The organism is Nitrosopumilus sp. (assembly GCF_025699125.1).
Lineage (GTDB): Archaea > Thermoproteota > Nitrososphaeria > Nitrososphaerales > Nitrosopumilaceae > Nitrosopumilus.
The window spans coordinates 1-57,671 of sequence record NZ_JAILWC010000002.1 but is presented as its reverse complement, the minus strand read 5'-3'; the positions used below and the strand labels follow the sequence as shown (position 1 = coordinate 57,671).

General features: G+C 35.7%; 63 protein-coding genes and 1 tRNA gene (1 of these 64 running past the window's edge). 33 read left to right on the top strand and 31 right to left on the bottom strand.

Translation table 11 applies throughout. The annotated features are described in order from the left end of the window. The 3 genes in view from K5783_RS05705 to K5783_RS05695 are tightly spaced (at most 55 nt apart) and all read left to right on the top strand, a layout consistent with a single transcriptional unit that may run on beyond the window. Window positions 1–172 carry the 3' end of a peptidase gene (locus tag K5783_RS05705; RefSeq protein ID WP_297473409.1) on the top strand. The gene continues 3,023 nt to the left of window position 1, outside the view, so the window shows 172 of its 3,195 coding nt (coding positions 3,024–3,195); the start codon falls outside the window, past its left edge; the stop codon is at window positions 170–172. A gap of 55 nt (window positions 173–227) precedes the next feature. Further along, window positions 228–1,220 (top strand): CFI-box-CTERM domain-containing protein, encoded by a 993-nt coding sequence (locus tag K5783_RS05700; RefSeq protein WP_297472847.1) that lies wholly within the window; start codon window positions 228–230, stop codon window positions 1,218–1,220. Between the two features lie 48 nt (window positions 1,221–1,268). Beyond that, the gene (locus tag K5783_RS05695; RefSeq protein ID WP_297472845.1) at window positions 1,269–1,592 is read left to right on the top strand and encodes a hypothetical protein; all 324 of its coding nucleotides are present in this window, start codon (window positions 1,269–1,271) and stop codon (window positions 1,590–1,592) included. Here K5783_RS05695 and K5783_RS05690 read toward each other — a convergent pair. The 3 genes from K5783_RS05690 to K5783_RS05680 form a co-directional block, all read right to left on the bottom strand. Continuing rightward, window positions 1,587–3,167, bottom strand: coding sequence for a radical SAM protein (locus K5783_RS05690; protein ID WP_200829042.1), 1,581 nt, complete (start codon window positions 3,165–3,167; stop codon window positions 1,587–1,589). The genes K5783_RS05695 and K5783_RS05690 overlap by 6 nt on opposite strands. Window positions 3,168–3,230: 63 nt before the next feature. Further along, window positions 3,231–4,007 (bottom strand): nickel pincer cofactor biosynthesis protein LarB, encoded by a 777-nt coding sequence (gene larB / locus K5783_RS05685; protein WP_297472842.1) that lies wholly within the window; start codon window positions 4,005–4,007, stop codon window positions 3,231–3,233. A 33-nt stretch (window positions 4,008–4,040) separates the two neighbouring features. Next, window positions 4,041–4,955, bottom strand: a complete 915-nt coding sequence (locus K5783_RS05680; protein WP_297472839.1) for a malate dehydrogenase — start codon at window positions 4,953–4,955, stop codon at window positions 4,041–4,043. A 144-nt stretch (window positions 4,956–5,099) separates the two neighbouring features. On the opposite strand from K5783_RS05680, the gene larC reads away from it, so the two are divergent. From larC to K5783_RS05665, 3 genes are read left to right on the top strand one after another with little or no spacing between them, the layout of a single operon-like run. Further along, entirely contained in the window at window positions 5,100–6,326 is a 1,227-nt protein-coding gene (larC, locus tag K5783_RS05675; protein WP_297472837.1) for a nickel pincer cofactor biosynthesis protein LarC, read from the top strand. After that, window positions 6,323–7,120, top strand: coding sequence for an ATP-dependent sacrificial sulfur transferase LarE (larE, locus tag K5783_RS05670; RefSeq protein WP_297472835.1), 798 nt, complete (start codon window positions 6,323–6,325; stop codon window positions 7,118–7,120). The genes larC and larE overlap by 4 nt, the downstream gene beginning before the upstream one ends. After that, the gene (locus K5783_RS05665; protein WP_297472832.1) at window positions 7,117–8,283 is read left to right on the top strand and encodes a cysteine desulfurase family protein; all 1,167 of its coding nucleotides are present in this window, start codon (window positions 7,117–7,119) and stop codon (window positions 8,281–8,283) included. The genes larE and K5783_RS05665 overlap by 4 nt, the downstream gene beginning before the upstream one ends. On the opposite strand, the gene K5783_RS05660 is transcribed toward K5783_RS05665, so the two are convergent. From K5783_RS05660 to K5783_RS05635, 6 genes are all read right to left on the bottom strand, one after another. Further along, a complete protein-coding gene (locus tag K5783_RS05660) occupies window positions 8,280–9,080 on the bottom strand; it encodes a PEFG-CTERM sorting domain-containing protein (protein ID WP_297472829.1) in 801 nt (266 codons plus the stop codon). The two genes, K5783_RS05665 and K5783_RS05660, sit on opposite strands and share 4 nt — an antisense overlap. 72 nt (window positions 9,081–9,152) lie before the next feature. Further along, on the bottom strand, window positions 9,153–9,965 hold the full coding sequence (locus K5783_RS05655) for a PEFG-CTERM sorting domain-containing protein (RefSeq protein WP_297472826.1): 813 nt from the start codon (window positions 9,963–9,965) through the stop codon (window positions 9,153–9,155). Window positions 9,966–10,153: 188 nt separating this feature from the next. Continuing rightward, complete coding sequence (locus K5783_RS05650; RefSeq protein ID WP_297472824.1) at window positions 10,154–10,438, bottom strand: hypothetical protein; 285 nt, start codon at window positions 10,436–10,438, stop codon at window positions 10,154–10,156. Between the two features lie 74 nt (window positions 10,439–10,512). After that, the gene (locus K5783_RS05645; protein ID WP_297472821.1) at window positions 10,513–10,902 is read right to left on the bottom strand and encodes a hypothetical protein; all 390 of its coding nucleotides are present in this window, start codon (window positions 10,900–10,902) and stop codon (window positions 10,513–10,515) included. A 231-nt stretch (window positions 10,903–11,133) separates the two neighbouring features. After that, window positions 11,134–11,991, bottom strand: a complete 858-nt coding sequence (locus K5783_RS05640) for a PEFG-CTERM sorting domain-containing protein (RefSeq protein ID WP_297472819.1) — start codon at window positions 11,989–11,991, stop codon at window positions 11,134–11,136. A gap of 174 nt (window positions 11,992–12,165) precedes the next feature. Continuing rightward, on the bottom strand, window positions 12,166–12,996 hold the full coding sequence (locus K5783_RS05635; protein WP_297472816.1) for a PEFG-CTERM sorting domain-containing protein: 831 nt from the start codon (window positions 12,994–12,996) through the stop codon (window positions 12,166–12,168). Between the two features lie 179 nt (window positions 12,997–13,175). Here K5783_RS05635 and K5783_RS05630 point away from each other — a divergent pair, with 179 nt between their 5' ends. From K5783_RS05630 to K5783_RS05585, 10 genes are all read left to right on the top strand, one after another. After that, window positions 13,176–13,427 (top strand): DNA-directed RNA polymerase subunit H, encoded by a 252-nt coding sequence (locus tag K5783_RS05630; protein WP_048117695.1) that lies wholly within the window; start codon window positions 13,176–13,178, stop codon window positions 13,425–13,427. Further along, a complete protein-coding gene (locus K5783_RS05625) occupies window positions 13,427–16,774 on the top strand; it encodes a DNA-directed RNA polymerase subunit B (RefSeq protein WP_109876427.1) in 3,348 nt (1,115 codons plus the stop codon). The genes K5783_RS05630 and K5783_RS05625 overlap by 1 nt, the downstream gene beginning before the upstream one ends. Further along, entirely contained in the window at window positions 16,774–20,565 is a 3,792-nt protein-coding gene (locus K5783_RS05620) for a DNA-directed RNA polymerase subunit A' (RefSeq protein WP_297472810.1), read from the top strand. Before K5783_RS05625 ends, K5783_RS05620 begins: the two co-directional genes overlap by 1 nt. A gap of 13 nt (window positions 20,566–20,578) precedes the next feature. Then, entirely contained in the window at window positions 20,579–20,809 is a 231-nt protein-coding gene (locus tag K5783_RS05615) for an LSM domain-containing protein (protein WP_297472807.1), read from the top strand. A gap of 40 nt (window positions 20,810–20,849) precedes the next feature. Further along, complete coding sequence (locus K5783_RS05610) at window positions 20,850–22,022, top strand: hypothetical protein (RefSeq protein ID WP_297472805.1); 1,173 nt, start codon at window positions 20,850–20,852, stop codon at window positions 22,020–22,022. 51 nt (window positions 22,023–22,073) lie between these two features. Continuing rightward, a complete protein-coding gene (locus K5783_RS05605) occupies window positions 22,074–23,723 on the top strand; it encodes a tetratricopeptide repeat protein (protein WP_297472803.1) in 1,650 nt (549 codons plus the stop codon). 74 nt (window positions 23,724–23,797) lie between these two features. Further along, a complete protein-coding gene (locus K5783_RS05600) occupies window positions 23,798–24,121 on the top strand; it encodes a ribosomal L7Ae/L30e/S12e/Gadd45 family protein (protein WP_278975735.1) in 324 nt (107 codons plus the stop codon). A 63-nt stretch (window positions 24,122–24,184) separates the two neighbouring features. Continuing rightward, window positions 24,185–24,649: a NusA-like transcription termination signal-binding factor gene (locus tag K5783_RS05595; protein WP_109876421.1), complete on the top strand. Its 465-nt coding sequence runs from the start codon at window positions 24,185–24,187 to the stop codon at window positions 24,647–24,649. Between the two features lie 3 nt (window positions 24,650–24,652). Then, a complete protein-coding gene (locus K5783_RS05590; RefSeq protein WP_109876420.1) occupies window positions 24,653–25,090 on the top strand; it encodes a 30S ribosomal protein S12 in 438 nt (145 codons plus the stop codon). A 2-nt stretch (window positions 25,091–25,092) separates the two neighbouring features. Then, complete coding sequence (locus K5783_RS05585; RefSeq protein ID WP_109876419.1) at window positions 25,093–25,692, top strand: 30S ribosomal protein S7; 600 nt, start codon at window positions 25,093–25,095, stop codon at window positions 25,690–25,692. Between the two features lie 23 nt (window positions 25,693–25,715). On the opposite strand, the gene K5783_RS05580 is transcribed toward K5783_RS05585, so the two are convergent. Both K5783_RS05580 and K5783_RS05575 read right to left on the bottom strand, forming a co-directional pair. After that, window positions 25,716–25,803, bottom strand: a tRNA-Gln gene (locus K5783_RS05580). A gap of 98 nt (window positions 25,804–25,901) precedes the next feature. Beyond that, a complete protein-coding gene (locus tag K5783_RS05575) occupies window positions 25,902–26,222 on the bottom strand; it encodes a hypothetical protein (protein ID WP_109876418.1) in 321 nt (106 codons plus the stop codon). A gap of 113 nt (window positions 26,223–26,335) precedes the next feature. On the opposite strand from K5783_RS05575, the gene K5783_RS05570 reads away from it, so the two are divergent. Further along, the gene (locus K5783_RS05570) at window positions 26,336–26,962 is read left to right on the top strand and encodes a YkgJ family cysteine cluster protein (RefSeq protein WP_347567290.1); all 627 of its coding nucleotides are present in this window, start codon (window positions 26,336–26,338) and stop codon (window positions 26,960–26,962) included. On the opposite strand, the gene K5783_RS05565 is transcribed toward K5783_RS05570, so the two are convergent. Then, the gene (locus K5783_RS05565; RefSeq protein WP_297472798.1) at window positions 26,959–27,972 is read right to left on the bottom strand and encodes an NAD(P)/FAD-dependent oxidoreductase; all 1,014 of its coding nucleotides are present in this window, start codon (window positions 27,970–27,972) and stop codon (window positions 26,959–26,961) included. The genes K5783_RS05570 and K5783_RS05565 overlap by 4 nt on opposite strands. Window positions 27,973–28,272: 300 nt before the next feature. Between K5783_RS05565 and K5783_RS05560 the strand changes: the two genes are divergently transcribed. After that, entirely contained in the window at window positions 28,273–28,872 is a 600-nt protein-coding gene (locus K5783_RS05560) for a nitroreductase family protein (protein ID WP_297472796.1), read from the top strand. Between the two features lie 513 nt (window positions 28,873–29,385). Here K5783_RS05560 and K5783_RS05555 read toward each other — a convergent pair. Then, complete coding sequence (locus tag K5783_RS05555) at window positions 29,386–29,718, bottom strand: hypothetical protein (RefSeq protein WP_297472794.1); 333 nt, start codon at window positions 29,716–29,718, stop codon at window positions 29,386–29,388. A 283-nt stretch (window positions 29,719–30,001) separates the two neighbouring features. Between K5783_RS05555 and K5783_RS05550 the strand changes: the two genes are divergently transcribed. Beyond that, window positions 30,002–30,205, top strand: a complete 204-nt coding sequence (locus K5783_RS05550) for a hypothetical protein (RefSeq protein WP_297472792.1) — start codon at window positions 30,002–30,004, stop codon at window positions 30,203–30,205. A 131-nt stretch (window positions 30,206–30,336) separates the two neighbouring features. Here K5783_RS05550 and K5783_RS05545 read toward each other — a convergent pair whose 3' ends face one another. Next, complete coding sequence (locus tag K5783_RS05545) at window positions 30,337–30,657, bottom strand: hypothetical protein (protein ID WP_297472789.1); 321 nt, start codon at window positions 30,655–30,657, stop codon at window positions 30,337–30,339. Between the two features lie 153 nt (window positions 30,658–30,810). Between K5783_RS05545 and K5783_RS05540 the strand changes: the two genes are divergently transcribed. From K5783_RS05540 to K5783_RS05530, 3 genes are read left to right on the top strand one after another with little or no spacing between them, the layout of a single operon-like run. Next, complete coding sequence (locus tag K5783_RS05540; protein WP_278975730.1) at window positions 30,811–30,987, top strand: hypothetical protein; 177 nt, start codon at window positions 30,811–30,813, stop codon at window positions 30,985–30,987. After that, window positions 30,988–31,653, top strand: coding sequence for a hypothetical protein (locus K5783_RS05535; protein ID WP_297472784.1), 666 nt, complete (start codon window positions 30,988–30,990; stop codon window positions 31,651–31,653). Continuing rightward, a complete protein-coding gene (locus tag K5783_RS05530) occupies window positions 31,654–31,830 on the top strand; it encodes a hypothetical protein (protein WP_297472781.1) in 177 nt (58 codons plus the stop codon). Between the two features lie 127 nt (window positions 31,831–31,957). On the opposite strand, the gene leuS is transcribed toward K5783_RS05530, so the two are convergent. The 4 genes from leuS to K5783_RS05510 form a co-directional block, all read right to left on the bottom strand. Next, entirely contained in the window at window positions 31,958–34,825 is a 2,868-nt protein-coding gene (gene leuS / locus K5783_RS05525; RefSeq protein ID WP_297472777.1) for a leucine--tRNA ligase, read from the bottom strand. A gap of 4 nt (window positions 34,826–34,829) precedes the next feature. Beyond that, on the bottom strand, window positions 34,830–37,499 hold the full coding sequence (gene alaS / locus K5783_RS05520) for an alanine--tRNA ligase (protein WP_297472774.1): 2,670 nt from the start codon (window positions 37,497–37,499) through the stop codon (window positions 34,830–34,832). 614 nt (window positions 37,500–38,113) lie between these two features. Continuing rightward, on the bottom strand, window positions 38,114–39,253 hold the full coding sequence (locus tag K5783_RS05515) for a glycosyltransferase family 2 protein (protein WP_297472772.1): 1,140 nt from the start codon (window positions 39,251–39,253) through the stop codon (window positions 38,114–38,116). Window positions 39,254–39,285: 32 nt separating this feature from the next. Beyond that, window positions 39,286–40,746, bottom strand: coding sequence for a glycosyltransferase family 39 protein (locus tag K5783_RS05510; RefSeq protein ID WP_297472769.1), 1,461 nt, complete (start codon window positions 40,744–40,746; stop codon window positions 39,286–39,288). 194 nt (window positions 40,747–40,940) lie between these two features. Here K5783_RS05510 and K5783_RS05505 point away from each other — a divergent pair, with 194 nt between their 5' ends. The 3 genes from K5783_RS05505 (at window position 40,941) to K5783_RS05495 (ending at window position 42,537) form a co-directional block, all read left to right on the top strand. Next, the gene (locus tag K5783_RS05505) at window positions 40,941–41,450 is read left to right on the top strand and encodes a hypothetical protein (RefSeq protein WP_297472767.1); all 510 of its coding nucleotides are present in this window, start codon (window positions 40,941–40,943) and stop codon (window positions 41,448–41,450) included. Between the two features lie 65 nt (window positions 41,451–41,515). Further along, complete coding sequence (gene rpl12p / locus K5783_RS05500; protein WP_109876401.1) at window positions 41,516–41,812, top strand: 50S ribosomal protein P1; 297 nt, start codon at window positions 41,516–41,518, stop codon at window positions 41,810–41,812. 92 nt (window positions 41,813–41,904) lie between these two features. After that, the gene (locus K5783_RS05495) at window positions 41,905–42,537 is read left to right on the top strand and encodes a trimeric intracellular cation channel family protein (protein WP_297472763.1); all 633 of its coding nucleotides are present in this window, start codon (window positions 41,905–41,907) and stop codon (window positions 42,535–42,537) included. A gap of 20 nt (window positions 42,538–42,557) precedes the next feature. Here K5783_RS05495 and K5783_RS05490 read toward each other — a convergent pair whose 3' ends face one another. The 3 genes from K5783_RS05490 to K5783_RS05480 form a co-directional block, all read right to left on the bottom strand. Beyond that, entirely contained in the window at window positions 42,558–42,848 is a 291-nt protein-coding gene (locus K5783_RS05490) for a hypothetical protein (protein ID WP_297472761.1), read from the bottom strand. 322 nt (window positions 42,849–43,170) lie between these two features. Further along, complete coding sequence (locus tag K5783_RS05485) at window positions 43,171–43,353, bottom strand: hypothetical protein (RefSeq protein ID WP_297472759.1); 183 nt, start codon at window positions 43,351–43,353, stop codon at window positions 43,171–43,173. A 162-nt stretch (window positions 43,354–43,515) separates the two neighbouring features. Then, window positions 43,516–43,680 (bottom strand): hypothetical protein, encoded by a 165-nt coding sequence (locus K5783_RS05480; protein WP_297472758.1) that lies wholly within the window; start codon window positions 43,678–43,680, stop codon window positions 43,516–43,518. Window positions 43,681–43,779: 99 nt separating this feature from the next. Between K5783_RS05480 and K5783_RS05475 the strand changes: the two genes are divergently transcribed. Continuing rightward, the gene (locus K5783_RS05475) at window positions 43,780–44,205 is read left to right on the top strand and encodes a Fur family transcriptional regulator (RefSeq protein ID WP_297472756.1); all 426 of its coding nucleotides are present in this window, start codon (window positions 43,780–43,782) and stop codon (window positions 44,203–44,205) included. A 79-nt stretch (window positions 44,206–44,284) separates the two neighbouring features. Here K5783_RS05475 and K5783_RS05470 read toward each other — a convergent pair whose 3' ends face one another. From K5783_RS05470 to K5783_RS05455, 4 genes are all read right to left on the bottom strand, one after another. Continuing rightward, window positions 44,285–44,812, bottom strand: a complete 528-nt coding sequence (locus K5783_RS05470) for an OsmC family protein (RefSeq protein ID WP_297472754.1) — start codon at window positions 44,810–44,812, stop codon at window positions 44,285–44,287. A 226-nt stretch (window positions 44,813–45,038) separates the two neighbouring features. After that, window positions 45,039–45,935, bottom strand: a complete 897-nt coding sequence (locus tag K5783_RS05465; protein WP_297472752.1) for a HAMP domain-containing sensor histidine kinase — start codon at window positions 45,933–45,935, stop codon at window positions 45,039–45,041. A gap of 105 nt (window positions 45,936–46,040) precedes the next feature. Continuing rightward, window positions 46,041–46,907, bottom strand: coding sequence for a 50S ribosomal protein L10 (locus tag K5783_RS05460; protein WP_297472751.1), 867 nt, complete (start codon window positions 46,905–46,907; stop codon window positions 46,041–46,043). Next, window positions 46,900–47,562: a 50S ribosomal protein L1 gene (locus K5783_RS05455; RefSeq protein WP_297472750.1), complete on the bottom strand. Its 663-nt coding sequence runs from the start codon at window positions 47,560–47,562 to the stop codon at window positions 46,900–46,902. Before K5783_RS05455 ends, K5783_RS05460 begins: the two co-directional genes overlap by 8 nt. 190 nt (window positions 47,563–47,752) lie before the next feature. Between K5783_RS05455 and K5783_RS05450 the strand changes: the two genes are divergently transcribed. Then, window positions 47,753–48,184, top strand: coding sequence for an Lrp/AsnC family transcriptional regulator (locus tag K5783_RS05450; protein WP_200829038.1), 432 nt, complete (start codon window positions 47,753–47,755; stop codon window positions 48,182–48,184). 309 nt (window positions 48,185–48,493) lie between these two features. Here the strand turns inward: K5783_RS05450 and K5783_RS05445 are convergent, their stop codons facing one another. Genes K5783_RS05445 through K5783_RS05435 form a run of 3 tightly spaced genes read right to left on the bottom strand, consistent with a single transcriptional unit; the run spans window position 48,494 to window position 49,643 of the window. Next, window positions 48,494–48,973 carry a 50S ribosomal protein L11 gene (locus K5783_RS05445; RefSeq protein WP_109876391.1) on the bottom strand — a complete coding sequence of 160 codons (480 nt, stop codon included), beginning with the start codon at window positions 48,971–48,973 and terminating at the stop codon, window positions 48,494–48,496. Between the two features lie 35 nt (window positions 48,974–49,008). Next, window positions 49,009–49,467 carry a transcription elongation factor Spt5 gene (locus tag K5783_RS05440; protein WP_109876390.1) on the bottom strand — a complete coding sequence of 153 codons (459 nt, stop codon included), beginning with the start codon at window positions 49,465–49,467 and terminating at the stop codon, window positions 49,009–49,011. A gap of 2 nt (window positions 49,468–49,469) precedes the next feature. Further along, window positions 49,470–49,643, bottom strand: coding sequence for a protein translocase SEC61 complex subunit gamma (locus K5783_RS05435; RefSeq protein WP_297472746.1), 174 nt, complete (start codon window positions 49,641–49,643; stop codon window positions 49,470–49,472). Window positions 49,644–49,682: 39 nt separating this feature from the next. On the opposite strand from K5783_RS05435, the gene K5783_RS05430 reads away from it, so the two are divergent. Next, window positions 49,683–50,459 carry a D-aminoacyl-tRNA deacylase gene (locus tag K5783_RS05430; RefSeq protein ID WP_297472744.1) on the top strand — a complete coding sequence of 259 codons (777 nt, stop codon included), beginning with the start codon at window positions 49,683–49,685 and terminating at the stop codon, window positions 50,457–50,459. After that, the gene (locus tag K5783_RS05425; RefSeq protein WP_297472742.1) at window positions 50,456–50,755 is read left to right on the top strand and encodes a methylated-DNA--[protein]-cysteine S-methyltransferase; all 300 of its coding nucleotides are present in this window, start codon (window positions 50,456–50,458) and stop codon (window positions 50,753–50,755) included. Before K5783_RS05430 ends, K5783_RS05425 begins: the two co-directional genes overlap by 4 nt. Here the strand turns inward: K5783_RS05425 and K5783_RS05420 are convergent. Then, window positions 50,752–51,207, bottom strand: coding sequence for a 50S ribosomal protein L19e (locus K5783_RS05420; RefSeq protein ID WP_109876386.1), 456 nt, complete (start codon window positions 51,205–51,207; stop codon window positions 50,752–50,754). The two genes, K5783_RS05425 and K5783_RS05420, sit on opposite strands and share 4 nt — an antisense overlap. After that, window positions 51,191–51,595: a 50S ribosomal protein L32e gene (locus tag K5783_RS05415; protein ID WP_109876556.1), complete on the bottom strand. Its 405-nt coding sequence runs from the start codon at window positions 51,593–51,595 to the stop codon at window positions 51,191–51,193. Before K5783_RS05415 ends, K5783_RS05420 begins: the two co-directional genes overlap by 17 nt. Before the next feature lie 148 nt (window positions 51,596–51,743). On the opposite strand from K5783_RS05415, the gene pckA reads away from it, so the two are divergent. Next, the gene (pckA, locus tag K5783_RS05410) at window positions 51,744–53,348 is read left to right on the top strand and encodes a phosphoenolpyruvate carboxykinase (ATP) (protein WP_297473407.1); all 1,605 of its coding nucleotides are present in this window, start codon (window positions 51,744–51,746) and stop codon (window positions 53,346–53,348) included. Window position 53,349: 1 nt separating this feature from the next. Here pckA and K5783_RS05405 read toward each other — a convergent pair whose 3' ends face one another. Further along, the gene (locus tag K5783_RS05405; protein ID WP_297472739.1) at window positions 53,350–55,371 is read right to left on the bottom strand and encodes a S8 family serine peptidase; all 2,022 of its coding nucleotides are present in this window, start codon (window positions 55,369–55,371) and stop codon (window positions 53,350–53,352) included. 78 nt (window positions 55,372–55,449) lie between these two features. On the opposite strand from K5783_RS05405, the gene K5783_RS05400 reads away from it, so the two are divergent. From K5783_RS05400 to ftsY, 3 genes are all read left to right on the top strand, one after another. After that, window positions 55,450–56,070, top strand: a complete 621-nt coding sequence (locus tag K5783_RS05400; protein ID WP_297472737.1) for a superoxide dismutase — start codon at window positions 55,450–55,452, stop codon at window positions 56,068–56,070. Window positions 56,071–56,166: 96 nt separating this feature from the next. Next, window positions 56,167–56,592, top strand: coding sequence for a prefoldin subunit alpha (gene pfdA, locus K5783_RS05395; protein WP_297472735.1), 426 nt, complete (start codon window positions 56,167–56,169; stop codon window positions 56,590–56,592). Window positions 56,593–56,595: 3 nt separating this feature from the next. Next, on the top strand, window positions 56,596–57,671 hold a 1,076-nt coding region (gene ftsY / locus K5783_RS05390; protein WP_297472734.1), incomplete at its 3' end, for a signal recognition particle-docking protein FtsY.

Sequence of the window (57,671 nt, the reverse complement as noted above, 5' to 3'; positions counted from 1 at the left end):
TAACGAAGGAATTATCACTATTCCTTCAACTGAAAGCAGTTCTTCTTTTAATCAAACAATTCCTGATTGGATAAAAAATAATGCAAAGTGGTGGTCTGACAACAAAATTTCTGATGAAGATTTTATAAAATCCCTTCAGTTTTTGATCAAAAAAGGTATCATTAGAGTATAATATGGTCAATTTTTATTTCGTTGAAAACATAAATACTCTCAACTCATGAATCAAAATGAAAATGAGGCTAACAGCATTCTTAGCATTTGCTTTATTGTCTGTTTCAATTCTATCTTATGGCGTTAATGGTTCTGTATTTGCTGATAACCATAATCTTTTACCTGTTAACATTTCTTCAAACGTTAGCATTATTTCAAATGGTGCAAATGTAGTCGTTTCTGGTACTCTGAAAGATTATGATCCTTCAGCACTAAATGCCGGTGCAGTTACTTATGTAGTGAAATCTCCAGAAAATAATCTTGTAACTATTGGTCAATTAATCCCAAATTCTAATGGTTCTTTTGAATTTTCATTCATTGCAGGAGGACAACTTTGGAAACTAAGTGGCGATTATATTGTTGAAGTAAAGTATGGTGGAAATACCAGTGAACTTGTACTTGATTATGTGGGTGGGGAATTAGTTGTTAATACCCCTGAGCCCGAACCAGAACCTGAGCCCGAACCAGAACCTGAGCCCGAACCAGAACCTGAGCCCGAACCAGAACCTGAGCCCGAACCAGAACCTGAGCCCGAACCAGAACCTGAGCCAACATGTGGTGCTGGGACTGAATTGGTAAATGGAATTTGCCAAGTCATTAAATCTGAACCTGAACCAAATGGTGGTGGTTGCTTGATTGCAACAGCAGCTTATGGAACTGAATTGGCACCACAAGTTCAATTCCTTAGAGAAATCAGAGACAATACTGTAATGAGTACCTCATCTGGAATGGCATTCATGAGTGGATTTAACCAATTATACTATTCATTCTCACCAACAATTGCTGATATGGAGAGAGAGAATCCAATGTTCCAAGAAGCAGTTAGAGCTTTCATTACTCCAATGATTTCAACATTGTCAATTATGACATTAGCTGATAATGGTTCAGAAGTTGAAGTTTTAGGATTGGGAATTTCTGTAATTGCACTAAACTTGGGAATGTATATTGCAGCACCGGCATTAATTGGATTTAAAGTTCACAAGCACCTCAAATCCAGAAAAGAATTTTAGTAAATTCTATCTAGTAACTTATTATATTGAGACACATTACGAGTTGTAATGCATACTGAATATGAAGAATTTGAAAATATTGAAGATATGTTCATGTATATGGCATCTGCAGCTCCTCCAATGAAAAATACAATGCCAATTAATTCATACAAAGGATATGTGATGGCATTTATTCCACTCAGTCCTGCAACTGGCGAAACATATCTGATGATTTATGCTAGTGGTTCTCTTGACCCCGGAATTTATGAATTTGATGTTTCATCAAAATCCTACAAAAAAGTTGAAGGAATTGAAAGAGCCGACAAAGTTTACTTTATCTGTTTAACCCCAAAACGAAACACTTTGGCGGATGCAGCTATTAACACTCTATAATTTTTTAGTTTGAATTTTAGGTACAGATACTGATCTACTTCTTGCATACTTGTCAATTATTTCATCAGGGGTTCTACCGTTAAAGAGATCTTTGCATAATCCTCTCAGATATCTCATTATCGCCCATGTTCCTGCTTTGAGAATTCCATACATGAACACCTTCATTGGCGGACCGTATGTCTTATTTCTGAGAATGATGGGTATGATATCATTAATTACTCGTAGATTGTTTTCCCAACATTTCCAAAACAGCGTAAACTGTGCCTCATTCAAGTTACCAAAATGCATTGAATTCTTTTCACTAAAGTCTTGATAAAGTAATGGTGCTACTAATCCTCTAAAATCCATCTCTCTAAAGTCGCTCATCATGTCAATTGTATATTGAATGTCATCTGGGGTTTCGTCTGGCCAACCAATAATGATTGTGGCTGCTGGGAACCAGTGATTTTCATTTAGAATTTTTGCTCCTTCTCTTACCACACTTCCCCATTCTTCAGATGAAAATGGTTTTGTTTTTACACCCAGATGTTTCTTTACCATTGCAGGAGCTACTGTTTCAATTCCTAAATTGGTTGCAAGCCATCTTCCTGTTTTATCTTGTTCATTAATTTGAGAAATTTGTTGCATCAATACTGGGTCTGCTGCCACTGCCGAGAATGTCATATGTGTGGTTCCTACAAAATTTGCCCCTAACCCTTTGAGTCCTTTCCACAAATCCACTATTGCATCTCTATTTGGAATAAAATCTCTATTATCACATCCGTAAAGTAGCATCTCGTCTGAATGCAACCAAACTGAATCAAATCCATAGTCTAAATTGGTTTTTGCTTCATGTTGCAATCTATCCAATGGTAAATCTTTCTTTGATCTTTTATTTACATCACAAAAGTCACATCCCCTTCCACAACCTCTCATTGCTTCAATCAGTGAATTAATTGTAGGTCCTTCGATAACTGGGATGTTTTCAAGATTTCTAACAAAACAATGCATCAATTCTGGCGCATCATTTTTTTCCAGATCTTGGAACAAATCTACTGCTAACTCGTCAGCTTCCCCTACAACAACTGTGTCTATTCCATGTATTTTCATTCTATCTGATTTAGCTAATTCCCAAGCACCATTACCTCCAACTACTACTTTGAAATCATATTTCTTTTTGAGTTGAATAATGTTGGCACACATTTTTTTGAATTTCATTGCAACATAGGATAATTTTTCTGGTGACATTGTTGTTGTAACAGGGGCCATTCCTAATGGATCCATCACATTAATTCCGACAACTTTGGTATCTGGTCCAATCGATTTATGAAGCATTTCTGGGTGTGCCATGAAAACATCTTCTCTTTTGTACCCTCCCTGTATCAATGAACTTTCAATTCTTCTTAGTCCGACTTGGGCAACTTTGACTTCCCCTGTGATTGGATCTGTTTCAACTGATGGACAAAATACTTTATCAAAAACCCATTCCGGTAGTACTTCGTATGGTCCACATGCAATAAATCCATAAAGAAAATTTCCTCTATAATTTGTCATTAAACTACGATCAGCAGTTAGAACAACACGTTTGCCGGCCAACTACCAGACTTCGTCAAAGTATGTTATATATCATTTACGAGACTAATTATGATTGGCTGTAAATTAATTCTTTTTTCTTATTGCTCTATTAGCAATATTTGCCGCAATCCCCCCAGCTGCAATTCCATTATCTATGTTCACCACTGATAACCCTAAAGAGCAACTCTGAAGCATTGATGCCAAAGCAGCTATGCCTTTTTCACCATACCCGTATCCTACAGATGTTGGAATTCCAATTACTGGAATATCTACCATGGACGAAACAAGGGTGGCCAAAGCCCCCTCCATTCCAGCAGCAACAATAATGCAATCCACCTCTTCGTTTATCATTTTTTTCAAAATTGGAAAAATTCTCTGAATTCCTGCTACGCCAACGTCGTACCCTATAATGCATTTACAATTCATGGCTTCACACATCAATCTGGATTCTTCAGCAACTCCAATATCTGATGTTCCGGCAGTAAGAATCCCAACACTTCCCCCATGAGGTTTGATTGGTTTTTTAAGCAGTAATAACGTGGATGCATTTTTTCCAGTTTTTATTATTACTTTCAATCTTTTAGAAAATGATATGATTTCTGGATAGTCATTTTTCTTAATTCTTGATATTATTACGGAATTTGTTTTTTCTAAAGTTTTTTTAATGATTTTCTTAATCTCTTCTATTTCTTTGGTTTCTGCAAAAATTACCTCGGGAATCCCGCGTCTTTTTCTCCTGTTGATGTCAATTTTTGCAAATCCTTCTACTTCTTCAATTGAATATAGTGAAAGGAGCTTTTTTGCATTGTTAATTGAAATTTTTCCAGCACTTAATGATTCTAAAATTTCATTAATTTCCAATGATAGTTTTGATTTGTCAGGATAAAAAAATGCTTAGATCTCAATACCTGAGATGGCAGTTTTAACACTTTCAACGGCTTTATCAAAAATTTGTTTTTCTTCATCATTTAGATCTAACTCTATTATTTTTTCTACTCCCTTTCTCCCAATTACTGCTGGAACTCCGATAGTCACATCTGAATGACCGTATTCACCATCAAGATATGTTGCAACTGGAATGACTTGCTTTCTATCTCTTATTACTGATTCAACAATTGCAGAAATTGCATTTCCAGGTGCATGAACTGTCGCACCTTTTAATTCAATCACTTTGGCTGCAACTTGCTTTGTATTTTGAATTAACTCATCTAATTTTTCTTTTGGAAGAAATGATGATAATGGTATTCCTGAAACGGATGAAAATCTTGGCAATGGCAACATATTTTCCCCATGTTCTCCAATCACTAATGCTCTAATTGAATCCCTGGAATGTCCTGTTGCTTCGTGAATGAATTGTCTGAATCTTGACAGATCTAACATTCCTCCCATTCCAAATACTCTGCTTCTGTCAAAACCTGATACTTTGTAAGTAATGTATGCCATTGGATCAAGCGGATTTGTTACTGGAATAATCATTGAGTTATCTGCATATTTTTTGACATTCTCTACCACACTTTTTACAATAGTTGCATTAATTTTCAAAAGATCCATTCTAGTCATTCCTGGCTTTCTTCCTGAACCTGCTACTACTACTACTATATCAGAACCCTTCATCTCTGCAAAATCGTTTGAGCCTTTAACTTCTACATCAATTCCTTGCTCTGATAACATGTGGTTGATATCCATTGCCTCGCCTTGTGGGAGTCCTTCAACAACATCAAGTAGCAAAATTTGATCATCTAATTTCTTCAAGGCTGAGAATAATGCTGCATCTCCACCTACTTTCCCAGCTCCAATAATTGTAATCATGAAAATCATCGCTGATTTTCAATAATTAAATCTACCCAAGAATTGTGTCTGAACATCAATTAGCAGCACTCCTAAGATCTTAACAGAAATTGAAATTCACAAACATTTAGACGAATTTATAAGTATTTTCAATAATTTTTAATCATGGTTGTAGTAATTGATCCTCAAATTGCTGGAATCTCTGGAGATATGCTTCTATGTTCTTTAATTGACTTGGGTGCTGACAAAAAAAGAGTCATAGATGGAATTAAAATATCTGAAAAATTTCTCTTAAATTCATCAATCAAAAAAATTGATTTTCAAAAAATTCAAAAACATGGAATTGAATCTCTTCAACTGCTTTTAGAAATTGACGAAGAAACTCATGAACGAAAAGGTTCTGAAATTAAAAAGGCAATTACTGATTCTGTCAAATCAATAGGACTCTTAGAAAAATCACAAAAATTTGCAGAATCCTGTATTGATACCCTGATTTCTTCTGAATCTAAAATTCATGGCATTCCTGAAGATTCTGTCCATTTTCATGAGGCATCAAGTATTGATACTCTGATAGACATTGTAGGAATAACAATTGCATTAGAAGATTTAGGTTTGTTTGAAGAGAAAATTGTCTGCTTGCCTGTTTCAGTTGGTGGGGGAACTGTTACTTTCTCGCATGGAACAATGTCTAATCCTGCAAGCGCGATTCTTGAGATTTTCAAAAACTCAAATTTAATCATCAAAGGCAATGATTCAAAGGATGAACTCACTACTCCTACTGGAGCATGTATTTTAGTCAATTTAACAAATAATGCTGTGGAATATTATCCTTACATGAAAGTTGATTCGATTGGTTATGGTGCAGGACAAAAAAATTTTGAAACTTTTTCAAATACTCTTAAAATTATACGAGGATCTCAAAATAATTTTACGATTGACTCAGTTAAGATTCTTGAAACAAACGTGGATGATGTCTCTGGTGAAATACTTGGGAATCTAATTGAAAAAATTATGAGCAAAGGTGCAAAAGATGTTTCAATTTATCATGGAATTGCCAAGAAAGGAAGGCCCACCAATCTTGTGTCTGTGATTTGTGATGATGACAAAGTGGATGATATTGTTGATTCTTTAATTTTAGAAACTGGGACTTTGGGAATTAGAATCTCTAATTCTAATCGCTTTATTGTTCCAAGAACAACACATAGTGTATCTCTAACATTAAACGGTAAATCATTTGTAGTTAATTACAAAAAATCTACTTTCAAAGGAAAAACTGATTTTAAAATAGAATTTGATGATTTGAAGAAAATATCGAACACCGTTGATAAATCCATTAAAGAGACAGAATCATTACTAAGAAAAAAGATTGAGACACTGGAGAACTCTAAATGACTGATCTTGATGAACTTGTAAATTGGTTTGAGGACAAAAATAAAGTAATGGTTGCGCTTTCTGGCGGTGTTGACAGTGCACTTGTTGCATATGCTGCTTTTCAAAAATTAGGAGATTCTGCAATTGCAGTTACTGCTGATTACAAAACGTTGTCTGAGGAAGAACTGACTACTGCCAAGGATGTTTGTACTGAGATAGGAATTAGACAACTTTTCTTGGATTACAATGAGCTTGAAAATGAATATTTTACAAAAAATGATTCAGATCGATGCTTTCACTGTCGAATGGAGTTGGGAGATCATCTGATTGAATTAGCAAAAGAACATGGTGTGCAGATTATTGTTGACGGTACAAATATTGATGATTTAGGAGATTATAGGCCTGGGATTGAAGCACTGAAACAATATGGGATTAGAAGCCCTCTTGTTGAGACGGGATTCTCGAAATCTAAAATTAGGGATGCAGCAAAATCTGTTGGATTATCTGTGTTTGATAAACCATCTAATTCTTGTTTGGCATCGCGTATCCCTTGGGGACAAAGAGTTACCGCAGAAAAATTAACTCGAATAGAATTTGGTGAAACAATTGTCAAACAACTTACAAAACTAAAACATGTGAGAGTTCGAGATCTAAATGGTTCTGCCAAAATTGAAGTTGATAAAGACATGATATCTATATTTGATGAATCTATTTTAGAACAAATTACTGAAAAATTAAAACTCGTTGGATTTAGTTCAGTTGAAATTGATCAGGAAGGGTATAAACCAGGAAAAATCAATGTGATTGCAGATTGATTTATCTTGATAATGCTGCATCCACTAAAATTCATGAATCTGTTTTAGATTCAATGCTGCCTTATCTCAAAGAACAATATGGAAATCCATCATCTATTCATCGCTATGGTAGATTAACTCATAAGGCAATTGAAAAGGCCAGAAAACAAATTGCATCTTTAATCAATGCTGAACCCTCTGAAATTCTAATCACATCTGGTGGCACAGAATCTAACAATACGGCATTATGCGGAATTGCCATGAAAAATCCTGCGTGCAAGATTATTACATCTTTAATTGAACATGATGCAATTTTAGAGCCTTGTAAAAAATTGTCTCAAAATGGATTTGAGATTGATTATCTTCCAGTTGACTCCTTTGGAATGGTGGATTATTTGGAACTTGAAAATCATATTTCTGAAAAAACTTGCCTTGTTTCGATCATGTTTGGAAATAATGAGGTAGGTACCATCCAACCAATCTCTGAAATTGCTAAAATTTGTAATGAAAAAAAAATCATATTTCATACTGATGCTGTACAAGCAGTTGGCAAGATTCCGATTGACGTCAAAAAATTAGGTATAGATTTACTATCTATCTCATCTCATAAACTCTATGGCCCAAAGGGAGTGGGCGCACTATATATCAAAAATGGTATTTCCATTGATCCTGTAATTTTAGGTGGTGGTCAAGAAAATGGTTTGCGTTCTGGAACTGAAAATGTAGCTAATATTGTTGGATTTGGAAAAGCCTGCGAGATTGCTAAAGCATGTTTGGATGAAAATATGTCTCATGTGAAAAAACTACGTGATTACATGATTAAAAGAGTATTAAGTGAAATTCCCGAAGTTAAACTAAATGGTGATTCTGAATGCAGATTGCCAAATAATGCCCATTTTACCTTTCTTGGTGTTAATGGAGAAGATCTAATAATCAAACTCGATGAATTTGGAATTGCTGCATCTACTGGTTCTGCCTGTTCTGTTAACACACAAAAGGCATCGCATGTTTTAGATGCAATGGGGTTCTCTCTAGAACAAATAACAGGATCCTTGAGATTAACTATTGGGATTTTTAATGATGAAAAAGAAATTGATCAAACAGTTGAAGTTTTGAAAAAAGTTGTAAAAGAACTTCGCTCAGTTTCTCCCTTTAAAGAAAAATATTCTTTTGGATTACACTAAATTTTGAGTTGAAATTTCTTCTGGGTCATTACAATTGTTGTCATAATTCCTACGATGAGGATCATTACAGCAATTGTACTGAATTCTGGAACTACATAAGTTCCAATAATCTCGATATCTGAATCTCCCTGTTCAAAATTAATTGTTATTACCCTGGATTCTGAACCTACAACTGATTCTTGGTATGCTACCTCTATTCCATCTATTAGAATAATGAATGTGTCATCTTTCCCGTCTTGTTTTTCTGCTCCTATGAACTCTCGGGGCAAATCTAATGTGATCAGCCCTTCATCTATTGCATCCACTTGTACAATTAACGCAAAAATTTCAGAATCCACTACCATGTTTTTTACTGTTCCGCCTCTGATGGTATATTCTACATCGAATGTTCCCTTGCTTCCAGCATCTACTTCGAAATTGGTTGTAGTTTCTGATGCTTCTGATTTTGGAGTAAACGAAAATGAGCTTTCTGCTATGTGTTCTTGGTAAAACGCTCTGATGGTGTATTCGCCACCTTTTTTCCATACTCCGCCTTCAGCGATAATTGTTTTTGTGAAAGTACCATCTTGGGCTACAATGATCTGTGCAATTTCAATTATTGCACCTTCCTGAACAATTTGTATCAAAACTGGCGTATCGCCAATTACAGTATTTACATTTCCAGAAATTACAATTGTATCTCCTTCATCATAATGGTTATCGTCTGTTTGTATAGTTATGATGGACTCTTGTGCAAATACTGTACTTGTGGAAATTATCAATAATGCTGATAGAATGTAAAATATTCTAAACTCCACAAAGTTTCAAATGCTCATTTGTATATTTTCTTTACTACTAAAAAATGAAAAAATGAAAAAAGTTGTGTGATTTTAGTATCTTGGCATAATGCTAAGTCTTGACTTTGCAGATACTGCAATTATTGAGATAATTGCTACTGCTAGAATCATGGCTGCAATTGTACCAAACTCTGGTATCACAAAGGTACCTATAATTTCAATTTTCTCGGCGCCAGCTAGGAACATGACTGTTACTTTATTTCTAACTTTGTCAATTTCAACATCATCCCATTGTTCTCCGTCAACTAATACCATGAAGATACCGTCTTGGATTTTCTTTGATGGGGTTACTGTTAATGTTCCATCTTTTTTGGCGTCGATGTTAATGACAATTGATTTGTCATCAGTATTGAGAGTTGCACTTTTTACTACTCCACCTGAAATGCTAAATGGTATGCATTGACCACTTGCAGTTATTTCGTTAACCCCACATTTACTTGGGGTTGGTGTTGTTACAACTCCACCAGTTAGTTCAACTTTTGCACTGTTGCTTTTTTCAACACTACCATAGTTTACTTTAATGGTGTAGGTACCGTCGTATTTCCACATTGCACCTGCTGTGTTTAATGTAGTCTCAAAACTCCTGTCTTCTGCTACATCAATTTGATTGACTGTAACGATGGAGTTGAGTGGACTCACAACAGTAACTGTGACTGGATATCCAGATGCTATATTTGCTACTTGGCCTGATACCATAATCATCTCATTATGATTGTACTCTGTTTTATCTGTCCAAACAGATATTGGGATTGCATCCATCAACATTTTATTTGCTGATGCTTTGGCCTCATCCTGAGCACATCCTACACATGCTGGTGGAAGTTCCACTGCATATGCTGATGACATAGTTAGGGTACCGACTGCAGTCAAAATGGCTAGTAGCGCGAACGACGTACGACTGTTCATCTTGTTGCGAATTGAACCTGTCTCTATTTATGTATATTTAAAAAGGGTACTGTAAAGTGTGCAAGGCTTTCATTTACAAAATTCTTCTGTAAAGTGTCGAGATCTGAAATTCACTTGTATATTTTGTCTCATTGGCGGATTTTGTTTTTAAACAACCTTTTCAAGAAAGTTGTCATTTTTTCATAAATTCCATATTTTAAAAATAATCTTCTCAGTACAAAACTCCTAGTGAAATTGATTGACGCATATGCACCAGTAATAGCCAAATTTGCAACAATAGGATCCTCTTTAATCCAATTTACGGACAATGGTAAAACTATCAATCCAACGATAAATATCAGGGGGTATCCACCTGTCAAATTTGCAAAAGCCTCCATCAAACTCTTTTTGTAGGAATCAATCTGTTCAACCATGTTCTGACATCGGGCTAAGGATTGTTGAACAATTATTCTAACGGGAAATTGATTTAATGTTGGATTAAATCAACTCATATTTTTGAAGCGTTCTGAATAATCGTAATCCATTTGTTTAATTCCTCGACCTTGATACCTGCCCTCTTGCTTGGTGTATCGCCATCAATTCCCATGTGGGAACGAATGTAATTATGAAAAATCTGCATACCTGTAAGGATTGGTGAATCATCTGTTTTTAGAGAACGCATTACCTTTTCTCTATCTATATCGTAGTATGAAAATAAAGATTTGTTGGGTAATGATAAGATAGGATTAGTAGGATTGGCAATAGCATTACTGATTGTAGCGTTATACATTGGAGGATCTGATATTGAACCAGCATTTGTGAAAGTTGCATTTGTGATAGGATGTTTACTAGGAGTTATAGTTTCAACAATAGTTGTAGTGAAATGGGATTGATTCATTCTTTTTTCTTTTCCCTTTCCATATGGACACCAAATCGATAACTAGCAATCATTGAAAGAAAAGTGCACTAACTAGCAAAAATCCTATGAAATCACTCAATCAACCAACCCCTGAAAAACTCGATTATCGAATTTTTCAAGGCTTTCAGGTCTAGATACTTTACACGAGAAAATATCGATGAAAGCCTTGCACACTTTACAGTGCCTTAAAAAGAGAAAAAAGTTGTGAACTTAGTATCTTGGCATAATGCTAAGTCTTGACTTTGCAGATACTGCAATTATTGAGATAATTGCTACTGCTAGAATCATGGCTGCAATTGTACCAAATTCTGGTACTACCACTCCATCTTTGATATCCACTTGAGTTGAAGCGGTATATTTTGGATCGTCAAATTGTTTTGCGCTTACAGTATAGAATCCATTTTGTTTCCATAATGGTCCACCTGTGGTAATTTCTTTAGTAAATTCTCCATTAAGCATTGGTGATACTTGAGCTACCGATACCACATTTCCGTTTGGTGCAGTAATAGTCAAAGTGACATCTTGACTTACTCTGTCAGTGGTACCTTCGATATTGATGGTTGTAGATCCTATGACTGCATCTGCATAAATTTCAATTCCTTTATCTGTTGCAACATTTGGTGTGGTATACACTAATCCTGATTCCATGTTGGTTTCAGTTACAAGCGTTTTTTTCGCCATTCCGTTTGCTACTTCAACAAGTACTTTTAGTGTGTACAATGAGTTTTGCTGCGGGCTTTGCATGGCCTTTATAGTATAGAATCCATTTTCAGTCCATGTTGGACCAATTTTGAATTGTGTTGCAAATTCTCCATTGACATCTGGTGAAACCTGAGCAATTCCTACTACATTATTTCCACTTGGGGATGTTACTCTAAATGTAACATCTGTAATTTTTGAAATTGTCTTACCTGTTACCATGATGATTTCTGAATCTCTATCTGCCTGAGCTGTGAGGCTCATTCCTTGACTTTGAGCAAAAACATCTTGTTGAATTGAGGTCATTGAAATTAATGACAATGCCATAAGGGCTATCGCCATTGATGTTGTAGATCGTTTAAAATTCATCCTAATTCAACTTCAGATATCTTGTTATTTATGTATATTTAAAAATGGTTCTGTGTATTCTATGGGGGCTTGAGTTATTGATTTTCTCTTGTAAAGCGGCGAGACCTAGGAAAAATATGTGTGGCTTGTAAGTCTCCTCAGTTTACACATTAAAAATAGAAAAAAAGATGAAATTTAGTATCTTGGCATAATGCTAAGTCTTGACTTTGCAGATACTGCAATTATTGAGATAATTGCTACTGCTAGAATCATGGCTGCGATTGTACCAAATTCTGGAACTACAAATGTACCGATTATTTCGATCTCTTCAGCTCCTACTGGGAATGCTATGGTGAGAATTCTCTCCGTTGCTGATGTTGTTTCTTCAAAGTCTACTTCTTCTCCGTCGATTAAGACAAAGAATTCATCATCTTCACCATTCATTGTTGCATCCAACACTGATCTAGGGATTGTCAGGGTAAGTGAACCGTCACTTGTTGCATCGATAGATACAATGAGTGAATTTGCTTCTACATCAGGCATTATACTTAATAGTTTTCCACCTGTTATTGTGTATCCTATTAAATCATTAGAACCTTCAATTGAAACAGTTGTATCAGTCACTCCTGTATTCTTTGGTGGAGTAATTGTAGATCCACCGAATTCAAATGTTGTTTCTGCTGATCTGTTTTCAGTTCCGTATTGAACTGTGATGGTGTATGAGCCTTCTGCTTTCATTAATGCCCCACCAGCAGTAACTTCGGTACTGAATTTCTTATCAACACCAACTGTTACTTGTGCAATTGATACCAAGTTTCCGTTAGGAGCCTTTACAATTACACTTACTGGAGTGCCAGAATACAGATCTCGTACTTCACCTGTTACTAGAATTATTTCACCTTCTGAATATGATGATTTGTCCGTAGTAACAACAATCGAGTTTTGTATTTGTCCAAATGCTGGTGTCATACCAATACTTACAATCAAAATTGCAGATAAGGTAAACACCGTTAGATGAGCTTTCATCAATTTTACGCGAAAAATAATGCTATTTAAGGTTACGATAAAATTTATTGACTAAAAAGAAAAAAGACTAAGCGCTGACGAATTTCAGATTAGATATATATTAACCCGAGCGTGAGATTTTGACAGTTTGTGTGTATTATTTACCGTTACATTTAATGTTCTAAATGGGGGTTTTGTAGTTGGCAACTAAAAAAAATCAAGTTCTAGTACCAGATCATATCTATGTTCCAAAACATGAGATTATTTCAAAACAAGAAGCTGAAGAAGTTTTAAAAAAATACAATTGTAAACCAACTGAATTACCCTTAATCTTTGTAAATGATCCTGCAATTTTGGGACTTGGAATAAAACCTGGTGATATGATAAAGATTACCAGAAAAAGTCCGACTGCTGGTGAAAGTCTCTATTACAGATACGTGGTGGAAGTATAATGGCAGATCCATCCACAAAGCGTTGGCCAGTAATTCAAGATATTCTAAAACGTGAGGGTATTGCACGTCAACACCTAAACTCATTTGATGAATTTCTAGAGAGAGGACTTCAAAGTATTATCAATGAAGTAGGACAAATTGATATTGAAAATGCTGAATATCCTTACAAAATTCAACTAGGTAAAGTCAAACTTCAACAACCAAGAATGATGGAACTTGATGGCTCTATTACTCATATTACTCCAGCTGAGGCACGATTGAGAAACGTTTCATATTCTGCCCCTGTCATGATGGAGGCAAGTGTTGTAGAAGATGGAAAAATTTTGGAATCTAGATTTGTTCATATTGGCGATGTACCAGTAATGGCAAAATCAAATGCTTGCATCTTACATAATTTCTCTACTCAAAAATTAATTGAACATGGTGAGGATCCAAATGATCCTGGTGGTTACTTTATCATTAATGGTTCAGAAAGAGTAATTGTAGGATTAGAAGATCTTTCTTACAATAAAATTATTGTAGATAGAGAAACTGTTGGTGGAAATATTGTTTTCAAAGCTAAAGTATATTCATCAATTGTTGGATATCGTGCAAAATTAGAACTTGTAATGAAAAATGACGGTTTGATTGTAGCTAGAATTCCTGGTTCTCCAGTTGACATTCCAGTTGTCACATTAATGAGGGCACTTGGATTAGAATCTGATAGAGAAATTGCAGCAGTTGTATCTTTGGTGGATGATCTTCAAGATGAACTAGAAGGCTCTTTTGAAAAAGCGGGAGATGTTCCAACATCTAAAGACGCCATTGTTTACATTAGTAAAAGAATTGCACCTGGAATGTTAGAGGAATTCCAAATTAAACGTGCAGAGACTTTACTAGATTGGGGATTGTTACCACATTTGGGTAAACATCCCGAAAATAGAAAAGAAAAAGCACAATTCTTAGGTGAAGCCGCTTGTAAATTATTAGAATTAAAACTTGGTTGGATTACACCTGATGACAAGGATCATTATGGAAACAAAGTAATCAAATTTGCAGGACAAATGTTGGCAGATCTCTTTAGAACTGCATTTAGGAATTTGGTTAGAGATATGAAATACCAATTAGAAAGATCAGGTCAAAAACGAGGAATTAATGCTGTAGCTGCTGCAATTCGTCCTGGAATTATTACTGACAAACTAAACAATGCGATAGCTACTGGAAACTGGGGACGTGGACGTGTCGGTGTTACTCAATTACTTGATAGAACAAATTATCTTTCAACAATTAGTCATCTTAGACGAATTCAATCTCCTCTTAGTAGAACACAACCAAACTTTGAGGCAAGAGACTTGCATGCAACTCACTTTGGAAGAATATGCCCAAGTGAAACTCCTGAAGGATCAAATTGTGGTTTGGTGAAAAACCTCGCCCTATCTGGAATTATCTCAGTAAATGTTCCATCAGAAGAAATTGTGGAAAAACTCTATGATCTTGGAACTGTTCATTTCTTTGATGCCAAAGAAGATTTGAAAAAAGACGGAACCAGAGTTTTTGTTGATGGTCGTTTAATTGGATATTTCAAAGATGGCCAAGAGATAGCTGAATCTCTAAGAGAACTTAGAAGAAATTCAAAGATTCATCCTCATGTTGGAGTATCATTTCATAAATCTGATATTGAAGGTTCAACAAGAAGACTTTATGTGAATTGTAATGCAGGACGTGTTTTACGACCATTAATAATTATCAAAGATAACAAATCCTTGTTAACTCAAGATTTGTTAGATAAAATCTCCAAGAAATTACTTTCGTGGACTGATCTTTTGAGAATGGGAGTTTTGGAAATGATTGATGCAAATGAAGAAGAAAACTGTTATGTTACATTAGATGAAAAAGATACAAAGAAACACACTCACCTTGAAGTATTCCCTCCAGCAATCTTAGGTGCAGGAGCTTCTATCATTCCGTATCCAGAACATAATCAATCTCCAAGAAATACATATGAATCTGCAATGGCAAAACAAAGCTTAGGATTTTCAACACCAATGATGAATACCAGTACATATGTTAGACAACACTTCATGCTATATCCGCAAGTTCCAATTGTAAATACAAAAGCAATGAAACTCTTGGGATTAGAAGATAGACCAGCAGGTCAGAACTGTGTTGTTGCAGTACTTCCATTTGATGGATATAACATCGAAGATGCAATTGTCCTTAGCAAAGCATCTGTAGATAGGGGGCTGGGAAGAACATTCTTCTTTAGAATTTATGATGCTGAAGCAAAACAATACCCCGGCGGAATGCGTGATACTTTTGAGATTCCTAATGCTGAAGATAACATTAGAGGTTACAAGGGAGAGCGTGCATATAGATTACTTGAAGAAGATGGCGTTGTTGCATCAGAAGCTCCGGTAAAGGGCGGAGATATTTTAATTGGAAAAACCAGTCCTCCAAGATTTATGGAAGAATATAGAGAGTTTGAATCATCTGGTCCATACAGAAGAGATACTTCTATCGGTGTTAGACCATCTGAAACAGGAGTTGTAGATACAGTAGTTATGACTCAATCAAATGAAGGTGGAAAAATGTACAAGATTCGCGCAAGAGATATGAGAATTCCTGAAATCGGTGATAAATTTGCATCAAGACACGGACAAAAGGGTGTACTTGGAATTTTAGCTAAAGCCGAAGACTTGCCATATACTGCAGAGGGAATGTCTCCTGATGTTTTGATTAATCCTCACGCATTCCCATCTAGAATGACCGTTGGAATGATGATGGAATCTATTTGTGGTAAGGCTGCTGCATTTCGTGGAAAGCGATTTGATGGCTCTGCATTTGTCGGAGAAAAAATGGATGAAGTAAAAGAAGTAATGGATGCACACAATTTCAAATATTCTGGCAAAGAAATAATGTATGATGGTAGAACTGGAAAACCATTCCCCGTCGATGTTTTTATTGGAGTCGTATATTATCAGAAACTCCATCACATGGTTGCTGACAAAATCCATGCAAGAGCACGTGGACAAGTTCAGATGTTAACTAAACAACCAACTGAAGGTAGAGCAAGAGGTGGTGGTTTGAGATTTGGTGAAATGGAGAGAGACTGTTTGATTGCTTATGGAGCTTCTATGATTCTAAAAGATAGATTACTTGACGAATCTGATAAATCTGATATTTTTGTCTGTGAAAGATGTGGATTGGTAGCTTATCATGATGTTAAACAAAGAAAATATGTATGTCGGGTTTGTGGTGATAAAGCTAAAGTCTCTTCAGTATCAGTGGCGTATGCATTCAAACTACTCTTACAAGAAATGCAGAGTCTTAATGTCGCACCACGTCTATTAATCAAGGAGAAAATCTAATGTCACTTCAAGCTATCAAATCAATTGATGGAATCCGTTTTTCGGTATGGTCTCCAACTGAAGTTCGAAAATATTCTGTTGCTGAAATTACTGCACCTGAAACATATGATGAGGATGGAATGCCAGTTCAAGGAGGTCTTATGGATGGAAGACTTGGTACACTTGAACCTGGACAAAAATGTCTAACTTGTGGAAATACTGCTGCTAGATGTCCTGGACATTTTGGACATATTGAACTCGCAGAGCCCATTTTACATATTGCATTTATTGATAACATCTACAAACTATTACAATCAACATGCCGTTCTTGTGCAAGACTCAAAGTACCCCAAGAAGATTTAGATGAATTCAAAAAAATCAAAGACAAACATGCTGCATATACTGTAATTTCTCAAAAACGTATCCCAGAACAAATTATAGAAAAAGCAAAGAAAGCAAAAGAATGTCCTCATTGTGGTAAAACCCAATACGAATTGGTCTTTACAAAACCAACAATCTTCGTTGAAAAAACAGAGATTGGTGAACATAGATTACTTCCAATTACAATTAGAGAAAGATTTTCACAAATTCTTGATGAAGACTTGCTTCTTTTATCCTATGATCCAATTACTGCAAGACCTGAATGGTTTATTCTTCAGGCATTGCCTGTTCCACCTGTAACTGTAAGACCGTCAATCATTCTTGAAACAGGAATTAGATCTGAAGATGACTTGACACACAAAATGGTAGACATCATTAGAGTTAACCAAAGACTAAAGGAAAGCAAAGAAGCTGGAACTCCACCACTAATTGTTCAAGACTTGGTTGATCTGCTACAGTATCACTCTACAACATATTTTGATAATGAAGTTTCTGGAATTCCTCAAGCTCATCATCGTTCTGGACGTCCACTCAAAACATTAACTCAAAGACTCAAAGGAAAAGAAGGTAGATTTAGAGGTTCATTATCTGGAAAGAGAGTTGACTTTTCAAGTAGAACTGTAATTTCACCTGATCCTAACTTGGATTTGTCTGAAGTTGGAGTTCCTGAACAAGTCGCTATGAAACTAACAATTCCTGAAATTGTTACAGAATGGAATATTGAAAGAATGCGAAAACTTGTAATTAATGGACCTGAGAAATTCCCAGGTGTAAACTATATCGTTAGACCTGACGGTGTTAAAATTAGATTAGACTTTGTGGAAGATCGTTCTACCATTGCAGAAACTCTTGAGATTGGTTATCTGATTGAAAGACATCTTGCAGATGGTGATATTGTCATGTTTAACAGACAACCTTCACTTCACCAAATGTCCATCATGGCTCATTATGTGAGGGTGCTTCCAGGCAAGACTTTCAGATTACATCCTTCAGTTTGTCCTCCATACAACGCAGACTTTGATGGAGATGAGATGAACCTCCACGTTCCTCAAAGTGAGGAAGCACGAGCAGAAGCGATTCTTTTGATGAGAGTCCAAGATCAATTAATCTCTCCAAGATATGGTGGTCCAATTATTGGCGCACTCAGAGACTTTGTAACTGGAGCATATCTTTTAACAAAAGACGAAACAACTCTTTCTATTCAAGATTTCTCCAATCTTGCAATGCTTGGAGGTTACAAAGATGCACTTCCAAAACCTGCTACTAAAACAAAAGACGGCCCAGCATACACTGGAAAACAACTATTCTCATTATTCTTGCCAAAAGACTTCAATTACGTTCTCACATCAAAATGGTCAAAGGGAACAAATGGTCCTGCAAAAGATGTTGTAATTAAAAATGGCGAACTCATCAGTGGTGTAATTGATAAAACCTCGATTGGTGCAGAAGAACCGGAAAGTGTCTTACACAGAATTACAAAAGACTATGGAAATGCAGTAGGTAAAAACTTCCTAAACTCTATTCTAATTATGGTAAAACAATTCATCACAAGTTATGGATTTAGTTATGGATTCGGTGATCTTGAAGTACCAGAAAAAGACAAACAACAGATTCTCAATGATATTCAAGAAACCTATGACATTGTATCTGATTTGACTAATCAATATGAAAAAGGAACTCTCAAACTTACCAGAGGTATGAGACCTGAAGAAGCACTTGAAGCATACATTGTAAACGAATTAGGTAAAGCAAGAGACAAGGCCGGCTCTACTGCAAATAACTCACTAGATAATTCTAATGCTGGAAAAATTATGGCAACCACTGGTGCCAGAGGTTCGTCGCTAAACGTAGGTCAGATGGCAGGTGCTTTAGGCCAGCAGTCAAGAAGAGGTAATAGACTCCATGATGGCTATCACAATCGTGCATTGACACATTTCCAAGAACATGATAATAATCCAGATGCACACGGATTTGTAAAATCCAATTACAGAGAAGGTCTCTCTGCATTAGAATTCTTCTTCCACGCAATGGGTGGTCGTGAAGGACTTGTAGACACTGCAGTTAGAACACAACAAAGTGGATACATGCAGCGTAGGCTGATTAATGCACTAGAACACATTAGATTGGAATATGATGGAACCGTTAGAGATCCACACGGTCACATTGTTCAATTCCTTTATGGTGAAGACGGAATCGATGTTGCAAAAAGTGATCACGGTGAAGCATTTAATGCTCACAGATTAGCTGAATCTCAAACAATGATTGATTCAGGCAAAAAGGCAACAAAAGATGAAATTGATACTATGATTAAAAAATACACAAAGACATTCAGTCCAAGACTCTCTTCACTGGTATCTGAAGCATTGCATGAATCAACCCTAAGTAAAGATGGTGTAGAGGCAGTATGTAAGAAAGGATTATTACTTTACAACAAAGCCAAAGTAGAACCTGGACAAGCAGTGGGAATTATCACTGCTCAATCAATTGGTGAACCTGGTACTCAGATGACTTTGAGAACGTTCCATTTTGCAGGAATTAAAGAAAGAAACGTAACCTTGGGTCTTCCTAGATTAATTGAACTAGTTGATGCAAGAAAGAAACCAGTTACGCCAACTATGGATATCTATCTTGACAACGAGTCAAAGAAATCCCGAGAAAAAGCAATCGAAGTTGCAAGAAATGTATTGCAAACAAAAATCAGCGCATTAATTACAAACAGTGAAACTGATTACTCTACTGAAATTAAATTAATTCTAAGTGAGAACAGACTAAAAGAGAGAGGATGTTCAATTGCTGAAGTTGAAGCATCACTTGCATCAAATAAGAAATTCAAGATGGAAACAGTAGGAGAACTAATTACTCTCAAACTAGTTGAAGAATCTGATACTGCAACAGTAATTGCAATCAGAAATAAAGTTCTAAACACCACTGTAAAAGGTGTTCCAGACATTGAACGTGTAACTCTTGTTCAAAAAGATGATGAATGGGTTATCCAGACAACTGGCTCTAACATTGCCAAAGTTCTTGAAGTAAAAGGCATTGACAAAACAAATGTCAGAACAAACAACGTGTTTGAAATTGCAGGAACTCTGGGAATTGAGGCTGCACGAAACGCATTGATTGATGAACTTAATCATACTCTGGGCGACCAAGGCTTAGAAGTTGATAACAGATACATCATGTTAGTATCTGACTTAATGTGCTCTAGAGGTTACATGCAACAAATTGGAAGACATGGAATTGCCGGTACTAAAGACAGTGTTCTTGCAAGAGCCGCATTTGAAATTACAGTTCCTACAATTGCACATGCTGCACTTGGTGGAGAAGTTGAACAACTCAAAGGTATTACTGAAAACGTAATTGTTGGTAGCAATATTCCAATCGGCAGTGGAACTGTTGATCTATACATGCAAGTAAGCAAGAAAAAATAATCTGGTAATAATTATGGCCGATGAAATTACAAATCTCATGAATAACAACAAGGATAAAGTGGTCTTACTTCGATTAAGAAACACAAGAACTGTTCAAGGCGTTCTAAAAGACTTTGACATTCACATGAATTTAACATTAGATGATGCTGAAGATGTTACCGAAGAAAAACATGAAAAGATTGGCAAAGTACTACTTCGTGGTGATAATATTTTACTAGTGTCTCTTCCTGAAGAAGAATCTTAAACTCATCAAACATTAAATTCAATATGTGATAATTTTTGTCATGTTGTTATTTTTGATTTCATTAATTTTATTCCCTGCATTTGGTGCAACAATTCCTGATTATGATAATCCGTATTCCCCAATTTTTACAGACAAATCATCGTACACATGGACTGACAAAGTAAAGATAACGATCATTGCTCCAAGCTGGAACACCGATAAAGACTTGATTGACTCCATCGGAGACACTGAAGACCATCCAATTAAAATTTCAACAAGAGATCATTCGCTAGAACCCTATAGATTTACCGAGACCGATGTGAATTCTGGAATTTTTACCGCCGAGGTAATTCTTACAGGATTTTTTCATGATGCAGACGGTGATGGTGATTTCGATACAAATCCTAGAACTATGGGTAATGGTCCGACCAGTGGATTTCTAGAAGTTGAAAGGGATTCTGCAATTACAATATCCTTTGAATTTGCAGATGGTGTGGTGTTAACTGAATCTGCCCCAGTAACATGGAATGTTGGAACAATTCAATTCATGCAAGAAATTTTTTTCACGTCAGATTCTGTGAATATTAGAATAGTTGATCCTGATATGAATCTCAACCCTGAAGCACTAGATCATATCCCAATCCAAGTTATCTCCGATTCTGATGTTGCAGGAATTGAAGTTGATGGTATTGAAACATCTGAAAGTTCAGGAATGTTTACTGCTACCGTTTCTTTAACTCAGAGTTCAACTAGTGGTAATCGACTGCATGCAATACCTGGTGACAAAATTTCTGCAAAATATGATGATTATACATTGCCCAAGCCTTACTCAATTTCAGATAATCTTCCCCTTCAAACTTTTGCAATAGTTGATTCCTCTGTTCCACCAATTGAAAGGATAGAGCATCTATCAATAACATTCTCTGATCCACTTGGAAATCCATTACAGTCATTTACAGAAAATCATCAAATGCAAATAGTTGGAACAATAGTTAATCCAAATGAGTTTGATCAGAAATTTGTTTATCTTTTCCAAGTAAAAAATGAGCAAAATATTGTAGAGTCAATATCATGGGTTCAAGGTGAATTATCCTCTGCGCAAAGTCTGGATGTGTCGCAATCATGGACTCCAAAAACATCTGGAAATTACAAAATTGAAACATTTGTATGGAATTCTATTGCGGATCCAACTGGACTGGCACCAATAATGTCTACTTTGATCACAGTTGAATGAAAAGTATAATTTCTACGTGATTATTAAATAGAAAATTACAAAATTTTGTTTGTGTTAGGATATCTGCTTGGAATTACGTTAGTGTTAACCGTACTGTCTCCTTTTGTTTTTTCAGACGTTTTTGCTGAGACATTTGTCGTAAACACTGACAAGCAATCCTACAATGTTGGTGATTCACTGACTGTTTCTGGTGAAATCCTTGACTTTGGAATGCCAGTAATTGCTATGAGTATCTATGACCCTGACGGAAAAATCTTAACTGCTAACAATCTAGAAATCTCCCCTGAAAAAACTTTCACAAAAACACTTTCACTCGATTCTCCATTTTATGCAAAAGCTGGGGAGTACAAACTTAAACTAGCATATGGGCAAATCACTGAGGATCATTATTTTCTAATTAATGGCGAATCTGAATCTGAACTTGTTGTTCCGATATCTGCAGAACCGGAAATTATTCTTCTTTACACTGACAAAAAGCAATATACTGACAATGAAATAATACACATCACAGGTATTGTTTCCGCATTGGGTTCTCCTACCGCATTGATAGGAGTATATGATCCGTATGGAATGCCTGCTGGATTTTATTTTGGTACAATCAATTCTGATTTGGAATTTTCAACTAATTTTCTTGTAAAAGACGGTGTGAATTTTAGAACAGAAGGAACTTACTCCATCAAAGCTCATTATGCTGAAACTGAAGCAATTTCTTTTTTTGAATATCATAAAGATTTTCAAACTGTAATCGAAGAATCCGCTGAAACAACTGAAGATACTGCTGAAACAATTGAAGATACTGCTGAAACAATTGAAGATACTGCTGAAACAATTGAAGATACTGCTGAAACAATTGATGAGACAATTCAAGAAACAACTGGAACCGAAATTATTGTATCTGATGACAGCTCATCAATCAAAGAGACTTCTAAAGATACTGAATCAAAATCTCAAAATAATTCGATAATCACAAAAACTAATCAAGAAGATATTCAAAAAACAAAAAATTCTGATAGTCAAATTAAAACAATAAATGAAAAAGATAATTCAAAAAAGATTCTCATTGATGACAACAAAAAATCAACTAATCTTTCTGTTGAAGATATTGAATTAGGAATAATTTTAAATCAAATGAATCTTGAATGTGATTCAAGTGTATTTACAGACACAATCTCATACTATGATGGAATGGGTCCTGCATTGTATCGTTTGTGTAACTTTGATGGTTCTTTGAATTTCTTTAACGAATCATTAATTGAAAATCCTGATGATGTGGAAATTCTTGTAAACAAAGGTTCTGCCTTGGGAAAATTGGGATATTTTACTGAGGCTATAGTGTATTATGATCATGCAATCAAAATAGATCCTGACTTTCTACCTGCCAAAAATAACAAGGCCAATGCTCTTGCAAATTTGAAAGATTACGATAATGCAATTTCATTATATGAAGAAATCTTAACGAAAAATCCTAACTATCTTTCTGCAAGAAAAAATCTTGCCCTTGCATTATCTTTTCAATCGCCAGTTGTTTCATTAGTGGATGAGTCTTTAGAATCTGATATTGAAAAAGTAGTTTACTTTGAATCTAATTTGCCACAAGTAACCAATCGAATAAATGATAACCTGGAAAAACCAACAACCTTTTTTGATGAGGTTGGTGTAGTGCTTTCTACTTTGGGTTCTCTATTTGGTTTTCTGAACTAACTTTTTTGCTATGTGCGTAATTTTTCAATAAACCTATAAAGCCCTGTTAAGACGATCGTCTTAAGGAAACGTAAATGAGTAAGATACTTGAAAAATCATTGAAGGATGCACATAAAGAAAATCAATTAACAATGGGCACGAAACAAGTTTTGAACTCTATAAAAAATTCCAAGCTAATTGTATTGTCTCAATCGGTGAGTAAAGAAATAATTGAGAAAATTGAATCAGATGCAAAAAAAGAAAAAGTACCTCTAGTCAACTTTCAAGGAACTTCAGTCGCATTAGGAAGATTATGCGGCTTGCAATTTAGAATTTCAACAATTTCATTCACATCAATAACTGATGCAAATATCAAATCAATTTTAAAAGATACAGAAGCTGAGAAAAAAAATGATTAGTTGCGTTTTAATTAATGAAAGTTTAAATGAGACAATTCTGGTCGGAGATAAATAGGATTTCTTATGACACAGTCAATCAAACTAACAACAGATCAAATGCGTATGATGTCTCTTTTTCAAAATGTTACTGGTGCAACAGCACGTGATTGTGTTGAAGATGAAAAACAAGATAGAGTAATTTTTGTTGTTAATACTGGTAAAATGGGATTGGCAATTGGCAAAGGTGGAGTTCATATCAAATCATTACAAAATATTGTTAAAAGAAATGTGGAATTAGTAGAATATGATGAAGATCCTGCCAAATTCCTCTCCTCATTACTCAATTCAAAACTCATTTCTGAAGTAAAAATAAATACACGAGCAGATGGGACAAAACAGGCAATTGTTATGGTCGACCCAAGAAAGAAAGGAATCGTAGTTGGAAGAGAAGGCAGAAATGCAGAAAAAGCAAGACTACTTGCAAAACGATATTTTGATATTACCAGCGTATTGATTAACAGTCCTGAACGTGCTACTATGGAGATGTAAGATATGAGAAAATCACCACTTGGATTATTTGCTGGCAGAGTTTTAACTACTAAAAAGAAGAGACAGCGATGGGCTATCTCTACATACAAGCGAAGAAAACTTGGTATTGATAAAAAAGCAGATCCTCTTGGAGGGGCTCCACAAGGACGAGGCATTGTCTTAGAAAAAGTAGGCATTGCTGCAAAACAGCCAAACTCCGCTATTAGAAAATGTGTTAGAGTTCAACTAATTAAAAATGGTAAAACAGTTACAGCATTTTTGCCACGAGACGGCGCAATGAACTTTATTGATGAACATGACGAAGTTCACATTCAAGGAATGGGTGCAACACAAGGTGGTGCAATGGGAGATATTCCTGGTGTTAGATTCAAAGTTTTCAAAGTTAACGGTACATCACTTCATGAATTAGTAATTGGAAAGAAGGAGAAACCAAGGAGATAGAAATGGCTGAAACTAAAAACTTGTTATTATTTAGAAAATGGGATTTATCCAATATTGAAATTAAAGATCCTGGATTAAAAACTGCAATTTCTTTGAGAAAACAAATCTTGCCATATACTTATGGTCGCTCAGCTTTGAAGAGATTCAACAAAGCAGATGTCAACATTGTTGAGAGATTAATCAACAAAACAATGCACTTTGGAAAGAAGTACGCAAAGAATACTGGCAGGATGACTGGTAAGAAATCTAAACTACTCAATACAGTAAAAACTGCATTTGATATTATTGCACTAAAGACTGGAGAAAATCCAGTTGAAGTTTTAGTTAGGGCAATTGAGAATTCTGCACCAAACGAGGATACAACTAGAATTGTTTATGGCGGTACTGTCTATCACGTATCAGTTGATGTTGCTCCAATTAGAAGAGTTGACTTGGCACTAAAATTCATCTCTGACGCAATCAAAGAGGCCACATTTTCCAATCCAAAACCAATTGAGGAACACATGGCAGAACACCTAATACTTGCAGCAGCAAATGATCCTAACGCTCCTTCTGTTAAGAAGAAAAATGAGCTAGAAAGAATAGCACAAGCATCACGATAGTAACTTTTTAAAATTTTTTTCAGTAGCCCGAGGCAGATTCGAACTGCCGTCTCCGCCTATCCACTCTTGAGATCCAGAGGGCAGAATCCTTGACCGCTAGACTATCGGGCTACTTGAAGAAATTTTGGTGTTTTAGAATATATTCATTTGTTGTTCTGTTTGAAATTTTTATGATGAATTATTTTTATGGATTTTTTGAAACGATGTGATTACTTTATTCTAACTTCGTGAATTGCAGTTGAATAATCACATTCAGCTTTTAATCGCATGTATGGGATTAATCGATAATGGATTGAATAAATTTCTCCTTCCTTTAATAGAATTCCTTTTTGCATTAATGATACGAGTCCTCTTGACGGAACATTAATTGAAATATTTTGCTCCTGACATATTTTTTGACGTTTATTTTGAAATTGCTTTAGCGTAAATGATACATCATTGACTTCTAACACTAGAGGCCAGATAATTTCACTCCACACCCATCTTCTGTTTTGAGTAGCTGATGCATGTTTTCCTTTTTCACTCAACATTAATAATATCTTCAAAAGATGTTATATCTTAATTGTCGTCTCAAAATGAAATTGAAGAATCATTAAACTTGTTGGAAAAAGATTGGGATGTTGATCCAATACTACGAAAATTCATGTTAGGTAAAATCACCGATGTGTCTGATTATCCACTCAAAGTCAAAGATGTGATTTTTCATGTTCCGTATCTTAATTCTGAGAAAAAATTCATTTTGTGGAAATGTTTTTGGCCTGACTGTCACAACTGTTGTGATAGACAAGGAAGACTACCGTTAACATCTGATGATCTAATTACAATTGGGAAAGGTCTGAAATATCAAAAACCGTCTGATTTTATAAAAAATGAAACTCTTACTGTAACATATCAGGAGCCCGGACCCTCAGGTCAACTAACCACAATGACTACCATAAATTTGAAGAGAAAAACAGACGAGACTCCGAAAGATGATGGAACTCACATCTCTTGCAGATTCCTAGATGAAAAGGGTGGGTGCAGCATGCATCCAGACAGACCTGGAGTGTGCTATCTTTACCCATTTTCTAGCTGGCTTGAAAACGAAAATGGAACTGCACGTGTTCATGCTACATACCAGTTTACTGGAGATTGCCCTGGATTTTATTTGGCAGAAACACTTGACCCTATGAAAGAAGAATTCAAGGACTATTCTAAAACAATTTACGATTACAACATGGCATCAAATAGAACAAACAGAGAAGGGTTTGGTTCTGTAAGTTTTAGTTAGGCTTTGGCAACTTTGAGCAAATCTGCAATTTTGATGTTCATTCCAAATCTGTCTTCGTTCTTTTTCATATAGCGAAATATTGCAATAAAGTCTGGTAGTGCTTTGAGGAAACTAAAGTCCTTGTGAATTTTTGCTCGAACAAAATTAAACACTTTGGCATACACTTTGTAGTGTTGCTCTACTGCTTTCTCATATGCTTTGAAATCATTCATGTTTTCTAAGAATATCTCAACACATTGCATTGATGGAATAATTCCTTCGCCTAACAATGCATAAACTGTTCCTATTGATTCGCCAACCCCTACTACTTTTCCTGAATAGTATGGCTTGCATCTGTCTGGAGTTGCAAGTCTGATTGGTCTGCCCTTTGTCGCAATTACTTTGCCCCCGTGTTTTTGCAAAAATTCGTCAGTTGCCTTTATGTGATTTTTATTGTAATCTCCTGCTCCAATATGTGCCCATTTCTCCCCTAGTGGGAAATACCAAAAGTATCCTGACATTCCAGGAAATGGTTCTATGTAAAAGTCATCATATGGAACCCCATTTTCATATTCTACTTTGTATTCATATGTTGGCAAAAAGAAATCTTCTTTTAGCTTTGGCAGATAGACTCTGTTGAATCCAGTACAGTCAACTATCATGTCATATTCTTTCTCTAGCTCTTCAAGTTTTGGGGATTTACCATAAATTATCTTTGAATCTTTTATGAAATCTTTGATTAATCCTAATTTGTTATATGTGCATAACCCTTTGAGTCCGATGTCAAACTTTACATCATTGTTCATTTTGACATGCATGTTTTTTCCATCATGAATCAAAAAATCATTAAAATCTCTACCCGTCTTTTTGCAAAAGTCTGTCAGTACTGGTTTTATTGTTCCCCATGCACAAATCGAATCATGTCTCTCTTCGGTATTTCTTTCATACCCTACAACTTCGTGTTCTGAATCCTTTAGTCTGGCCACGAGATAAGATCCTGCAACACCCATTCCCATCACTGCAATCTTCAAGATGTCTTGCGATCTTTGTATGCCTAATAAATACACTATCTGGAAATTTAGCATGTTACGTTGATTGCCACTAGTAGGAAAAAGTAGTACTGGTTAAATATCAAATTCACAAATTAATTTTGAAAAGGCGTCTGTCGTCTGAATACAACAGTTTCAGGCCTTAAGACAATCGCTGTCATCAGATAACTCTGGTTACTGATCTTAAGCGAAGAGCTGTCATCTGCATTCCTTTTAGGGGCAGATCTTAAGCTCACCTTTATTTTTTATTAAGTTAAATTTGGCACATGTTTTGTTTCTATCATGAATACATTTGATGCAATAAAGTCTAGACGTTCAATTAAGAGTTTTAAAAATTACGAAATGACCAAAGACGAAATCAATCAATTATTAGAAGCTGCAATTTTATCTCCAACTTCATACAACATTCAGAACTGGAGATTTGTAATTGTTACAGAGCAGAAACTAAAAGACCGAATTTCTGAACTATCCTACGGACAAAGACAAGTTGCAGAAGCCTCTCTAGTTATTGTTTTGTGTGCTGACTTGAAGGCATGGAATAGAAATCCTGAGCGATACTGGAAAAACGTTCCTGAGGAATCTCGAAATTACCTAGTTAGCGGTATTAAACAGGCCTATTCGGGTAATGAAACTCTGGAAAAAGAGCAGGCAATTCGCTCTTGCGGGATAGCTGCACAGACCATCATGCTTGCAGCAAAATCTATGGGGTATGATAGCTGTCCTATGGAGGGATTTGATTACGGAAAGGTCGGAAAGCTGATCAACCTTCCTGATGATCATATAGTTACAATGATGGTGGTAGTTGGAAAAGCTGCAAAGGAGGCAGCACCACGTGGTGGACAAATTCCATTATCTGATGTGGTCTTTGAGAATTCATTCTGATGTAGCACATTTGCAAAAATTGTGGAATAGGCTGTAGTGCATTTCCCGGTATTGGAAAACCATCAACTCTGATAGATGTGATAAACTTGTACAGAAACAGAAATTTAAAAAACCAAACTAGATTCCAATACGCTTAATTTGATTATTCGTGCAGCATTTCTATGGATAAGCGCGATGGTCTTGTTTTACTTGGAATCTTTGCAGTTGGCAGCATTGCAGTGTCTCTAATGATATTCCTTGCAAGAGGCATGATCCGTAACCCCTTTTTGGATTAGATTCTAAACTTTTCATCAATGATGCAAGTATGAAGTTGCATTCATGATGGAATTGTTTTAATATGTATGCAAATCGTCAAAATTTGAAGTGGGAAAACGCATTACAATTGTATTGGACGATGAAATCATAAAAAAATTAAGAATCCTTCAAGCAAAGAGAATTAGTAAATCAGAAAGCGCAGTGAGTTTTTCTAATGTAATTAATACTGAACTCAAAAGATTGCTCAAATAAACTCAATCAATTATTAACTAAACTCTCAAGTGATAATCCAAAATATGGACTGTCACCAGATCTGAGTGTCTTGATTAACTCTTTCTTAAATTCGTATATCTCTTTTTGACTTTTCATGGTTTTTGGTTTATTTGCATTCTGATAATGTTGACTATGCAATAACTGCAAACCCCTAGTTGATGTTCTGTCTTTTTGATTATCACTATAACCTGCCCTTTTAGGCTTGATTCCTCCTAGATACACTCTCATGATTTGCAATATGTTGAAATGCGACACTGAGGCATACGCCAAATCCATGTTTTGCCATTTCGCAGAAGGGCGTCGAAAACCGTGCTGCAAGCAAATCCTGGGATTTTGTATTGTTCATGCTAAACTGATTTCATGGGATTGCAGTATTATTGGGATTAATGTTGTGAATTGAGAAAAATCCATCTTGATGTAAAAGACCAAGACTATCTTGACTTTCTTAGTATCTGCATTGAAGAGGATTTGTCAGTTGAGGATAAACTCAAAAACATCATTAGATATCATCTGATAACGTACAGAAATCGAGGAAAAATTCAAAATCAAAAATTATTATAAGAATCGACAATATTTTCTAGCACCACTGTGTGATCCTATTATGCATTGTAATGGTAACTGCAAACAATACATTGCAAAGAGCAATCTTGACGGTGGAAGATACGAGCAGGGCCAAAAACGATGTCCTGAATGTGAAGTGTTTATTTTGTGGGATGGTTTGTGGTGTCCTTGCTGTGGTAGATTACTGCGAACAAAACCACGTGCCAGGAAATTAAAAAACAAAATGTCTCTGAAAAGAAGATAATTCTAGTGTGTAAAATTTGAATACAATGTTTGTTATGTGCCAAATCTATTCCAAAATTATGGATATAAAACTCATGAATTCATTTACGAGTTTATGGGTGATTAGGTAATAGTATCTACAAGAAAAAATGATTAAAACCCTGCATTTACCATTGCAATAATTTTCTGTACTATACTATCATGATTTGATAAAATCTCAGTTGATACCAATATGAGATCTTTATCATGATAAACGGTAATCCACTTTACGTTATATCTTGATTCTACTGACCAGTTTGTTTTTCCTAATTTTACGTCAAATACTTTGTTCATCTTTGCCTTGAGGAGTGCTTCTCTGTGGACTAGCTTTGTCTCTGGAACTGTTAGTTGCGGAGTGATTCCTTTTTTTCTATCATATGCCTTTAGCCTTCCACACTTGCAAAGAATTCCTACAAATCTGATTGTTTTGTCCATTTTTATGATATCTTGGCATAGCCGATTTTCTGGTCTTAATACTTGCACAATTATGATAAATTAGAAAAACTTTGAGGCTGGAAAATAATTTTCTTGACTATTTGGTGAAAATGTAACCTTTGGTTTTTATCAGATAAATGATTCTATTACTTTATGGTGCTAGTCTGGATTGGAATTGCAGTGGGAATTTTGATTGTTGCGATTTTGATAATAAAGGCTACCAAGACTAATCCTCGCGAAATTGCTGGAATGACTATGGTTTGCAAAAAGTGTGGTACTGAAACTGGCGGAATGGCCTGCCCCAAATGTACTAAAACATTTGGAGTGTAGATGATGAATAAGAAAGTAATTTTTGGTATTGTACTTGGTGTTGTTGCAATTGCTGTAGTTGGTCATTTTGCTAGTGAATCAAATCAAAATCCTGCCACTGATAGTGATGAGGCAGCATGGCAACTGTTACAAAAAACATACCTTGATTCAGAGTGTAAGGAAAAGTACATGGGTCAACCTGATGCGATGCAGGATTGTTTTGATAGAGTAGCAGAAGAACAAAGGTTGAACCCACCACTCAACCCTGAATTTACATCCACTGCGCCACCCTTACAATTATCTGCAGTGTCTGATTTAGATTGTTTGGGAACTGCTCAATGTTTTATTGGAACTGTAACTGAAATTATTGACGGTGATACCATCAAAGTTGATGGGCAATCAGTTAGATTTGCATTGTCTTCGGCACCTGAGATAAAAGGTTATGATGGTGTAGATGCTAGGAATTTCATTGAAACGATCTGTCCTGTTGGCTCTATGGCAATGGTTGATGAAGATGATGGACAAATTCTTGGCAGTTATGGTAGATTAGTAGGTATGGTTACCTGTAATGATGTTAATTTGAATTCTGAATTATTAGATTCAAATTTAGGCTATATGGAATTCAGATTTTGTGATTCTAGTGAGTTTGCTGGAGAATCTTGGGCTGTAAAGCACGGATGTGAATAGATGGGATTCAAGGATTGGTTTGTAGATGATAAGACTGGTAATTATTCAGTCAAAGTGCAGTGTACTGGATGCCAAAGAATAACTGTAGTGAAAATTCCCTCTGGAAAAACTTTTGAGAAATGGAGTGAGAAAATAAAATGTGGTCAGTGTAATGGTAGTTGGATAAAATCTACGTAAATAATTCAAAATATTTTTAGAAATTCTTTGGTATGATTGATAAAAAATGAGATCTAGACTTTTTCACGTGTAAATGGGATTTTTTTAGAGACGACTTGTTCTACTAGTCGAATTCAAACCTTAAATTTTACTCGATCAAAATTGCAGGTTTGAATGGCCTTGCATGTCTTGCCTTTCCTTTAGGATCATAGATATCATCATCAGCCTCTGAATACACTTGAATCTCTACTTCGAACTCCTTCTTTCCAATACTTGATAATTCTGCAGACAAGAATTCTTTTTCATCAAATTCTGCAGATTCTAATTTCATTTGTTTTATTTCTTCAGATTCAGAGTGCAAGTCTTTGATTACTTTTTGTATGTATTCTGGCATTTTCTTGGCATCTGTTGTTTTAGGATCCGCAATCAATTCTTTCATTACAACTCCCATGTTATTTTGACCGCCTACCATAATTTCCAATATCTTGCGATACACAGTTTTTTTGAATTCATCAGAATTTACATATATTACAATTTTCTGTGGAGTAATTTTTGTAACTTTGAGAATATTTGCAATGTCATTGATCGTTGATTTTAACAACTCTTCGGATTGAATTGATGTTGCATAGACATTTTCTTTAGAATATTCTGGCCATTGTGACTTTGATGCTAGTCCTGTTTGGCCTAATTTTTCCCACATCTCTTCAGCTATGTGTGGTGCAAATGGTGATAGCATTGCAACTCTGGCTGAATTGATCTTGTACAGAATTCCAGAAACATCTTTTCTTTCTTTAGCCTGGACTCTTTTGTTGTACCAGCTCAAATCTGATTCAAATGAAAATAGTATGTCGTGTAACCCTTCACGTAATCTCATCTTTTCAACTGCTTCAGTAACCTGAGATATCAAATTCTGTGCCTTTGATAAAATCCATTTATCTTCAGCTTGTAATTCTGAAATCGGCTCATTTTTGAGCCTAGAGCACTCGTCAAGTAATGATTCTAACTTATTTTGAATACCTGTAACTGATTCCATGTTAAAATCCGCATCTTGTAATAACTCAGCTGATGAGATGATGGCTAGTCTTATTGGGTCTGCTCCATGATCCCTAATTGCAGCTCGCAGCGGAATGATGTTCCCCATACTCTTACTCATTTTAGCACCGTCCATCATGACACTGCCATTAACCACAATTTCTTTAGGCCATAATTTTTTATCAAATATTGCAACATGATTTAATATAAAAAACGACAAGTGATTCTGCACCAAATCTCTACCTGAATGTCTTGAATCAACTGGATAGAAGTAGGTGAATTCTTTTTTCATTGCATTGATTACTTCTTCAGAAAGTTTAGAAGTACTTGCAGCCAATGACGCATCTCCTTTCTCTAACAAAACATAATCAAAGAATTCTTTTGTCAAGTTTTCAGGTTGCACTGTTCCATCATTTACAAATCGTGAAAGAGTATAGTATGCCATGTAAATTACACTGTCTGATAGTGACTCTACAATCCAATCCTTGTCCCATGGAAGTTTTGTTCCTAGCCCTTGCTGTCTTGCACATGCCCTTTCATGTAACCAATCAATTACCTCTTTGAACTCTGTTTTGATATTATTTGGTAGAATGTTCATCTCATCAAGACAAGTTCTAGCCAATTCTTTCCACTCTTCGTCTCCATAATTGAGAAACCATTGATTGTTCAATATTTTGACAACGCATTCTGCCCCACAACGACAATGCACTGGAGCATTTTCAAGTACTGGAAATTTTTCTAGATGATTGTTCTCTTGTAGCCATGCTCTGATTTTATCTCGTCCAAACTGTACTTTTTCGTTGTTAAATTTATCACATTTTTCATTTAGCTTTCCATCTGTGAATTCTTTGAGGTACAATTCCTTTGTTGCCTCTTCTAGTTTTTGGTCTGTTTGGTCTGATACTCCTAATTTTTCACAAATCTCTTTTGCAGGAATAGTGCCGTATCCTTCAGTAGCAATAATTGGTATGGGTTCTATTTTTGAGGCTAATTCATGTCCTTTAGCCTTTAAATCCATCAAAGCCTGATAATCTTTTGGTGCATGAGCTGGCACTGACATTACAAGCCCTGTTCCCATGCTAGGCTCTACAAAATCAGCTGGCAATATCGGGATTTCTCGTCCATCATGATTTGTGGCATATTTTCCAATAATTTCACTTCCCTCTATTTCCCCCTCGACTGTCACTTGTTTTTCAAAAAATGAAATCTTTTTTGCACACTCTTCTGAAACTATCCATTTCTCACTATCTACTGCAACTTTTTTGTATGTTACATTTGGATTGGCCCACAAATTTGTAATTCCAAAAATTGTTTCAGGCCTTAGTGTTGTTACTGGAAAAATAAAATCACCAAACTTGAATTTGATTAAGAAATTTTTATCATCGATCTTTGGTTCAACATCGCCCATTGTATCATGTTGTGATACTGGATTTTGATCATCAGGGCACCACCCAACTGGATGGCTTCCTTGGATGATCCTGCCCTTTTCTTTGAGTGTTGTAATTTGCCACTCGATAAATTTCTGATATCCTGGAACTATGGTTGTGAATTCTCTACGCCAATCAATGGAATAACCCATCTCGATCATTCCAGATTTTATCTCTTCATGAAAATAATCTGCAATCTTTATTGGCTCAACAAATGTCTTGATGTCTTCTTCTGGGACATGGTAAATATTTCGCAGTCCGTCGAGAATTTCTTTTTCTCCAGCTTGAATTCTTCTTGCCATGCCAAGTACAGGTGTCCCAGTATAATGGAATCCCATTGGAAATAGCACATTGTATCCTTTCATTCTGTAAAATCTTGCGTGCACATCAGCTAGCGTGTATGTTCTTCCATGTCCGATGTGTTGTGGGGAGTTAGGATAGGGGTACGCGACTGTAATGAATTTTTTTGGTTTCTCATTTGGGTTTGTCTCAAAGTCTTTTGATTCAATCCACCTATTGCGCCATTTGGTCTCTATTTCATTCCAGTTAATTGTCATAATATCATCCTAAAATCATTGATTTTGCTTTGGCTATTGCCTGCTCCATTTTAGATGTGTCTTTTCCACCGCCTTGGGCAAATTTGGAATCTCCGCCACCAGATCCTCCTAAAATTGAGGCTATCTCCTTTGCAATCATGCCTGCATTTACACCTGATTTTTCTCCTGCATATACCAAAATGCGAACTGTAGGGCCTGATTCAAAAATTCCGCAAAATGCTGTAGTTGCATCTTTGGCCACTAGTTTTTTGCCAAAGTTTAGATGAAAATATTCGTCATAGTTTTCACTTGCTGTAAAGCAAAGTTTGTTTTTGATGGTAATGCCATCGATGTCGCCTGATTCCCCAGCTAGAATTTTTTCTAATATGATGGGGATTTGCTCTCTTGCTTTTTGTTTATTTTCCTCTCTTCTCTTTTCTAGTTCTTGTCTTTGTGTATCTTCCAGCTGTTTTTGTTTTGCTTCAATCTCCTGTTGTTTCACATATTCAAACGCATAAGGGCCTGAAACAAATTCCAGACGAACCACTCCATCTTGAATTCTTTTAGTCTTTGTAATTTTGATTAACTCAATGTCTCCTGTTTTTTTAACATGAGTTCCTCCACAAGCTTCTACATCTTGGTCTTCTATTGATACAATTCTTACTGACTTTACTGGAACTACACCTCCCTGGTAAATTCTAAATCCGTACGTCTGCTCTGCAGTTCCTCTATCAAAATAATCAATGTTTACTGAAAGGTTTTGTTTTACCATTTTGTTAGCTGCATCTTCTATTTGTTGTACTTGCTCATCAGTCAATGAAGAGTGATGTGTAATGTCTAGTCTGGCATGATCATCGTCTTTGAATGCAGAGTGTTGCCAAACCCAAGAGCCCAACACACCACGTGAGGATGCATTAATGATGTGAGTACTGGTGTGGTTTTTTGTAATATTTGCCCGTCTTGATTCATCAACTTTACACCTTACAGTATCCCCTTCTTTTGGAGTGCCGCCTTCTAGTTGGTGAACGATAATGTTTGCATGTTTGTCTACGTTAATCACTTTGAATCCTGCAATGGTGCCGTGGTCTGGTTCTTGTCCCCCACCCCTTGCATAAAACGAAGTTCTATCTAACACAACTTGATCATCAAATACTTTGATGACTTGAGCTTCAAACTCCATTGGGTCGTCTTTGTAGAATAGTGTATCTGTTTCAGGTATGTCTTCTAATGGTAATTCTGTAATTGCTTTTTTCTTTTCAGACTGATGCAAATCAGATAACTTGGAATAAAATGATGATGGAATTTCTGCAATTGCATCAACTTCCTTGAGATATTCAGGCGTGATTCCATCTGATTCGTACAAAGTAATCAATTCATCCACACTTGGAGTTTCTCTTTCGCGAATTTTATCTGCCTTTTTCTTCATGTGGACTTTGGATTCTTCATAACGCCCTGCTTCAATTTTTAAAATCTTTTTGACGTCTTCTCTTTTCTCATCAAGCTCAGGATAGGTATCTTTGAGATAATCAATATGAGTATCAATCAAATCATCTATGTCTAGTTTGAGGTTCAGCTTGCTAATTGTTGCATTAATTCTTCGCAACATCATTCTAAGATTGTATCCGCCACCAACATTGCTTGGAAGAGCACCATCGGTAATTGCAAATATCAAAGTTCTAAGATGATCTGCAATTAGATATGTTCCTTCAAGCGGTGTTATCATTCTGTTTAGTTGCTCCTCTGTTAGTCCGGCTTTTTTTATTGCATGACGTCTAACATCATTAAGATCTTCGTAATCATCTAGCGCTTTTGCAATTTCTGTAAAGTATTTTCGTAAAATCTCAGAATCTGAATCAATTCCAATTGTGTTGAATAATTTCTGATTAATTGGACCAAAGCAGCAGTCATATGCAGTTGGTGTGCCCATGGTAATCCATGCAAATCTCTCGAGTCCTGCACCCATGTCGATTACTCTCTGGTCTAATGTGGTGTGTTGTCCTAGATCCCCCTGGAATTCTGTAAATACTGCATTTCCTAGTTCTAATCCTCTTACAAAATATTCTAGTGATGGACCAAACGAGCCGCCACCGGCCCATACGTCTTCAACAAACACAACTTCCTCTTTTTTAATTCCGAACTGATCAGTTAGCAATCTATAATCCAAGTCAATACATTCATCCTTCCAGTATCCTTTTCCCTCTGGAATGCTGTGCTGTCCAATCATACAAAAACTAGAAAAGTGTCTGCCGGTTACTCCGACATTTTCTAAATCCTTGAATCTCAAACAAGTTTGTGGAACCACTAGAGGGTTTGCAGGAAATTCAAATACTACTTTAGAGCCCATTACTCGCTGAAAATCTACCACTGATGCAATCGTAAAGAATAGATCATCACGCCATCTGCACACTACAGGATATCTGCTTACTGAGGTGTGGTTGTTTTTTACAAAAAACTCTTCCACTTGTTTCCAAGCTTGAGTGTAATCAAATCTTTTTGAAGTTGGAGGCTCTCCGATAAACGAATAAGTGTCATCTGCATCATCTGGACACAAATCTCGTCCAGAATCTAATGTCCAAAAGAATCTGCCACATTTTGTACATGATTTTCTTACAAAACCCTGTTCTGCAAATAACTTGACATTGTAATATCTGTCAGGATCTGATGAAAATTCTTTTAGAATCTCTTTTTTATCCAACGATGAAGACTGTCTTATTCCGATATTAAGAATTACCGCTGACTAAATGATCAAGATAATTGTCTTTATTTGGACGATTCAAGTTTTTGAATATGTGCCAATCAATTTTTTGTTCGTGGAAATGATGAGTTTGTAGGTATTTGGAGTAATCAATTACTTCCTTTTGAACCTAAAGGGTGGTTAATGGAATTTCGAACAGAAATTCAAAATAAAATAAAATTGCTAAAACCCACATCTGACAAACCCTTTATTCAAAATTTGTTTCAGCAAAAAAAGATAAAGCAGATTTTAAAAAATTTGTAAAAGTACAATCATTGGATGACTGGTAAAGTAATTGTTAGTTAGATTTCCCTCTTTGGGACAAACCATGTCTGAAAAGAATGAATTTGATCCTCAAAACTGAGTATTTTGTGTCTAATTTAGGCTCAAAAATATATCTATATGTGTTTCCAGTGGAAATACTGCTTGATAATAATTATCTAGTCAAATCACATCTCTAAAAAAGGCAGTTCACAGACTAGAGGCGACAACTGACATGAAAATTTTAGAGATATCTTTTGGACTATTCCGAGAATCAGACATCAAAAGACTAGAAGATGACTATGTGAGATAATCTAGCTCCAGACTTTTTCTTTGAACGTCCATTTTTTGTTCAGTATGAAATTGCTAAATGCTGCAACACCTACTGCCAATACAAGTGAAATTGGATATGATATGCCACCTTCATCTACCAAATAATATACCATTCCAAGCTGAACCAGCGCTCCGATGGAGCTGAATCCTGCAAACTTTCCGTACTGGGCAAGGGTTCTTTTTGCGGAAAAATCCTTGTCCTCAAACGTCCAATACTTGTTGAGAACAAAATTGCTGGTTATTGAAAACACTATTCCCATCATTGTTGCATGAATATACCACATGTCTGCGCTCAAGGAAAACAGCATTGATGCAAGATAATTTACCCCAAGTCCTGATGCGCCAACTGTGAAGAATCTTGCAGCCTTTGAAAGGAATCTCACTGATGTGCGTCTCTCTCTTATGCTTCTTCCATACTTGTATAGTTTCCAGACGGACTTGCAGTAGTCAAGAACAGTTGATGCCCCAAGTTTGCTTGCGCCTTCCTGTCTGTCAGTAAAGGTATATGGAACTTCCTGAATTTTGGCGCCCTTTGTTTTCACAAGAATTTCAAGCAGCATCTTGTATCCTATTGCGTCAAATTTCAGTCCCTTGATGATGTTTTTCCTAAACATAAAAAATCCGGACATTGGGTCATGTGGCTGGATGCCAAGACCCCTCTTTGCGATGGCAGTTGCAATCTTGCTCATTAGTTTTCTCTTAAACGGCCATCCCTGAATAGAGCCTCCTTTGATGTATCTTGAAGCAATTACAATGTCACAACTGGTCTGTCTTAGGGTCTCAATCATTTTTGGAATTATGTGCGGGGGGTGAGAAAAGTCGCTATCCATTACTACGATGGTGTTTCCAGCTGCATACTGAATCCCATTTAATATTGCTGAACTCAACCCGTTCTTGGCTTTTCTCTTAATCACATTGATTGTGTGGTCTGTCTTCTCTTTTATTGAATAAAAATAATCTTCGGCAATCTTTGCTGTTTTGTCTGGCGAATTATCATCTACTACTATTGTTTCGGCCTTGAGATTTTTGGGAATTGAGTTTTGAATGTGCTCTAAAATTCCACAAATGTTCTTTGATTCGTTATATGTGGGGATAATTATTGATATTTCTGTAGACTGCAACAATGTGGTTTTTTCTGGTTTGGATTAAAATGTTAAGGTTGATTTTTTTGATTTCCTGCCATGTTTAAGTCACCTGCTCTGACGTCAATTGAGAATCCCTCGTGATTTACCCTCATGTTGGTATATGGGTATATTCTGGTATCAAAGTCATTTGCCTTGCCTTGAAAATACTGCACTGAATGTGTATTGTTGTATGCCTTTACCAGTTCTATACCTCTATTCTGATCCAACATAAAATGTGAATCTGCAACTACCGTGATTCCATTGGTTTTAACTGGTTCGAATAAAATCATTGCATAGTCTTTTGGGACATTATCCATATCAAAAACATCATAAAGAATCCAAGTGTACACCGGGCTTGCCAATATCGTGCTTTGCTCATCGTGGTTTTCAATAACATATGACAGGGCTTCAAATTGGTTGTACGACAAATCATTTGTTATGATTAGAATCGTACTTGAAAATCCAAATATCAGAATTGCCACAATGACGGTGTAGTATATTTTTGATTGCAGGTATTTTATTTTCTTGGGGATCTCTAATAACCATATGCTTGCAGCAATGCACATGACTGGAATTATGGGAATCCAGTGGAAATACTGCTTGAATCCTATTAGTGACAAAAATAAAACAAACGGAACAAACCAAAACAACACAAACTTGTTTTTTGTAACTGCAGCGTAGATGATTCCTGCCATTCCTATTACGAACAATACCGGATCAATTAGAAGAAAAGATCCAATAATTTCAAAAATACTGTTGCTTCTCTGGCTTTGCCATGATACGTCTCTTACCCACAAATCAAATTGATCCAAAAATATGCTGTTTGCAGGCCACAATAATGGGATCAGCAATACGGGAATTATCCAAATTAGTATGTCTGAAAACTTTTTTCTCTTTTGGTAAACCAACCAAATTACTAGAGGGATGAAAACAAATGCGGGAACTTTTGTAAATATCGCTAGTCCTAGCATGATTCCTGAGATTGAGACAAGCCAAACATTTCCTCCAGGCTTAAACCGTATTGCAAGTAGAATTGATGTAAGCAAAAATGGCAATAAAATCGAATCAAGCAATATTCTGTCAAATACCCATGTGTATGGCATCACTGCAAACAGCAAAGATGACAGCAATGCTGCATTCCTGCCGAATTTTTCTTTAGCTATTTGATAAACAAGTAGAGTGCTTACAACTGCAATTGTTCCCATGAATATTCTTGGAACGAGATAGAGATTTTGAAGTGATGCAGGATCAGTAGATGTGTTGTCTGGTGGATAGTTTGCAATTTGTAGTATTCCTGCTAGCACTATCTGACCAAAATACGGGTGATCATAAAGATAACTCTCTTGCGGGTTCCCAGTTTCTATCATGTTCATTGCTCTTCGCATGTAGATTCCCTCGTCAAAAAAGATGTCGGGGAACCCGACTGGATTTATGAGGTGGATAAAAGTTGCAAGAATCAGCGGGATTAGAATAACGTATTTTCTGTTCATTTTTAGAATTCTTCTTAATATCGTCATATTTTAAGAAGGGTAACTTACCATCATATCTTTTATGCATTTGCCATGAATGTCTTCAGAAAAATTTTTTATGCCACTTTGGTTTTGGGTTATTTGAAATTGATATAATTAAAAGCAATTATGTCCGATTGGGTAACGATAAATAGAATACATAATGCAGTAATTTCATGTTTGGCAAGAAACCTACTCTAAAAGAAGGAGTTCATGTTTTCTCTGTAAAAAAGAATGGCGAATTCAACGACTTTATCTTCGGTGTAGTAACTGGAGTAGACGGAAAAAAAGTAGGAATCAATGGTGTGATTGTTAACCCGATTGGTCTGAAAAACAAGATTGAGCAGGGAAAAACTGGAGAGCGTTCCAGAGAAATACTGGAACATCCAACACCCGACAATGTTGTATTGGCCCTTGTGTATAGAGTAGAACATGAAAACTTTACGGGAATTCTAGATCTTGATGTAGACAAATGTGATATCTTGCCTCCGAAAATTTATGCTATGCTTGATGGATGGATTCGCGAATCCCTGCCAGAATTTCTCAACAAAGTTTTGTCCTTGCCTCAAGGTGCAGAGCGAGATGAAGCAAAGCGAGTATTGCGAAACAGAATGGATACATTGATTGATAAAAATCTCAAACGAACACTATATGCCGTTTGCCGAAGTCTGAAGATTTTGAACTGAATTTTTGATTTCCAGGCGTGAGATCTCCATAGTTTTATATTATGCACTAAGAAAATCTCGATATAATGGAATATGTTTACGCTGCTTTACTTCTTCACAAACTAGACAAAGAAGTTAACGAAGCAAACCTCACATCAGTTGTTAAAGCATCTGGAGCAGAGGTAAATGATGCTCAAGTTAAAGCACTAGTAGCAGCCCTAGCCGATGTTAACATCGATGAGGCAGTCAAAGCCGCACCTGTAGCAGTTGCAGCAGCCGCCCCAGCAGAGGCAGCCGGTGAAGCAAAGAAAGAAGAAGCACCTAAAGACGAAGGTAAAACCGAAGAAGCAGCCATGGAAGGATTATCCTCACTATTTGGCTAAACAAATCTTTTTTCAATTTAATTTTTGATCTTTATTTTTTCTAGCTCGATCTTCATTAATCTTAATTAGTAATCTTTGTGCCATTGTAATAATTGGTAGATTTCTCTTTTCCAATAGATGGCTTTATCAGTATTTTAGACTATTTAGGCACAATTGCATTTGCAGTAACAGGAGCTTCCAAAGCAATCTCTCATAAATCTGACGTCTTTGGAATTATAGTTTTGGCAACAGTAGTTGGTGTTGGTGGTGGAGTAACACGTGATGTAATCTTTGGACGATTCCCAACTGCTTTTTCAGATCCGATCTATGTTTCTATTACTGTGATCACAGGAGCTTTGATGTTCTTTGTTTTTGCCAAAATGAAAAAACAGATGAATGTCTGGCTAATTTTTGATGCAGTGGGATTGGGTGTGTTTTCTATACTTGGGGCATCAATTGCATACAATGTAGTTGGATTGAATTTCCTTCCAATGCTCTTTGGTGGAATGATCACTGCAATTGGTGGTGGAATACTAAGGGACGTCTTTGTTAGAGAAATTCCAATCGTATTTGTAAAAGAAGTGTATGCAGTAGCATCAATTATTGGAATTGTAATATTTTATGTTACTTTATCTTCTGGTATAGAAATACAAATCGCATCAATTATTGGGATCGTTTCTGCTACTGGAATTCGATTACTTGCAATGAAGTATAACTGGAATTTACCCAAAGTTAGAGAAACTTGAATTGTTTTAAAAATAAAACATCATGCTGGAACAGATAATTTTTGCAAACGTGTATAATGAGTTCTTAAAAAATCCATGATCTTTCTATCTTCGTTTTTGTCAATTGGAGCCCCATTTGCAAGAATGCTCAGATATTTTAAATCTGATTCTAGTAAATGAAGTGATTTTTTGACTCCTTCATCATATTTCATACTCAAAAATTCTACAATATTGTCTTCTAATCGTAAAATATCATCTTCTAACTTCTTAATCTCTTCTCGTATGTCTGAATGCACAGATAACCGATTAACTATATCGAAGATAAATTTCATTATTTAGTTTCTTAATTGTTGTAAAAAATTGTACAAAAAAATGAACAAATTTTTAATCAAAATCATCCTATTGATTCATCCGAATTAGAATCAAGTTTTTTTAAATGATGCAGAATTGGTTGGTTTATCTTATTTTTGTCTCTGAAAAACTCTGTCAAGAATTTGGCGTGCATGTTAACTTGTACATTTATCCAATACAATTAAGACAATCTAAACTGAATGCATGCACTTACAAAATTATTGGACATGTCAAATGTTGTGTGGAATATGTATTTCAACAAATACTATGGCAGTAAAAGACACTAGTTAATGCCACATGATTTTATGATCTTTTACCTCTGGGTTTTGTTCTCAAAAGAACACTACAACATGGACATCTAACACCAGATACGCTCAAAAAAATACTACACAATGTACATCTTTTTTGCCCATGTTCATATTTTGAGCCGTTTGGAATTTTGTCTCCCTTGAACTCCTCACATACGCCTTTACAAGAATATCCCATTATTTTACACCCTCAAAATATTTGTGACAACAGGGACAAACAGAATATCTTGAAATTAATTCTAAATTGCAAACTGCACAATATTTCCTAAATGTGTTATTCACTGAATTTCTAAATTTTGCATCGGCATCATAATATCCGCATACACTTCTACAGGAATGCTTACTCATCATGCTTTTTCTCCACATTAAAAAATGAGCCACAGTCCTTACAGAATATTCTGTGATTTTGGATATTTACAGCAATATTTCCACAATTAACACAAATTTTGATTGCTTCATTCACTGTTTTCTTATTTGAACCAAATTGTAACTCTTGACTTAGCATACTACTATTAGGAATTATTCCTAATTAAGTGTTATTATCTATTAGGAATTATTCTTAATAACAAATAAATATTAAATAGGATCGCTGTGGTACAGTATCATGCAACATCTAGAGGAAATAGTCTCATCATTAAGGGATGAAGGATTTAGGATTACGCCTCAGAGAATAGCAATAGTGGATTATCTGCTTAAAACTGAGGATCATCCCAGCGCTGAATTGATTCACAAGGTTGTTAGAAAGAGATACCCGATGGTAAGCCTGTCTACGGTCTACAAAACACTAGATCTACTACGAGAAAAGAAACTTGTAAACGAAATTGAGGTAGAAGGAGAAGCACGGTTTGATGCTCATACTGATGAGCATATCAATCTGGTCTGTATGAAATGTGGTAAAATTGATGATATTGATGAAGACTCTCTAAAAGAGATTCAAGTAAAGGCTGCAAAAAAATCAAAATATCTAATTTTAAAGAGTAATTTTGAATTACATGGTTATTGTCATAATTGTAAATCTAAGATGAAATAGATTTTTAAAAAACTAACTTCGTTTAATTACACTGTGTTTTGAGTTTTTTTTGTATGCTTGAAGATCTTTGAATAATGAATTACACAATTTTTGCATCAATGTTAATTTTATGAGTCATGCTGTACATAGCAGGACAACGTTCTTCTGCCATGCTCAACACTTCTTGTAGTTTTTGATTATCTGCATTTTCACTTTGAGCGTCTATTTTAAAATTAATTCCCTCGGTAATTGGTTCTTCTGATAAATCAAAGGTCTTTGCAAAATTGATGTTGCATTCTGTATTTACTTTTAGTTTTGTTAATTTTATGCCTTGATTGGCTGCAATTCCTACAAACGTGCCTACAAAACAAGATGTTATTCCTGCAATACAATACGCCATTGGACCTAGTCTGTTGCCATCCCCACCCAAAAATGATGGCGAATCAATCTCGATTACTTGACTTCCCTTTTCAAAAGGCAGTTCTGTTTTGAATTGAAATTCTGAATTGGAGTCTAAATTCCACTCACCTTGCATCTTGACTGGTTTTCTTAGTGTTTTTTTGTCTTCTTTTCCCATTGCTATAGTATTTGCAACTTTGTCAAGATCCACGTTGTTAATTTTTGTCAAGAGTCATCATTCCGTAATTAGTTATTTTATTACCCAATTTAAAATCAACTGAAATGTTTGTGGGATTATTTCTCTAATGACGTGATGTACATTTACAACCTTCACCGCAAGAATATTGGAAATCTATTGTCATATTTGTAAGTAGAATCATTATCAAGAAAACTAAATCTGTGAATAGCATAAAAAAATCTTGGAAAAAACAGAATAATTTTGTAATAATCGTCTTTTATTTTATCTTTTGAGGTAAAATAACAGTGAATGTAGTGGGGTTGTTTTTAATTTCAATTTTACCTCCGTGCTGTTCCACAATATTTTTACAACTTACTAGCCCTAGACCTGTGCCTTCTTGCTTTGTAGTGAACAAAATATCAAATATTTTTGAGATGATTTTATCTGGAATAGCCGGTCCTGAATTCTCAAAAGATATTGAAATAGAATCATCTTTTTTGAGTGCTTTTATGATAATTTTCCCAGTACCATTCATTGCCTGAATTGCATTAAGAATAATATTTGAAAAAACTGTTCTCATAGATTCAAAATCACACTTAAGTGAAATTTTGTTTTGAGGCATCTCCACAACTATTTGAGTTGGAATTTTTATTCCTTCCATACTTGAATTTAAAATATCAGACAGATCTGTTTCAGTGAAATTCAGTTTTCTTGTACCAAGAAATCCTAATACGTCTGATATCTGATGGTCTATTCGTTTTATTGCATCATACATTGTATTGAATTTTGAAATATCTTTTTCGTATGTCTCTGGATTGTTTGATCTTAAAACGTCCAAAGATGTCTGAAGTATAGTTAAAGGGTTTCTTATGTCATGTGATAGTCTGGATGAAAGTTCTCCAACAGCTTTTAATTTCTCTTCTTTGATAACTTTGTCTGTTTTTATCTGGTCAATTGGAATTATTTTTTTACATTTCACATTAAATTTTTCATGATGTTTTTCTATGGCCGCTATATCTGGTGCTGTGCAAATACAATGCAAGATATTCTCCTTTTCGTTAAAAAGCATCTGGTGGACTAAAACTCCGAACTCGTCTGCATCCTCTTCAAGTCCTGCAACTAACTGTTCTTTGGTATAGTCTCCTAATTCATGCATGTCTAAGAAAATCGGCATGATGTTTGAAAAATCTTGAACTTTAAAAACACATGGATTTATGGTGTTTGTAGGTGTAGTTATTTCAGAATATGTCTATTGTATTGTGATTTTGATTGGCTTTGGTTATGCTGGTGTGTAGTCTTTTGCTTGGCCTGCCACTGCTCTTGCCTGTGCATCTGCTTTTTGCAATATTTGCTCCTTTGTCTCATCTGTCATAAATCCAGATTCTATAGATAATGAGCGAGCATACTGTGCTGCCTTTGTGAGAATCTGTGAAATGTTATCAGCCGTGATGTATGCTGCCTCAATTGACAGTGATACTGCTTCTTGGTGAGCTTGTGAGAATTGTGCTCTGACCTTTTCAACATCTACAATCATTTCTTCTTCTGCATACTTGAGACCCTCCTCCAATGCCGTGTAAAGTGAAATTCCTGCTTCTACTGGCTTGATATCTAATTTACCTAAAATTGATGCTAATTTCTCGTTGATCGTCTCTCCCTTCAATACTGGAGTGCTATCCTTTGCAATCCAAATTGTTCCTTGATCAATCTTTGTTGGGATTCCTGCTTCTTTGAATTCTGTGAGCATAGGTCCTGGTGCAATTCCTGTATTCTTTGCTGGTACGACTATATCGATACTTGCAATGTCTCCTCCTCTTGCTGCCATCATTACTTTGTTTTTTGCCAAAAGCACATTGAGTTTGAATGGTGACATGTTTGTAAACAAGAACATGCATTGTCCTTCTAGATCCTTTGCAATTTCTTTGATTCCGGGAATGTCAAGTGAATCCAATGCCTTTTGTGCAACCTTGTCTTTGATTGCTACAAACTGCACATCGCCTTTGAGGATTTTTCTTAATGGTAAAATCTGTGTAGAGCGAACCTTGTGTAATTTAATGACTGCTAGTACTTTGTATTTTTTTGGCAATTCTTGTAATTGCTGATACATCTGAGTTTTTCTTTTAGGATAAGACGTTCTATTTTCATGCATGCTTCTTTCTAACCTCTTGGATTTGTTTTACTGGTTTACCCATGGTAGTTTTTATCATTATTCTTTTCATGTTCTTCTCACCGTTTGGTAGTTTCTTTTCAATTGCGTTAAGAACAGTATGTGCATTAATTGCCAAATCTGCGTCATCCATTGTTTCATCTCCAATCTTACATGAAACTGACAATGATGCTCTTGTTCTAACTTTGATTGATGATCTAAATCTTGATAAGAATGCGTCAATTGGTGCATCAAAAGGAACTGGTGTTGGCATTTTTCCTCTAGGGCCTAAAAGTTGACCCAAAGTCTTACCGACTGTTGGCATTACTTTGGTATCTGCTAAAAAGAAATCATATTTGTTAATGAATTTTCGAGATTCTCTTTTATTCGATGCAAATTTATCTAATTCTTCAGTTCCGATTACAGAATCTGCATTTGCTTGTTTTGCTTTCTGACCCATCTCTCCTGTTGCCATAATACAAACGGTTGCTGGGGATGTGGTCTTTGGAAGTTGAACGACTTCATTTAGGGCAAACCCTTTCTTTACATCGATATCTTTGAAATTGACAATTAACTCAATTGACTGCGTAAACTTTTTTGGTTTTGTAGCAGCCTTTGCTTGTTTTATCATGTCTACCAACTGAGTCTCTGTGATCATTACGAACATTTTCAAAAAAGCCTACTTAAAATCGTTTAGAGAATGAGGTTTTTAGTTGTCCAAAATTTTAGAAAAATTACAATTTTTCAATTAAATCTTGTAAATCTGGAGGAATTATTTCTCAAAACCTACATATATTAAATCATAAAATCTGTTTTCGATTAAGTTGCACCGTTTTGATGAACTTGATATGAAATTACTTTTTGAACTGACTCGTGATGGATCTATTTCTGTTCCTACATTATCTAAAAAACTTGGAATAAACGCATCTGTACTATATAGCAGAATCAAGAGATTGATGAAGAAAAAATTAATCAAAAAATTCACAGTTGTAATAGATGATTCATTGTTAGGAATTGGGGTCAAGGCATCAGTTGGAATTAATCGAGATCCAAAACAAAAGGACGCAATTCACAAATTATTTATGGAAATACCGGAGGTAGTATCAATTTCTGAGGTTACTGGCAGATTTGATATTATTATCAAGGTCTATGCAAAAGATCTTGAAGCTCTTCATACTATAGTCATTGAAAAAATAGGAAAGGTGCCAGGAATTCAAAATTCTGAAACCTTTGTAGAGTTACAAAAAACAGACAAAGACCCAGTTTATCTTATCCAATAACTTAGAATCTGAAATAAATTATCTGCTGTTTGTCTTCTGATTCAATATCTCTCTAGTTGCTATCATTTAGGAAACTAATCGTGAAAATTACTGAATCCTAAAATTCTCAGTATACCTGTAGGCAACTTTTTCTCTAAACTTTTTTGATATGTGATAACATTATGTCTTTTTTACCACCGGACAAACATCGAAATTTGAATCTGATTTTATCTTCAAAGATTTGTATGTGTTTGTCATTGTATGTGGGAATTGATATGCTCAGTTGTAACTTTTTTAAAATTTAAAGAATTTGTATTTTAAACTGAATTATTATTGGAATTTTGCATCCCATTTGCCTTCATTAATTTCAGCTGTAATTTCTTTTGGGGTCTTTCCTTCTACTTTGACTCCTAATGCAAGACATGTTCCAATGATTGTTTTTGCAACTGACTTTAATGATGATGCATAGGATTTCTCTAGTTTTGTGTTTGCTACTTTGATTACTGAGTCTAATGTCACATCTCCTACCCAAGTAGAACCTGAAGCACCTGAACCTTTTTGAATTCCTGCTTCTTTCATGATTAGCGCAGCAGCTGATGGGATACCAATCTCAATATCATACTTTTTTGTATCTGTATTAACAATCACTGTGACTGGAACTTTCATTCCCTCAAAGTCTTTTGTTTTATCATTAATTGCTTGAATAACCTCCATAATGTTCACCCCTAGTGGTCCAAGTGCTGGACCTAATGGTGGACCGGCTGATGCTCCTCCACCTGTTACTAATGATGATACTTTTTGTTCTCCCATTATCTTGTCAACTCAAATTGAAAATTTAATCCTTCCTAAGCCTCACTTGAGATCTTTAGGTAGTTTGCGTCTACTGTTACTGGTAATTGATATGATGCATCAAGTAAAACTACGGTTGCCTCTTCTTTGTCAACATCAATTCTTGTGATTGTCGCTTTCATTCCCTTGAATGGGCCACCTGTAATCTCTACTATGTTGTCTACTGCTAATTGTGAAACTGTTGATTTCTTTATTAGATATCCTTCGATATCTTTGAACTCTAATTCTCCTCTTAATTGACCACGAATGTGTCTGACTCCTTCAACTGCCATGTATGCATCACTGGGATTGATTGCCTCAATTACAACATATCCCTTTAGATTGTCAACTAGCAGTACTGATTGAATATTAATTTGATTAGCGTTAGCTTTTGCTTCTAATAATCGCATTACCACTTTTTCTTGTCCACCAGTGGTTCTGATTGCAAACAAATGTGATTTTATTTCTTCAGACAATTCTACCTTCCAAATGTAATTACCGAAAAGACAAACTGAATAGTAAATCCAATAGCTCCGACACCTGCAATTCCCATCAAAACTAATCTGAGATGCTGTTGATACTCATCTTTGTCTGGTTTTTTAGCCATTTTCATGGTATTTGCCATGTTTTTCAAAGTCTGCCTAGGGTTCATTGCTGGAAATTAATAAGGTGTCCTTATATCTCTTATCTCATGGAACTGTTAGTTGCGTATCGAGATGACCCAGCAGGTCACAACATGGCCAAATTTCTTTCAAAGAAAATGACCAAAGATGGTGATATTTTCCGCGGAAAATATTATGACTTGGTGATTATTCCAACCCCTGCAATATCTGCAGATTGGTTAGAAGAAAAATATGATTATGATGGATTTGTATTTTTATCAAAACATGCTGCAGAGTCTGGACAATTGGCTTTGACATGCCATAGTACCGGAAATTTTTCTGAAGCAAAGTTTGGGGGCAATGATAGAGAAATTGCAATTCCACATCCTAATCTTCAAAAGAAATATCTGCAAACATTAAAGAAAAACCAATCCAAATTCCCAGAATTTCAAATCACCATAGAGGCAACGCATCACGGTCCTTCTGCATTAACGAAACCTTCCATATTCATTGAGATAGGAACCACTGAAAAACAATGGACTGATGAATCTTTATGCAATTCAGTAGCTTCCTTAGTTCATCAAGTAATGTCTGAGCCAATCCCAGAAAACCCAGTTGCAGTTTGTTTTGGCGGAACTCATTATCCTTCAAAGTTTACTGATGAATTACTTGATGGAAAATATGCATTAGGTACAGTAATTCCAAAACATGCCTTGGAAAATCTTGATACGGAATTATTTTCCCACATTATTTCACAAAACAAGATGGCAACTGCCGCACTTTTAGATTGGAGAGGTCTAGGTTCTGATAAACAAAAAATTCTTGACCTTCTTAAAACTACAAATCTTGAGGTAATCAAGCTTTGAATCTTGAACAAAAGATTTACAAAAAATTACTTGAAGTGCCAAAAGGTCAAATCACAACTTATGGTGAATTAGCAAAGGCAGTTGGACTAAAAAACGGACAACGCGTAGTTGGAAAAATCATGAACAAAAATCCATACCCTGTAATTATTCCATGTCATAGAGTAGTCATGTCTACTGGAAAAATTGGTGGCTATGCATATGGGGAGCATATTAAAACAAAAATGCTCAGCGATGAAGGTATTGAAATTAAGAATGGTAAAATTTTGAATTTAGAAAATACGGTTTACAGGTTCTAATCTTTTCTCTTTTCTTTGATTTCATCCATTAGGAGTCTGAGATGTGCTTTGTTTCTAACAGTATTGCCTCCCACTTTCTTGTATAATGCCCAGAATTCTGGATTGGTCAAGTCTTTTCTGTCTTTTGCAATCTTTAGTAATCTTCTCAATGAGCGAACCTTGGCAACATAAACTTCTTTTTTTCCAACTCTTGCGCCTTTTCTACCTTGCTTTGAACCTTGAGTTATACCTCTCTTGTTTTTCTGATCTTTCTTGTGTTGTGCTCTGCCTCTTGATGTACCTACAAATGGTTTGATTTTGATTGTATTTGCAGTGATGAGACTTCTAATGTTTTCTCTTGTAATTGCATCTGCAATATCATCCAGATGATCAGTATCAAACTTAATTCTGTGAATTCCCACACCTGTGACTCTGGATGCGAGTCTTTTCTTTGCGTTAAGATTTACTACCACTTGCACTCACTCTCGCATTAAAAATTTTGAATTTATTTTCAATTGCTTTTACAATAATCTCTTTTCTTTTTCTAGTACCAACACTGTGTCCAAATCTCACTCCATCTTTTTTTGGATCAAGTTTTTCTAAATCCGATAAATTGAAAACTAAATTATCTGTATATCCTGATGGGTGTAATCCTCTTGCTTCTTTTGGTCCTCCATACCCTACTTTGACAAGTCCCGGACGGCCTCTGCTCTTTTGTTTTCTTTGATGATGATCTATGCCTTTTGGTTTTCTCCAATTGGTCTGTAATCTAACATAACGCCAGCTTTCTGGTCTTACAAAGTCAGGATTGTGTTCTTTTACTTCCTGTCTCTTTGCAATCTTGTCCTTGTTGATAGGCATCAATTTGACTTTTGAATTTTGGAATAAATACGTTCCTAGATACAAAATACATTTCTCATAAGAAAAAGATAATAAGGAAACTTTGGGCGGATCGATATCTCATGAACCAGCCTGGGATTGACAAAATCACTTTTGGAGGCAAAATCCTCTGACTCAAGTAGTAGGTACTGCTGTAACTGACAAATTTTCCTCACAACTATCTAAATTTGGAATAAACCCATCCAAAGTCCACAGAAACCTCAGTGTTGAAGAAATGGTGCGCATTGCAGTTGAAAGAAAGGAGGGTGTAGTAAATTCAACAGGTTCTCTCTCAGTAAATACTGGAAAATATACTGGAAGATCCCCTGATGACAGATTTATCGTCTTTGATGATAAAACCCGAGATACCATTGATTGGGGAAAAATCAACCACCAATTCCCATCTGAGAAATTTGAAAAACTTTTAGAAAAAATGAAAAAGTTTGTTGATAACAAGGAGCTTTATGTTTTTGATGGTTTTGTAGGATCTGATCCTGATAATCGTTTGCCAATTAGAGTGATAAATGATCATGTTTGGCAAAGTATGTTTTCAAGAAACTTGTTCATTAGGCCAACAAAAGAAGAGTTGGAAAACCATGAGCCCGAATTTACTATTTTATGTATTAACGACTTTGTTGCAGTTCCAGAAGTTGATGGAACTAGAACTGATGTCTTTATCCTAATTGATTTGACAAGAAAAATTGTATTGATTGGAGGAACAGAATATGCAGGTGAAATGAAAAAGTCTATGTTTGGCGTAATGAATTTTCTTCTACCAGAACGAGGAATATTTCCAATGCACTGCTCTGCAAACATTGGCAAAAAGGGAGATACTGCACTGTTCTTTGGATTATCTGGTACCGGAAAAACTACTCTTTCTGCAGATCCAAATCGAAACCTAATCGGTGATGATGAACATGGATGGTCTGATAATGGAACATTCAACTTTGAAGGTGGATGCTATGCAAAATGTATCAATCTTAGTAAAGAAGCAGAACCGGAAATTTGGAATGCAATCAAACCTGGTGCAGTTTTAGAAAATGTTGTGCTTAAAGATAATGTTCCTGATTATGATGATAACACGTTAACTGAAAACACTCGAGTTGCGTATCCGTTAGATTTCATTCCAGGTGCAGTAATTCCAAGTGTTGGTGGAAATCCTAAAGTCATTGTATTTTTGACTGCTGATGCATTGGGTGTTTTACCACCAGTTTCTCGATTGACAAGAGAAGGAGCAATGTTTCATTTTATATCTGGTTATACAAGTAAATTGGCAGGAACCGAACGCGGTATCAAAGAACCAAAATCTGTGTTTTCAGAGTGTTTTGGCGCCCCATTCATGCCTAGACCTGCTTCAGTTTACGCTAAATTACTTGGAGAAAAAATTGACAAACACAACACTGTAGTCTATCTTGTAAACACCGGTTGGTCTGGTGGTCCATATGGAATTGGAAAAAGAATAAAGATCAAGTACAGTCGTGCTATGGTCACTGCTGCACTCTCAGGGGCATTGGATACTGTAGAGTATCGTCATGATGATTTGTTTAATTTGGATATTCCAACTGAAGTAGATGGCGTTCCTCCAGAAATATTGGATTCTAAAAACACATGGGATGACAAAGACTTGTATGAATCATCTGCCAAAAAATTAGCAGAGATGTTCATTGAGAATTTTAAGCGATTTGAAAATGTCTCCCCTGAAATAATTGCTGCAGGACCAAAAGCTACTCAATAGATTATCTTCTTTTAATAATTCCAAAAATTCCAACGGCAGCTACTATTACTGCAATTATTCCAATTTGTTTTGTTGGAATGTCTATGTCTAATCTTTGAACGTTTTCTGGTAGTGTAGTTATCTCAATTGTATTATATGCACTTGTTGTGTTTTCATTGGTTCTTATTTTTGCCTCAATCCAATACTCTGCATTCTCATATACTTCCATTGTTGTTTTTTTATTTGGTAACATAGTTGTAGTGTCAACTCTACCGTCTTTGCTGTTTATAACTGAAATTTTTGCAAAACTCCATTCACCTGGATAAAAAATATCGAATGAGATTTTTTGATTTTGCTGACTCACAGAAATTGAACCTTGTGTATAGTGTATCAAAAATGGAATGGTGTATCTAGTTCCGTCATGATTGATTATGATTTTTCCTTCATGTTCTCCAAAATTTTCTTCAGTCACATTCATTTTGATTTTTAAAATATTCCCTTCAAGAATATGCGCAAATTTAATGAATTCAGGCCCTTCAAATTTTACGTCCAAAGTATCCAATGTTCCTTCAATCAATTTTAATTCTAGTTGTCTTTCAACCACTCGATTGTCTGTTGATGCTGTTGATACAAAATTTGGTGGCATGATAATTAATTTGGCCCCAAACGCTTTTCTTATATCCAATCTTCCTGCACCTGCGTCATTTAGGGAGAATTCCTGACCGTAGGCATCTGAAACAGGCTCAACTGTAGTTAAAAGTAATGATTTTATCTCATGGTGGTGAAGTTGTGGATTTTTCTGAAGCAATAAAGCAGCAGCTCCGCTTACATGAGGTGCAGCATAACTTGTTCCGCTTGTGAAATTATATCCTGCATTGTTTTGTGTGGTGTTGATGTATGCGCCAGGTGCTACAAGTTCGGGTTTTATGTAAAATGGTGATACCGGACCTCTTGAGCTAAAATGTGCTACAAAGTCTGGATTGTAAAACAGATGCAAAGATGCAGTCTTTTCTTCTTTGATTGATTCTATTATTTTTAGTCCTTCTTCTCTGTCAATTGATACGACTGGAATCTGTGGTGCATAATCTGGTTCTATAAATTCATGAATCAGTTCGCCCAAAAAAATTCCTGGCACATTGTTATAGACTATCATAGCTTTAGCTCCTGCATAAGCCGCATTACTTTCTTTGATTGAAAAAAACAACAGTTCCCCTTCAACATCGCTTCCTCTCTCCACTATTACAATTGCATCTTTTACATTGAGTTCTTCAAAGTCCTCCATTTTTCCATATCCTGCTGAAATTATTTTCCCTGTTATTGGTACGTCTAATTTTGTAGAACCAATCATTGGAATTACTGTGAATGGTTTTCCATCCACTTCTAATGTTGCAACCAAGCTTGACGTGAGGTTGTTATATGTTGCACCTACAGTTACAGAACCGTGATTTCTACCCGGACTTCCAATTGTATGCAATTCAGGACCATCATTTCCAGCTGCAGTTACTACAAAAATTTCTTTTTCTAATGCAAGATTAACTGCACGCTCAATCTTTGCATTTGTTCTATTAACACCTAAACTAATATTGATAATATCTGCATCATCCTCAACTGCTTTTTCGATTGCTCTGATAATCAAATCTGATGATACCCCTTCTCCATTTTCTGAAACTTTGTAAGCAAGAATTTTTGCTTTGGGTGCAACTCCGACCACTTGTCCATCAGCTGCAATTACTCCTGCTACTTGAGTACCATGACCATTTGTATCTAGAGGCGGCTGGTTTTCATCAATGAAATTATATCCTCCTATGACTTTACCGTTTGGTCCCCATCCAAACAAATCTGGATGATTAAAATCAACACCAGTGTCAATCACTGCTATTTTAATTCCGGTTCCGTCAATACCTTCCATTCTGGGAATGTCAGTTCCAATATATGGCACACTTTTATCCAAATATGCTCGAAATTCATTTTCTGTTTGAACTGTTTGAAACAAAACAAATCCACTTGCAATAACTACAATTAATGAAAAAACTAGGAATTTCACAAGTTTTTTAACGATTTTTGCAAGTAAAAATGAATTGCTTACTAAAGCAATAAATTGAATAAATCCTCTTGGGTATTCATGGGAAAATACACTCTTCCTGAAATGCCATATGCTTATGATGCATTGGAACCTCACATTGACGCAAGAACAATGGAGATTCATCATACAAAACATCATCAAGCATACACTGACAAACTAAATGCAGCTCTTGAAGCATGTCCTGCTGATATCCAATCGAAAGATATCATAGACATTCTGTCTGATATTAATTCAGTACCGGAAGCTCAAAGAAGTGCAGTTAATTTCAACGGTGGTGGATATGATAACCACAGGCTATTTTGGAACAACATGAAAGCAAACGGAGGCGGAGAACCTGGAGGATCTGTTGCTGATGCAATTAAAGATTCTTTTGGAAGCTTCTCTGACTTTAAAGAGAAATTTTCATCCACTACAGCAGTAATACAAGGTAGCGGTTGGGGATGGTTGGTTTACAATCCTTCTTCCGGAAAGGTTGAATACAAATCAATGCCAAACCAAACTAGTCCAAGAACTGAGGGATTAGTACCATTGTTGGGCTGTGATGTTTGGGAACATGCATACTATCTCAACTACCAAAACAAAAGACCAGACTATATCGCCGCATGGTGGAATGTAGTTAATTGGGATGAGGTAGAAGATAGATTCTCTAAAGTAAAATAAAGTTCTAATCTTTATTTTTTTATTCATTACATATTTTGATTTTCAATTACTTATCCATGAATGAATTTATAACCATCTGAGGAAGGTTGGTTGTAAATGAGTGAAGAACAGGCAGAGCAATTAATGCAGCAAATGCAAATGCTTGAAACATATTTTTCAGATTTGTCTCAAAGAGAAGCAACTTTCTTTAGTATTTTGAGAGAGGCAACTGCTGCAATTGAATCCATTCAATCACTTGGTAAAAATCCTGAATCAGAAACCTTGGTTCCAATTGGAATGGGAACATATATTCCAACAAAAATTTCATCAAATAGCAAAATTGTTTTGAATATAGGTGCAGGAGTTGCAGTTGAAAAAGATTTTCCTTCAGCAATAAACTATCTTGAAGCAAGAATTAAAGAAATTGAGATTGCTTTGCAAGACACTGCTGTAAAAAAACAAGATGCAGCAAATCGATTAGAACAAGGAAGGGCGCAAATGAATCAAATGATGCAGGCAATGCAACAACAAAAACCGGGATAAACCATGTTCGATAAACTTCGTAATGCGTTTTCTAATGCAGCGAAAAGTCTTGGTGAAAAAGAACTTAATGAAAAAGACATTGAAGATGTTCTTTTTGAATTAGAAATATCTCTCTTAGAATCTGATGTTGCAACTGAAGTAATTGAATCCATCAAATCTGATCTTAAAGAAAAATTGATTGGTTCTAAAGTTGATAAAAAAGAAATTGAAAAATTTGTTAAAGATAGTCTTATTTCAAGCATATCTGCGTTATTTGATTCAGCTGGAACATACGATCTGTTTGCAAACATTAATGAAAAAAAGAAACAAGGAAAACCCTTTTTGATTTTATTTGTTGGAATTAACGGAACTGGTAAAACTACTTCTTTGGCGAAAGTTGCACATCTATTACAACAGGCAAAATACTCTGTTGTAGTTGCAGCAGCTGATACTTTTCGGGCAGGCGCAATTGAACAATTACGAGAACATACAAACCGACTTAATCTGAAACTTGTTGCTCAGAATTATGAATCAGATCCTGCTGCAGTTGCAAGGGATGCTGTACTCTATGCAAATTCTCACAGAACAGATTGTGTTTTGATAGATACCGCAGGAAGAATGCAAACAAGTAAAAACTTGATGGAGCAGATTGCAAAAATTACCAAAGTAGTTAATCCAGATATGAAAATTTTTGTCGGTGACTCATTGGCTGGTAATGATACCGTAAATCAAGCACGAGAATTTTATGAGCATGTAAAATTTGATGCTTCCATTTTGACTAAAGGTGACGCAGATGCAAAGGGCGGTGCAGCATTATCCATTGTGAAAATTACTTCTACTCCAATTCTCTTTGTCGGAGTTGGTCAAGAGTATCCTGATCTGAAATCTTTTAACAAGAAAACTTTCTTGGAAACTATCTTTGGTTCATTAGATGATGTTGAAATAAAGAAAACCGAAGAATCAGAACCAACACCAGAACCAACACCAGAACCAACACCAGAACCAACACCAGAACCAACACCAGAACCAACACCAGAACCAACACCAGAACCAACACCAGAACCAACACCAGAACCAACACCAGAACCAACACCAGAACC

Excerpts from the sequence above, each read along its gene's own strand:
- K5783_RS05485 (WP_297472759.1), bottom strand. The coding sequence starts at position 43,353 with ATGGGATATTCTTGTAAAGGCGTATGTGAGGAGTTCAAGGGAGACAAA.
- K5783_RS05645 (WP_297472821.1), bottom strand. The coding sequence starts at position 10,902 with ATGAATCAATCCCATTTCACTACAACTATTGTTGAAACTATAACTCCT.
- K5783_RS05635 (WP_297472816.1), bottom strand. The coding sequence starts at position 12,996 with ATGAAAGCTCATCTAACGGTGTTTACCTTATCTGCAATTTTGATTGTA.
- K5783_RS05505 (WP_297472767.1), top strand. The coding sequence starts at position 40,941 with ATGTTTGGCAAGAAACCTACTCTAAAAGAAGGAGTTCATGTTTTCTCT.
- larE (WP_297472835.1), top strand. The coding sequence starts at position 6,323 with ATGACTGATCTTGATGAACTTGTAAATTGGTTTGAGGACAAAAATAAA.
- rpl12p (WP_109876401.1), top strand. The coding sequence starts at position 41,516 with ATGGAATATGTTTACGCTGCTTTACTTCTTCACAAACTAGACAAAGAA.
- larC (WP_297472837.1), top strand. The coding sequence starts at position 5,100 with ATGGTTGTAGTAATTGATCCTCAAATTGCTGGAATCTCTGGAGATATG.
- K5783_RS05650 (WP_297472824.1), bottom strand. The coding sequence starts at position 10,438 with ATGGTTGAACAGATTGATTCCTACAAAAAGAGTTTGATGGAGGCTTTT.
- K5783_RS05540 (WP_278975730.1), top strand. The coding sequence starts at position 30,811 with ATGGTGCTAGTCTGGATTGGAATTGCAGTGGGAATTTTGATTGTTGCG.
- K5783_RS05590 (WP_109876420.1), top strand. The coding sequence starts at position 24,653 with ATGAGAAAATCACCACTTGGATTATTTGCTGGCAGAGTTTTAACTACT.
- K5783_RS05655 (WP_297472826.1), bottom strand. The coding sequence starts at position 9,965 with ATGTCATCAGCATATGCAGTGGAACTTCCACCAGCATGTGTAGGATGT.
- K5783_RS05460 (WP_297472751.1), bottom strand. The coding sequence starts at position 46,907 with ATGCATGAAAATAGAACGTCTTATCCTAAAAGAAAAACTCAGATGTAT.
- K5783_RS05680 (WP_297472839.1), bottom strand. The coding sequence starts at position 4,955 with ATGATTACAATTATTGGAGCTGGGAAAGTAGGTGGAGATGCAGCATTA.
- K5783_RS05450 (WP_200829038.1), top strand. The coding sequence starts at position 47,753 with ATGAAATTACTTTTTGAACTGACTCGTGATGGATCTATTTCTGTTCCT.
- K5783_RS05445 (WP_109876391.1), bottom strand. The coding sequence starts at position 48,973 with ATGGGAGAACAAAAAGTATCATCATTAGTAACAGGTGGAGGAGCATCA.
- K5783_RS05455 (WP_297472750.1), bottom strand. The coding sequence starts at position 47,562 with ATGATCACAGAGACTCAGTTGGTAGACATGATAAAACAAGCAAAGGCT.
- K5783_RS05535 (WP_297472784.1), top strand. The coding sequence starts at position 30,988 with ATGATGAATAAGAAAGTAATTTTTGGTATTGTACTTGGTGTTGTTGCA.
- K5783_RS05560 (WP_297472796.1), top strand. The coding sequence starts at position 28,273 with ATGAATACATTTGATGCAATAAAGTCTAGACGTTCAATTAAGAGTTTT.
- K5783_RS05465 (WP_297472752.1), bottom strand. The coding sequence starts at position 45,935 with ATGCCGATTTTCTTAGACATGCATGAATTAGGAGACTATACCAAAGAA.
- K5783_RS05415 (WP_109876556.1), bottom strand. The coding sequence starts at position 51,595 with ATGCCTATCAACAAGGACAAGATTGCAAAGAGACAGGAAGTAAAAGAA.
- K5783_RS05625 (WP_109876427.1), top strand. The coding sequence starts at position 13,427 with ATGGCAGATCCATCCACAAAGCGTTGGCCAGTAATTCAAGATATTCTA.
- K5783_RS05700 (WP_297472847.1), top strand. The coding sequence starts at position 228 with ATGAAAATGAGGCTAACAGCATTCTTAGCATTTGCTTTATTGTCTGTT.
- K5783_RS05490 (WP_297472761.1), bottom strand. The coding sequence starts at position 42,848 with ATGAAATTTATCTTCGATATAGTTAATCGGTTATCTGTGCATTCAGAC.
- K5783_RS05640 (WP_297472819.1), bottom strand. The coding sequence starts at position 11,991 with ATGAATTTTAAACGATCTACAACATCAATGGCGATAGCCCTTATGGCA.
- K5783_RS05610 (WP_297472805.1), top strand. The coding sequence starts at position 20,850 with ATGTTGTTATTTTTGATTTCATTAATTTTATTCCCTGCATTTGGTGCA.
- K5783_RS05620 (WP_297472810.1), top strand. The coding sequence starts at position 16,774 with ATGTCACTTCAAGCTATCAAATCAATTGATGGAATCCGTTTTTCGGTA.
- K5783_RS05435 (WP_297472746.1), bottom strand. The coding sequence starts at position 49,643 with ATGAACCCTAGGCAGACTTTGAAAAACATGGCAAATACCATGAAAATG.
- K5783_RS05475 (WP_297472756.1), top strand. The coding sequence starts at position 43,780 with ATGCAACATCTAGAGGAAATAGTCTCATCATTAAGGGATGAAGGATTT.
- K5783_RS05600 (WP_278975735.1), top strand. The coding sequence starts at position 23,798 with ATGAGTAAGATACTTGAAAAATCATTGAAGGATGCACATAAAGAAAAT.
- K5783_RS05570 (WP_347567290.1), top strand. The coding sequence starts at position 26,336 with ATGTTAGGTAAAATCACCGATGTGTCTGATTATCCACTCAAAGTCAAA.
- K5783_RS05550 (WP_297472792.1), top strand. The coding sequence starts at position 30,002 with ATGCATTGTAATGGTAACTGCAAACAATACATTGCAAAGAGCAATCTT.
- K5783_RS05595 (WP_109876421.1), top strand. The coding sequence starts at position 24,185 with ATGACACAGTCAATCAAACTAACAACAGATCAAATGCGTATGATGTCT.
- pfdA (WP_297472735.1), top strand. The coding sequence starts at position 56,167 with ATGAGTGAAGAACAGGCAGAGCAATTAATGCAGCAAATGCAAATGCTT.
- K5783_RS05530 (WP_297472781.1), top strand. The coding sequence starts at position 31,654 with ATGGGATTCAAGGATTGGTTTGTAGATGATAAGACTGGTAATTATTCA.
- K5783_RS05480 (WP_297472758.1), bottom strand. The coding sequence starts at position 43,680 with ATGCTAAGTCAAGAGTTACAATTTGGTTCAAATAAGAAAACAGTGAAT.
- K5783_RS05695 (WP_297472845.1), top strand. The coding sequence starts at position 1,269 with ATGCATACTGAATATGAAGAATTTGAAAATATTGAAGATATGTTCATG.
- K5783_RS05545 (WP_297472789.1), bottom strand. The coding sequence starts at position 30,657 with ATGGACAAAACAATCAGATTTGTAGGAATTCTTTGCAAGTGTGGAAGG.
- leuS (WP_297472777.1), bottom strand. The coding sequence starts at position 34,825 with ATGACAATTAACTGGAATGAAATAGAGACCAAATGGCGCAATAGGTGG.
- K5783_RS05400 (WP_297472737.1), top strand. The coding sequence starts at position 55,450 with ATGGGAAAATACACTCTTCCTGAAATGCCATATGCTTATGATGCATTG.
- K5783_RS05430 (WP_297472744.1), top strand. The coding sequence starts at position 49,683 with ATGGAACTGTTAGTTGCGTATCGAGATGACCCAGCAGGTCACAACATG.
- K5783_RS05510 (WP_297472769.1), bottom strand. The coding sequence starts at position 40,746 with ATGAACAGAAAATACGTTATTCTAATCCCGCTGATTCTTGCAACTTTT.
- K5783_RS05575 (WP_109876418.1), bottom strand. The coding sequence starts at position 26,222 with ATGTTGAGTGAAAAAGGAAAACATGCATCAGCTACTCAAAACAGAAGA.
- K5783_RS05615 (WP_297472807.1), top strand. The coding sequence starts at position 20,579 with ATGGCCGATGAAATTACAAATCTCATGAATAACAACAAGGATAAAGTG.
- K5783_RS05585 (WP_109876419.1), top strand. The coding sequence starts at position 25,093 with ATGGCTGAAACTAAAAACTTGTTATTATTTAGAAAATGGGATTTATCC.